Origin of the sequence: Vibrio sp. 10N.247.311.49 (assembly GCF_041467655.1) — a bacterium.
Lineage (GTDB): Bacteria > Pseudomonadota > Gammaproteobacteria > Enterobacterales > Vibrionaceae > Vibrio > Vibrio crassostreae_C.
Window position 1 is genome coordinate 115,343 of record NZ_JBFSVA010000008.1, and the last position, 57,671, is coordinate 173,013.

The window sequence follows — 57,671 nt, forward strand, 5'->3', positions numbered from 1 at the left end:
GGGATGTTTGACCTAAATGAAATTTAAAGCCGTACGAGGGATAGACTATGAATATGCTGACACTAGACAAAACAGAACTTCACAGAAACCATTCAACATTTATTGCTGAAGCTGTCTTTGCCGTCGAAATGGTGAAAGCAGACAAGCAACTCGAAAAACAGAAAATGGCGAAACAGTTGCTTGATACTTTATTTCCTCTTGAGGCGGGTTCACACGAAGACGCGGTGAGCTACGAGATTGATTACCGACATGTTCAGGTTTACTTCAAAAACGGTGAGCACACCGGCCTAAAACGCGCTAAACACTTTGTAGCTTACACAGGTGATAAATCTAAGCCTTCAGCAATCCTATTCCGTGATGAAAGCGGTACGCACGTTGAAGTGACAATCGGCGCTCGTAAAGGCACAGGCCGTCTGGAGTTGGTTGATATTCAAGATATCCAATTAGAGACGTGCACTACGTTTGGTCAAACTGAGGCCAGCCGTTCTTCTGGCATCCGTCACTGGGTGAGCTTAGTAAAAGGCGATGAAAGTGGCCGCCCGAATGCATCAAGTGAAGACAAAGAGTTCACTGCGAAAAATGGTGAAGACTATAACCTAGGTTTTTGCTTCGCAATCTAACGAACTGTCTTTGAAATGTGCAGTGCTGATCTGTGAGATGCAGCACTGACATTTGAGCACTGATTTCTCTTTTACCTTTGGTAACTTTCCCCGCCCCTATAGCGGGGCTTTTTTATTAGAGCTATAAGTAAATTGGGTGATTATTAAAATTATCTGCAAAAAGTTTGGATGTGATTTTACGGTGCGTCATTTTAATTTAAATTGTTGTATTTGAAGGTTTTTATTTTTTTGTTTTATTCTGTTTTTATTGGGTTAACTATCACTATCAACGGTGGTTTGGGTGACTATTGAGCTAAAACTCAGTCAAAATGCTTTGAGCTGTGCTATAATGTGCGCCTTGGGATTGAGCCAGTAAGTCCATTTGTCACTAACTATTGTGATTTTTATTGCCTTTTATTTAGGCGGTTCGGCGAGCCAATCAAGTAGTAATTGGATACGGAGAGCGTCCTTATATTCGTTGATTCGGATATGCGAACATCATAATTTATGAGTTTTAAATCAAAAAAATACAGTATTGATTCTACTGACTATCAAGTTGGTCAAGATAACGTCAGTAAATGGGGCATGGATGTCCATAACACAGTCTTCGTAGCCTCAGTAGGCTTATCTCTTCTCTTCATCATCACTCTTCTTGCTCTTCCTCCTGCAGATGCTAAAGCTGCAATTGATTCTATTAAGGGTGCTGTTCTATCAAAGTTTGACTTCCTGTTTATGTGGGGAGCTAACATCATGCTAGCGTTTGCTGTAGTTCTTGCTTTTTCACCGTTGGGTAAAATCCGTTTAGGTGGTGAAGACGCGACGGCGGACTATTCAATGTCATCTTGGATTGCGATGTTATTCGCAGCAGGTATGGGTATTGGACTTATCTTCTGGGGTGTTGCAGAGCCAACTGCGTTCTTCACTAACTGGTTCGGAACGCCATTAGACGCAGAACCTTTCACAGCCGCTGGTCGTGAACTGGCGCTAGGCGCAACCGTATTCCACTGGGGTTTTCATGCATGGGCTATCTATGGCATGACGGCGCTTTGTCTGGCGTACTTTGTTTATAACAAAGGCTTACCGCTATCAATGCGTTCTGTGTTTTACCCAATTCTGGGTGAGCGTGTGTGGGGCAAAACTGGTGATGTAATCGATGTACTAACCGTACTGGTTACTCTGTTTGGCCTTGCGACTTCATTGGGCTTAGGTGGTACACAAGCAGCAAGTGGTATTAGCCACGTGTTCGGCTTGGAAAACAACATCTTCCTTCAGCAATCTATCATCGTTCTGATCATGGGCTTGGCGATCATCTCTGTACTACGTGGTATGGACGGTGGTGTTAAGTTCCTAAGTAACCTGAACATGGTTATTGCATTCATATTCCTTGGTCTTATCGCTGTATTGAACTTCACAACTGTGCTTGATTCAATGGCAACGGCGGCAACGGGCTATGTGAAAAATATCGTAGCTTTGAGCCAAAGTGCGGGTCGTGAAGACACAACATGGCTGCATGGTTGGACTGTGTTCTACTGGGCATGGTGGGTAGCGTATGCACCTTTCTTCGGTATGTTCGTAGCGCGTATTTCTAAAGGCCGTACGGTTCGTGAATTCCTACTTTGCGTATTGATTATCCCAACATTGGTGACTTCAGCTTGGATGTCTATCTTCGGTGGCGTAGCTATCGAGCAAGTGATTAATCAGGTGGGGCAACTTGGCCTCGACCAAGGCATTACAGATGTATCTCTAAGCTTGTTTTACATGCTAGATGCTTACTCGTTCGGTAGCATTCTGTCTGTTCTCGCAGTCGCGCTGATCATTGTGTTCTTCGTTACAACGTTGGACTCAGGTTCTATCGTTATCGATGGCATGACGGCGGGTGGTAAATTAGAAGTGCCAGTGAAACAGAAAGTCGTTTGGGCGGTTATCTCAGGTGCTATCGCGATGGTGATGCTGTGGATTGGTGGTACTCAATCAATCCAAGCTCTGCAATCTATTACGATTATTGCAGCACTGCCGTTTACGATCATTCTTTTGATTGGTTGTGTGAGCTTGTTGAAAGGCCTACTGACAGAAGTCGGTAAAGGGCAAGAAACGGTTACTCCGGCCACTAAGTAAGTACCTCTAGATAGGAACTTACTCTAATCAGCAGATTCAAAGCTCCCTTGCACCGCGTGCAAGGGAGCTTTTTTATGCCGTAGAAGACATCAGCGAAAGAGAAACAAAAAAGAGCCACAAGTGAGTAGTCATTTGTGGCTCTTTTAGTTCTTGGCTCTTAGTTATTAGTCTAGGTGCCCGGTTCTAGCTATGAGCGGGTTTACGCTTACGCGTTCAATTCGTGCTGAATAACGTAATCCAAAGCACCAACAACAGCAGCAACTTGAGCATCGTTACACTCTTCGTCTGTTACTTTGTCACTGTCTGGGTAAACCTCTGTGGTTGTACCGTACTTACAGTCAGTCACGCCGCCACATAAGCCAAGCTTCTTCATTGGGTAGTTGATCACGCCGTGTTGAGTGACGTCTGAACCAATGATCTTGCCTTCGTCATCCGCAGGCGCAATGTGGGTTACTTTTTCAACTGAAGCGATGACAGCAGCTTGGAATTCAGGTTGTGGGTTTTCAGTATCGCCAACAGTGTAGAAACCGTCTGGGATCATACCTTCGATGTACTCAATGCCATCACGAGCTGCGAGTGCAGGTCGGAATTCAGTTTCATCAGAGTCAGTCGTCTCATGCAGGTCAACGTGAACCAATACTTCTGGCAGAGACGCTACTAGAGCTCGTAGGTTTGCTGATTCTTCTGCTGGCGTACCGTCGTAGAAAGAGCGGTTTGGATCAACAGCATTTGGATTCCAGCGGTTGATCACTTCGTAGCCCCAAGGGCTCACACAAGGTGCGACAACAATGTTGAAGTGCGTCGTGTATTTTTCTGCTTGAGTCGCAGCGAATTTGATCGCGCCATGCACGCCACTGGTTTCGTAACCGTGAACACCACCTGTCACCAGAATCGTCGGCTTTGACTCGTCCCAGTTTTTGCTCTTGATAGCGAAGAGTGGGAAGCGAGCTTCGTCGTAGCTCAGTGCGCCGTATTGTTCGATGTCAAAGCGGTCTGCAAGTGCTTTAATCTTTGGTACAACTTCTTGCTGGTATTCGCGCTTAACCGTTCGTTGAGCTAACCATGCTTCACGTTCTGCTTGTTGCCATTTTTGCCCTGGCTTACCAATCGGGTAGGTAGATTCACTTTTCATCAATACTTTTTCTTTTATGTTCGTGAAAGATTAAGACAGATTATTCCCGTCTAACAGAGACAGCAATAGAAAACACAACTTGTGACTTTATTTTTTACAGACTCATAACTTTGATGAGTGAATTGATGGTGTTACATTTTATTGATGGTTCAATTCTTTATAAAGAGACAACAAAATGGCTGGAGCAAGTTTACTAACACTGTTAGATGACATTGCAACCGTGTTGGATGATGTCGCATTGATGTCTAAGGTAGCCGCTAAAAAAACCGCAGGCGTATTAGGTGACGATTTAGCCCTTAACGCCCAGCAGGTATCCGGTGTTTCTGCTGAAAGAGAAATCCCAGTGGTATGGGCGGTCGCAAAAGGCTCATTTAAAAACAAGCTGATTTTGGTTCCGGCAGCACTATTGATCAGTGCATTCATTCCTTGGTTGATCATGCCACTACTGGTGATTGGTGGTCTGTTTCTTTGTTTTGAAGGGGCAGAGAAAATCTTAGAAAAGCTTTTTCCTCATGCTCATCAACACGAAGAGAAAGATGAGGAAAGCAGCTCGGGTGAATCTGTTGAAGAGTATGAGAAGCGAAAGGTCTCAGGCGCAATTCGTACCGACTTCATCTTATCTGCGGAAATCATTGTGATAGCTCTGGGTACCGTAACGGGTACAAGTATCGTGACTCAGATTCTTGTCGTAAGTTTGATAGCCGTTGTGATGACGATTGGTGTTTATGGCTTAGTGGCTGGGATCGTTAAGCTGGATGATTTAGGTTTTTATCTCCAGCGCACATCGAATGGGAGTACCATTAAAACCAGATTGGGTAATGGGTTAGTCGCCTTTGCACCAAAGCTGATGAAGATGCTTGCGGTTGTCGGCACGGCTGCGATGTTCTTGGTTGGTGGCGGTATTGTGGTGCACAACGTTCCTGCGATTCATCATTTAATTGAACCGATTATTATGGATTTTAGTGGACATACGATTGCGACTGCGGTGGTACCAACGCTATTAAATGGTGTGATTGGGGTTTTATCTGGATTGATTGTCGTTGCTATTTGGACTGCTATCGGAAAAATTCGCGGTAAGTAATCGTTAAATTACTGCTGGGAATAAGACAGTCTTTCATCGAAACAAAAAAGGGTCACCATAATTACTATGGTGACCCTTTTCGCTAAATGGAGGGTGTTTATTTAACAGCCCAAGTGCTTATTTTACAGACCAAGCAATCGCCTCGCCGCCACGGATTGGCACAACGATGTCTGAACCGAAAGGCATCGTTTCAGCAACATTCCACTCTTCTTTAACGAGCGTAATTGTATCTGAGTTACGTGGCATGCCGTAGAAGTCTGGGCCATTGTGGCTCGCGAATGCTTCTAGGTTCTCAATCTTGCCTTCTAAATCGAATACTTCAGCGTACAGTTCAACCGCAGCGTGCGCTGTGTAAGAACCTGCACAACCACACGCTGACTCTTTTGCACCTTTAGCGTGTGGTGCAGAGTCTGTACCCAAGAAGAACTTCTTGCTACCGCTTGTTGCTGCTTCAATAAGTGCTAACTGGTGTGTGTTGCGCTTAAGGATAGGTAGGCAGTAGAAATGTGGCTTAATGCCGCCAACCAACATGTGGTTGCGGTTATAAAGCAAGTGGTGAGCAGTAATGGTTGCCGCTACGTTCTCGTTAGCGTTCTTAACGAAAGTCGCAGCATTTGCCGTCGTGATGTGCTCTAGAACGATCTTCAGGTTAGGGAAGTCGTTAACAATCGGTGCTAGAACTGTGTCTAGGAACTCTTTTTCACGGTCAAAGATATCAACATCGTGAGCCGTTACTTCACCGTGTACCAGCAGCAACATACCCACTTCTTGCATTGCTTCGAGTACGTGGTAAATCTTTTGAGCTGAAGTTACACCTGAATCAGAGTTAGTCGTCGCGCCAGCAGGGTATAGCTTCGCTGCTACAACAGCGCCAGATTCTTTCGCTTTACGAATTTCATCAGGTGTTGTGTTGTCTGTCAGGTAAAGTGCCATTAGAGGCTGGAATTGTTCACTTGGCTGCTCTGCCATGATGCGTTCACGGTAAGCAAGAGCCATTTCGGTATCGGTTACCGGTGGGATGGTATTTGGCATGATTAACGCTCGACCATTGTAACGGCTGATATCGCGAACTGTATCTTTTAATACTTCGCCATCGCGTAGATGAACGTGCCAGTCGTCAGGACGAGTAATCGTAAGTTGTGTCATTGAAGGCTCCCACCATTTGAAGTGTTATGTAGTTGGAGCCTAAACTCAGCGAAATCTGTGAAAGCAATCGCTTACGTTTAGGCGACAGGATGATAGTGGAAAAGTACTTTCATTTCATCCTATTTTTAACTCTTCATGGCTAGGAGCTTGTTTTTATGGATATTTTATTCGGTATCTATTTGTTAATAAGGGTTAGCGGGTGGCTACCCACAGACCATGGATCATTCCTGGAACCCAGAAGAAGAAAGTAAGAATGATATTAATCACCAAATCTTTCCCGGCGCCGCGAGCGAAGAACACGCCAACAGGCGGAAGCAGTACACATAAGATGATAATGACGAGTTTGTTCATGATAAATCCTTTTTATTCAATGAAAGTTCAATGCGGTAAACGTGTTCATATTATAGAACGTCTCGAGAGTGTTACTGCATTGCTGCCTTAATGTATCAAGATAGAAAGCTAAACATCTCAAGATACTAGCCTAGTATCAAGTGTTTAATGCCTACCAGTTTATCTATTTATAACCAAATGCTTATAATCAGTATTCCCATCAAGATATACATTTAATCATTTGAAGTTTGGCCGTGATTTTATGACTAGGCATTTCCAAGAGTCAATTTTGCATATTTGCTAAACATATCCAGTTGCAAAAAGATAACATCGCAATCGAATGTAGAATTCGTATGCTACAAGGTTAAATTTTAAAAAGGTCAAACGATATGTTAGATGTGTTGTCAAAGAAGGCTAATTTGTTACAGGTAGCTTTAATCTTGGCTGTTTCAGGTTGTAATGGTGATTCAGGAGTTGGTTCTACTTCGAGCCCAGATAGCCCAGCTCAATCGAACGTACTTTACTCCGTTCAAGATACCATGCAGCACACTAAACCTCGTGAAACTTTTTATGTTGATCTCTCCAACAATATGGAAAGTTCTGATGGGACACCTGTTGCTCTGCTGAATGTTGAATCCCTTAATTCTGACTATCATTGCGATGTGGTTTCTAACGACCAAAATGGTTTTTATATTAAAGCAACGCAAGTAAACCTATGTGACTACCGATTTCGTGTTGGATCCTCTGTGTCAAGAATGTCAACAGCGATATCTTATGATGGCTATAGTGAGGCTACAGCTCGAATCGCTATAGCTGAAAACAGTGAACAATTAATACCCATATCATCTGCAACTTCAACTGGAACACCCATTTCGGTGAACGTGAAGGACGAGTTAGCAAATTTGGGGTACGAGGTCGACACGAGTCGCTATACACTTAGTATGACGCTAACTTTGCCTAATAGCGATTCAACGCTTTCATCAGCAGTATCTGATCCCGCGAATAACGTTATAGAGTATACTCCAGGTGCTGGACTTGAATCTGGAGTTGAGAGGGTTTTATATAGCTATAGTGATGGAGTAAATGTTCTTAGTGGTAGCCTGGATATTGCAGTTTCAACAACAGTAAATGGTGCTCCAATAGCTAACTCTACATATATACAGACATTTACCGATCCTGATACCTTAAAAATAGTGTCAGAAGTTCCATACGGGAAAACGGTCACAATTGACGTTTTGAGTCTCATTTCTGATCCTAATGGTGATTCATTACAATTAATTGATGTCTATGCTTACGATGCTGATGTTGCCATTATAGAAGATGCTAACTTAGATGGTAATCTGTTCAATGACACTATTTTCACGTTTACTACTTCTAATTCTGGCTATCACAATATCACTTACGTTGTCTCTGATAACAAAGGAGGCTTTGCCACCGGGATAATAAAGTTAAAATCCGAAGACTTATACCCGATAATTGTTTTTAATGAAGGCAATGTATATCAATCTGTTACTCCACCTTTAACTATGGAGCAGGCAGAAACTGCGAGTATTGAATTCGAAATAATAGGAACAGGAGATGGCACCAATGCCGTCGATAATGTAACAACCGTAGCGCATTCGAAAGGTGTTGCTGAAGCAATTTGTACTGCAAGAGGTGCTTTTTTACCGAATCAAGTAGATTTGCAAGAACTTTATGCTTGGAAGCCTGATGGTCAAATATTTACAGACTATAGATATCCAAATGACAAACCGTATTGGACTAGTGACCAGGTTGATGAAACTACCACAACACTAGTCAATCTATTTGATGGTTCAGTCACTGCTAGTAATAATGAAGAGGTAAATTATGTTCTTTGTACTAATACTGAGTATATCCCAGAAATCACCCCAGTATCTATCAGTTTAAATGGTGTGACTTCGATTCAACGTGACTTAGAGCTAGATAAACATGAATTATATCAGGCGACTATAACTAACTCAATTGGCCAAATGGAACAAGTTCCAGCCGAATATGTCAATTGGACAGTAACTGAGTTGAACATTAGTACCTTTGATGAACATACAGGTATCTTGACAGCGTATTCTACCGCAAATACTGAACCTCAATTTAATGTTAATATTGAAGCTTGCTATGACTCATTTTGTGATAACTTGAACGTTACTTTACTCGCACCTTTGGGTATAACTTCATATGAAGGAAGTGAATTTCTTCCGTTGTTAACGAGAGAACAAGTACTCCGCTATAGTGATAATAATACTTCGATTTTTGCTCCGAATGATACTGCCGATTATACGTATTCGTTACTCAACAGTTATGGGTATAACGCAGATGACGCGAACTTTATAGAGTCTGGATATGATAGCAGCCAGACTCAATATTACTGCTCATCAATAAACTTCGATGGTGGTGGGTGGAAAGAATTTGACTCGTCAACTATTGCACTTCGGTTTGCTAGCGCTTGGAATGCAGACCCTGCATATAAAGCCATACCTTCAGGTCGTATATATTCACATTTCGGTTACCTAGATGAGTTTTGGTTCCGAGGAAATGGTTTGCTCTATAAGTTTTACATTAATAATTACGCGGAACCAACCAGTGAAAACGGTGGTATCACGTATTATAGAGGTCCTGAAGATACTCCTGAGGCCGACTTTAATTACTTTGGTAGCCAAGTACACGTTTTTTTATCATGCTATAGATGATAGTTATGAGTCTGTCTCCCTTTAAAGTAGGTTGAAAATCTTTAGTAAGCCAGTAGCGATGTTACTGGCATTTTTAATGCGAATTATTTACGTGTTATTGTCATGTTGATATTTATTAATTAATAACCGCAAGGTAAATTCTCCGTCTCACTCTATTTCCCCAACTAAAGACATCACTTGTAAATTAAACGCTAGATTATAATAACTTAGGTTACGATTTAGGTAGTTTAACTTGTGATGGTCATAATTAATATTATATAAAGCAATATAATAAAATAGTTATGATGCTCATTTTTATAACTCAGATAGTCACCAGCGTTACCCCTTCTCATATCCAATTGAAACACCTTTCTCAAAGTTTGATAATGGTTATTATGATATCCAATTTAGTGTAACTGAAAGTATTTATTGTACAGATCTTATTCCCTAGATAAATGAACTAGTCGGCGATATATCGACTAGGCATATTTAATTATAAATAATTCCAACGTGCTAACCTAAAACGTAGTTATTTTAATATTATATACCCGTTGTTTAGCAAGAGGCTAACGCAATGCTTATATTATATTAAAGGAAATAAAATGAAAAAATTAACACTCATTACATTATTGTCTGCAATTGCTGTTGTTCCGGCTTTTGCTGCACCTGGCGATACCTCTGTTGGTTCTGCAGTATTCAGCGGCTTTGTTCCTGGTTTTGTATCCAACGGTGACATCATTGTTACTGGTGCGGGCGGTAGTGAAGACTCTGCTTCTTTTGTTGGTACGTTACAGGTGAACGCTGACGGTACGTTCACAACGACTAAACCAGTTGTTTTGGAAGCGCATGACTACACGGGGGCTGTGCTTGGGGCTTTAACTCCAGCTAACTGGACGGTATCACAAGTAAATGTGCTTCCAGCTTCAATGGGTGAAGTACAGCCTAACATTGTCGTTGGCGATAACCTTTCAGCGACGGAACTTACTGCAGCTGACTACTTAGCTTCAACTCAACTTTCAGCAGGCGATACGATTCAACTGTATGTTGCTAACGATACAGCACACTCAACTCCAGATGATATTGCTGGTTCAGAAGTTATCGTTAACGTTGATATGATTGCAACTTTGCCATAAGAAAAAATCTCATTATTTGATAGGCACTTAATTAATTAAGTGCCTTGTTTTTCGAGGCTGATGAAAATGAATATCTATATAAATTATTTCTTTCTATTATTGCTTGTTATTTTTAGTTTCAATAGCTTTGGCTATGAAAGCTATTCATTTCCAGTAAATACACAAATAAATAGAGCGAATTTGTATGACTATTCTATAAGTGTAGATTTATCTGATGAGTTTATTGCACTGAAGTATGATAGTGAGAACGAAACCTTTCTAAATGGGCGTTTTTATTCTTATATTAGAACTAATATACCAACAAGCACTGGGGATTCGTTTGAATACAGTTATAACATATCAGAGTTCACTTCTAAATGTGTTCTCAACGATAGCGGTGAGACTATGTATGATGATTTTGTCGATCTCTATATCGATAGAAAACATTACTCTGATATTTTAGATATACCAAACTTTGAATTTAATAATATTAAAAATACTGAATATGAAAACTCTACCAATGAATTTGAATTAGTGACAAATAAAAATATACCGAGTGATGAGCCATTAGATTGCAATGGTCGTATTACGTTCAATGTGGAGCTTCAACTATAATGTTTATTAGACTTTGGTTTGGTTTAAACTTAATTATCATATTTTTCTTGGCCATAATATATAGTTCAAAATCCGTCGCAAATATTCCAGATGGATTTGAAGATATGTTTGAAGAGAAGTTGATAAGAATGCCACTAATTCTCTCGGCTGATAACAACAAATTATTCTATTCGGAAGCTTTCATCTCGGGTGATGAAGTAAGAATTCCCACTTCACAAAAACAACTTGTAGCACAAGCATTGGCGAATGAACTTGGTATTGAGAAAGATGTTAGCGATGCGATGGCAACAACACTGGTAAATGGGGTTGAATCGAGCCTAGATTGTAAAGGTTATCGAAGTGAATGTGGTCTACTACCTGATTTATATGATTTTGTTTATGTGCCAGATAGCCAATCATTGATTATTCATGTTAACTCACAATTCTTAACTGAGATAATAGAAGAGTCAGAAATAAAATTTGTAAAAGAAGAGATCGATCAAAACGCGATCATTATGTCACATGGTTTGAATCTATCTGGTTCTTATAGCGACAACACTGATTATACATCGTCTTATTCTTATCAACATGAAAATTATGCAGGTTTTGGCAAGTATGGCTATTTGCATAATGATCTAAACTTTAGTGAGGTCAATGGTTTCAGTTCGGATGACTCATCGTATAACTATGTTGGTGGTAATACTCGTTTCTCTGTCGGGTATAAATACCAAGAACGCTCTTGGAATAGTACTCAGTTTTTAGAAAATGGCAGCAAAACTTCTGGTTACATGTTGTCGATTGGATCGACGAGAGAGCTAGTAAAAAAATCATCTCCTAATTCTAGACGAGTATATTTGAACATTTCAAGAGCTGGTCGACTAGAAATTAATGATGATAGAGGCCGTGTTCTATTAAGTCGTAATGTGGATGCAGGGCAAGAATACTTTGACTATAACGAGCTACCATCTGGTACTTATACTGCGACAATTCGAATATTTGATGGCAGTGAAGAGTTTTACACAGAAGATAGGTTGATAGTCAATACAAGCTCTTCGTCGATTAAAACCGGCGAACTAGATTATCATATTACAGCCGGTTATTTATCAAGAGACCTGACGAATACGGGACTAGAGGACGATTTTGACCAGAAATCCATCAACTTTGCTTATGATAATTATGAAAGTCCAATGTTCACCAATGGGAAATTGAGCTATCAAGTTACGGATTTTTTTGCACTGGGTGCAGGTTCGTTTATTACAGGGGAAGATAATTATAATTATGTTGGTGGTCACTTATCTTTAGGGGAAGTGTCCAGAATATCGGCAGTAACAGGATTATTTGACGATGGATCTAGTTTTTATAATTTTGATGTGGGGATTTATAACTTAAGTGTATCTTACACAAAATTTGATAGTGAAAATGATAATAGTATTGGAGATATTAGTTTGTCTCAACTTTTATTCAGTAACTCGAACTATACATCATTATCAGTAAATTACAACAAGTACTTAACGAGAAATATATCATCATATATATCGGGTATATTAACAAAAAACCAATATAAAGATTTTAGTAATGGTTATAATAATGAATCAGAAAGTTGGTCTGCAAGAAGTGGCGTGCAGATATCATCATTACCACTTGACTCAAAGGTGAACTTAGAGTTATCAGCAAGTGAATCGAGCGATATAAATTATGGTGTTATGGCCTCAATAATTATTCCAATAGGCCAGGAAAACACATACACACATAGTACACAAGCACAAATAGATGATAGTGGTGATGTTGCGCTATCGCATAGAGATACAGTCTCAAGCAGTCTAATTAACAGAAACAATCTAAATGTATCAAGCTCTGCGGGACTTTATTATCAAGATTCTACTGAAGACCAAAGCAGTGCCGATTTATCATTGTCTGCAAATTATAAGAATAAACATATTGACTCAAACTCTTATGCCTATATCAATTCAAGTAGTAATACAAGTGTTTCTGCATATATTGGTACAAGTAATATCATAACTTCTCAAGGAATAGAGTTTACGAGTGAAAAGTCATCTTCTTATTTTATTTCGAATAATGATACAGGGGAACTGTCTTCGGATGGAAAATTCTTGGCGGTAGTTAACTCCGAGCAGAATGGAAAACAAAGCAATGCTTATGTTAGTGGAGATGCTTTGACGGTATATCCATTAAAAGAGTTCTATGAATATGAATTCAAGCTTGATACGGAAGCCTCTGATTTTTACAACAATGGTGAGTCTTATACGTCGGCTACTAGTTATCCAGGAACTGTTATCCGTTTGGATACGTCGTTGTCTGAGTTGAAATCATTTATATCGACGTTTAGTGATATAAATGGAAATCCAATTGACGGAGTTGAATGTATCGGTGGAGGTTGTGTTTCTACTGACAAGCTTGTTGAAGGTGTGTATCAATTTAAGGTGAAAGATAAACAACCTTACAAAATTATATCTAAGGAAAACCAATGTGTAATACCGGAGTTATCATCGGTTAATAATTTGAATTTAGGTAATAACTTCTGTATGCCATCATTCGAAGAAAATAGTGAAGGTTATCAGATAGCCCTAGTTGATGGTGTTTATTATTACTACTTAGGGCAATACAAGGATAGTAATATTGTATTGAACTATCAGAACAAACTGAACAACTCAGGTGTTGAAATTATAAACAAAAAGCTTGGCGGTTATTTGTATATATTTGCTAAGTCTCCTGAGCAACTAACTACGGCAAACAAACTGTATGTTGATGAACTCATTAATTATGCAGTTCATATGGAGATGACGCCATATGCTTATAACTAACATAGAGAAAATTATGCAACGTGTAATATTTACTTCGATACTATTAATGACGACCTCTTTTAGCCATGCATTTAGCATAGATAAAATGCTTCTTATAGCTGGAGAAGATGGTAATGGAGTTTTTACTCTGACTAGTTCGAAAACTGAACCTGAATATATAAAAGGTAACGTTAGCCAAGTAAAGGTTGAAAACGGAGAGTTAGAAAAGGTAGAGCTAACAAAAGATAATTTACCTTTATGGGATCTTGCGCTATTACCCAATAAACTGATATTAAATCCGGGGGAAAGACGTCGTGTATCAGTAAAGAATTTATGTCAGGTTAATTGTGATGATTTAGAGAAGGACAAAGTTTATCAAGTGACTTTCATGCCTAGCGTTATCGATGGAGATAAAAAAGAAAGTATAATTGGTATTAATTATGGTTATGCTCCTTATTATATTGTACCTGCAAAAAATACTAATGTTGACTACAAAGTTAAATATAACGGTTCAGAAGTTTATGTGGAAAATAATGGTAACACATTTTTCTACATACAGTTTGATAACTGTAAACCGAATTCTGTTAGTAACAAATGTAAACAAACTAATACAATACTATCTGGTCGAAAGAAAACCATAAAATTAGCAGAAGGCCTGCAAAATGTCGATTCGTTATCCGTTAAGGTAGCCAACCATGATTACAGTTATAACAAAAATATCACTATTAAAAAGAAATAGCCTAATTAGTATAGCGCTATTATTCACGGCTTTAGATAGTAGCCATGCTGCAGATGTATACGGAACGATTACAGCAAACAACTCTGTGGTTTGGAACAATGCGGCGCCAAATAGTTATTTCGGTAGTGAAGCTATATCTCCATCTGCATGGACGATAGCGCAAGAGCAACCAACGGCAGAGTGGTATCCCGCAACGATGGATAACCAACCCGTTAATAACGTTAGCTTTGTTAATCATTCTACAGGCGAAAGTTTTAACACCAGCCTGGAGTTGTTAGGCGTTGAGTACAATTTGGGTAGCTCGGCTAGTTATTTCACATCAAAAGACTACGGGTCAAATGTGGGAATGGGAGTTGCCAATGAGTGTGCAGCTACAAATATAAGTGGTTCGAGTGCGAAAGTGGGCCAAGAGTCGACTTTGTGTGTGTCGCGAATGGGTTACACAGCAACAAGCCGAATAGAGCCTTTTAAGTTTTATCGACCTGCTTTCGCTTTGCCTAATATCAGTAATGATGTGTTCGCAGCCCCTGTTGGATCTGGAACTTTTACGGCATCAATTAACCTTTCACCCACTTACTTTTTTACAAGTCAAACCGGTACGATGACTTATACCAGAGTGCCGGAGACGTTAATTATCACGATTGATTATCAAGCTGCGATCCTTGAATCATTAACGGTACTTGGAGACGGGAATATTGAACCCCAGTATGATACTGCAACAAAAAGGATCTCTGGTACAACGAGGTATGATGTTAGCTTGTTAGGGACTTTACCTACAGGCGTTATTATGACATTTAGCCCTACGTCAGGTGACTATGAGCTTACAAATATTGATAACTCGCTAGAAAAGATACCCTACACAATCACGTGTGCCATTGGCTGCGAAAGCCCTGACAAGGTGATTGTCCAAGACGGAGTACTTAATACCGCATCTTTTCCTGATTCAGAAGTGATTACAGTGAATGGAGAAGGTAGTAACAAAGTTGATGTAGCATACGATGTTAGTTTTGATGTCGATGGAAATGCACTCAGTTCAGGTAATTACCAAGGGTCGTTTAATGTTGTTTATGAGGTGAACCTGTGAACCGACTAATTAATAATATTTTTTTTATGTTTCTAGTACTAACCAGCGGTGCAGCGGTTGCTGAGAAGCCAACTGCTCATATTTTGGGGGTAGGGGCAAACTATGGCTATAATTTTGATGGAGATATGTTTGAGAATTCTCAATCTATTTATTTTCTCTACCAATATAACCGACTTCAATTGAATCTAGGTATCAAACATTATAAATTATTAGATGATTCTGAGTACATACCTGATTTAGGTTTGCTTTATAGTATACATGATGGAGAAGAAATTGATTTAAAGGTTGGAGTCGGATTTGAAGATAAATATCCAACAATAGAGTACCTTGCTGAGTATGCTTTGAATGAATATTTCGGTGCGAGTATCGCACTTAATCAAACGTTGAATGATGATTTTGGGCAAAATCAACGAGAAGCCGTGGTTGGATTATCTTATTATTTCAATGACAGCAAGCGTAAGATTGAGTCTGACCAAGTTGAACCTCGCCCTTCGTCACTTGAAATTACGAAAGCTCCGGATTGCACATCTGACCCAACTGATACGGACTGTGACTTCGATACTATGTCTAACAGTATATCCGAAGTTGCTGTTAAGCCGACATTACCTTATGTCGTACAAGAAGGTGATTGGTTATATGAACTACGTAGAAAGTTCGGCTTCGATTTAGAAGAGATCATTGAGAGTAATGATATTGAAAATCCTGATTTGATCATTCCTGGCCAAGTATTAGAATAAGCTCTTACCGGTAACCTGATCAATATTAAAGTATTACTAGACCTATTTCTTATAAGGTATGGTGATGCTTTTTTTTTGCACTCGATTAAATCTGTCTAACTATTCATCTATGATCTTACATAGCTTACGTTGATGTGAATAATCAAGTGTTGCCAAGAATCATGGTTTACATACCAGATCTTAGGTTCAGGTATTAAATATTACGAAGTTAGATAAAATTTAATTCTCTTAATGTAAAACCATTAAACTACTATGAAGACTTGCAAGATATGTATTAGCGTTTTACTCTTCGGTCTCTCCCTAAGGTTTAACTGCCATCAAATAGCTAACCAGCGCATAATATGTATAAGTCTGGTGAATTGATGTGGTTGTATCCATGCTATATCATGATTATTATGAATGGACTTTTCTGAACAAATTAATGTTTACAAATCTAATATCACGGATGCAAGAGTGGCTGGTAGGCATTAGACTTCTTTTTTCCTGCGAATAAGCTAAACTCTCATATGTAACCAATTACATTTGAGGTGTTTATGAAGTCGTTTGTCAATATTAAGGTCGTTTTATGTTCGTTTTTATTTTTTGCAACCTCAGCGATTGCTTCTATTAGTGCTGATGATGTCACGTTTTTAGGCCGAGTCGGTGGAGATATACGAGCAATTTATTCTGACAAAAGTCTAACGAATGTGGATGGCATGCAAAACACGAAAGCTGTAAGAGGCATGACTCAGAGCAGTTATGTAACATTACTAAACAATGAAGTAGATGATGTAATTGTTCGTGAGGTTGACATGTAGTCAAGCGAACATAGCATATTAGATTCTAACTTTTTACCATATGCTTTAATACTCAATCGCTTAATTACATAGTATATAGATTGTACTGATAATTTAAGTGGGAAAATAATGAGGTATATTGGTTCAATAATATCGAATACGAATGTCAAAACTGTAGAGCTGTGTTTTGAAAGATTGAAGCAAGCAGGAGTTCATCCATCAGAACTATCTTTCGATGGATTGGTACTCCTGTTAATGTGCGCGGAAAGAGACCGCTTAGCAACACTGAGAGCTAATTGAGCATGGGTTTGAACAGGTTTGACAGCCTGTAAGCAAGTTCAAGAACTCGGGTTGAGTAAATAGCTGGCTTGTTTTTATGTGCATTAAAGCTTTAGAATAATAGTGTTTACCAATTTTGATTGCACCGTTGGTTGATTTTTTCTCGTACGAAACAACAGAAAATCCCATTTTTTCGAGTACTTCTGCTGAGCTCTTTATAGCAACTGTTGTGTAGTAGTCGGTAATGTTAGCGTGTTTTGCTAGAAACCTGAATTCTCTATTTAATTGTAGACGAAAAGGTCGCTCGTACAGCGAATGCTGGCTCACCGCAAAATAAGCTAATTTTCGGCTTTTATTATAAGGAACGGTTTTTCTTAAATCTATTTCATTAATCGACTTTTGAGAAAGTGTTTCAATTTCGGAGATCATACCTTCTGTCGTGAATATAGTGCCTATGTTATGTCCTAATAGCTCCCCTGTGACGCTGTCGACATATTTATAGGCAATGAAACGTTTTTCATTGCAATAGTTTAAAAAATCGATTTTATAGAGTCCATGCTTAATATTCTCATCAGAGGTTTTCTCATGAAAAACAAGTACAGAATTTACAATCTCACTATCATTAGAATTTCCAATCGGACATTCACAAACAGGATTGTGTTCGATCATCGATGTTGACTGATAATTTGCTCTGGCGATCAAGTTATTTAAACTACGGTATTTCTCTTCCATCAGAGTATTGAATTGATCAACTCTATTTTTAGAACTAGGGTCTTGATGTTGTAAATGACTAACTTTAGATAGATAAGGCTCAAGATCGTTGGTAAATTCTCGCAAAACACGAATACTACGGCTAAGAGTTGGTTTAGTTGTTCCTCTTTCCCATCGACTAAGTGTAACGGTATCAATGTTCGATAGATCTCCTCCGAGTAAGTTGAGCTTTGTAGCTGCTTGACTTTGTGTTAGTTTATTCGCGATTCGATATTTTTTTAAGTATTCGCCAAACACAGTAATTTTCTCCAATCTTTTGCATAAGGCGAAGTATTATTATGTGTAGAAACTTAAGATGGTAGGCATCTTAATTTAAAGTCTGTTTGGCTATGCCTAATGATTTTTGATTGAGTATTGGTTATCCCACTGGGTTGTTTTTATGAGGGTTATTATTTCGGGTTGAGAAAGAAGTGTCGCTGTATCAATTTCGTATAAGCAATGTTCGAATGAGCGGTTGCCTAATTTAAAACCTCCTTTTTCTGACTCAATATCAAATGCTATTTTCTTAAATCCAAGTTGCTCTAAAATTTGTCCGATTTCAGGCCATGCACTAAAGAAATAATAACGTTGAACATTTGAATAGTGAATTAGGTTTATAAATTGAGAAACTAACATACATCGAAATATCTGGAAATTAGAAGAGTAACGATTATAATTACAAACCGATAACTTAGTCGAATTTTTATAACTGACAGATTTTGTCAGGTCGATATCAATGATTTTTGAATGAGTAACTTTGTCAAAATAGTCACTTTCGAATATAAAACTAATTGAGTGACCTACCAACTGCCCGCTTTCTGTTATAAATCTTTTTAAAATAGCTCGTTTGTTTTGTTGGTAGTCATATAGATTAATGTCGAAAAAACCCTTCGGTGTATGGATGGCTGTTTCGTAAAAGATTTTAAGGCTAGATAGTATCTTGTCATCATCTTTCAAAAGAAGTGGCATCTCAGTAATTAAAGTTGATTGTGGCTCTTGTGGCTCTTCATAACTTAATGATGAAAGCTTCGTTACCCTGTTATTAAAACGAAGTTGTTCAATCTCGTCTAGTAGCTTTGTTTCGTTTGGATTAGGTATTAATTCATAAAAGTCACTCAGGTCAACCTGTAAACAACGCAAGATTCTTAGGCATTTTGCAAGTGTTGGTTTGGTTTTTCCTCGTTCCCAACGACTGAGAGTTACCACGTCTACAGAGCGAAACTCTTCATTTGCAAGGTTTAACTTAACAGCAAGCTCACTCTGAGTAAGACCTAGTGAGACTCTCAATTCCTTTAAATAGTCACCAAACATACATTATCCCTAAGCGTAATTTGATCTAATTGAAGTATAGTCATCTATGATAGTTTATGGCGTTTTTAATAACCTATCTAGAAGTAACAGACTCGAGATTACCGTTTTGAAACGGCATTGTGTATTTGTACAGGAGTTCGTTTAACTACTTATGCAGTTTGTCTTCACGGTTAAGAAGTAGGCATGTAAAGCTACATATGATTTGTTCATGCTAATCCTTGCTAGTTATTGATCTGTAGTATGGATTAATCACAAAAAGAGGTTTGTTTATGAATACGAATATGTTGTCTGAAAATTTACAAGCCGAAGCACTTATTGACGATGTTAATCAGGGATTGTTTTATCCTGTTTTTCAACCGATAACTAATGGCAATGGAACTGTCGGTGCTGAGGTTTTGTTACGTTGGGAAAAAGGGCACGATGTTGAATCGTCAATTCGCTGTCTGTTAGACGCTAAGAAGATTGCATGGTTTACTCAAATATTCTTGTTAAGAGTGTCCGAGGAATTATTGTCTCAGAAGAAAATGATTGATTTTCTGACTATTAATATCTCCCCTGATCACGTTTTAAGTTTCACTTTTCTACGTGATATTTCCCCAATTTGGCAAGCATGCAACAAGTTAGGTATAACCTTATGGATTGAGCTTACTGAGAATGAACAATACCCGGTTGGCATTGACGAGAAAAGGATGATGTCCCAGTTTGGAGTATGTCGTGGTCTTGGAATTAAAATCGCGATAGACGACTATGGCAGTGGTTATAACACTGGTGAAGCACTGATTAGGGTTGTTAAACCGAACATAGTGAAAATAGATCGGTCGTTAATGAGAAACCGGAGTGATAATTCGACCTTTTGGGAGCGTCTTAGATTTTTAGCTCGGAAGTATCAGATTGAATTGTTATCTGAAGGTATAGAAAACCATGAAGATTTACGTTTTGCACAATCGCAGGGCATAGATTATTTTCAGGGCTATCACTTAGGCAAACCTGGCTCATTGAGTCAATTGTCGAAACAAGGTGCAGCATATTGCTGATCTACTTAAAAATAGCGTGAATAAATTCGGGTTACTTTTAGTGTGTAAAGCATCATCGTTAGTTTCAAGAGTTTTAGGTTTGCCGGAACATAATGCCATTCTATTAGTTTAATCATGCCTACTTAGTATCAAGTGTTTAATGCCTGCCAGTTTATCTATTTATAACCATTTGTTAGCATTGGGACAAACAACAAAACATTGGAATCGTTATGTCGCAGTCACCTTTGGATCAAAAGGCTTTGGAGCAAGAGCTTTCAGGTCAACAGCCCTCCTTATCTCAAATTAATGTGTTTCCGGTTAAATCAGTAGGTGGGATTGCACTCTCTTCTGCTTGGGTCGAAAAACAGGGCCTTACCTTCGACAGACGTTTTATGTTGGCCTTGGCTGACGGCTCAATGGTGACGGCGCGTAAGTACCCTAAAATGGTCAAGGTGTCTTCTAGCTTGCAGCCAGACGGTTTGATTTTTACTTACGAAGGCAAAGAACCGCTGCGCCTAAAATATGCAAACTTCAAGATGCAAGAAGCGCCTGCAACAGTGTGGAAAGATAGCTTCACTGCGTATACCACCAACGACGAGGCGGATGATTGGTTTAGCGATGTGCTTGGTGTTCGCGTAGAACTTCTGTTCTGTGGTGAGCAATCTAATCGTGTTCGAGAAAAGCTTGGTCAGAATGTCAGTTTCGCCGATGGTTACCCGATGTTAATCATCAGCCAAGCTTCGCTTGATGAGTTGAATCGCCGTAGTCCTGAAACGCATTCCATGGATCAGTTCCGCACCAATTTTGTCGTCTCAAACACTGAAGCGTTTGCTGAAGATGGTTGGAAGCGCATTCGAATTGGTGAGGTTGAATTCGAAGCGGTGAAGCCTTGTGAGCGCTGTATCCTAACGACAGTCGATGTTGAGAGCGGCGAATTCAGAGCAACAAAAGAGCCACTCAATACCTTTTCTACGTTCAGAGCCAATGAACGTGGTGGCGTTTTCTTTGGTCAGAACCTTGTGGCGAAAAATGAAGGTCTGGTGAAAGCGGGTGATGTGGTTGAGGTACTTGAAACCAAAGAGAAAGAACACTACGAAGACTCTTGGGTCGAGTCACTGCACTTAACTTGCGTCGAGCGTGAAGAGATCGCTCGCGACTTCACAACCTTTTGGCTAGAGCCAGCGAAAGAGAACAATTTATTACCAAGCTATCAGCCGGGGCAACATCTACCGATTGAAATGGTAATTAATGGCGAGAAAGTGTCTCGTCGTTACACGTTATCTTCTAGCCCTTCACGCGCAGGTCGTTTGGCGATTTCCGTGAAGCGAGTGGACGATGGTCAAATCTCAAACTGGCTCAATGATCACTTCCAAGTCGGTGACACGCTAGTTGCTCAGAATCCAGATGGCGCATTCTACTTAGAAGATAACCCAACACATCCATTACTGCTGTTATCAGCGGGAAGCGGCATCACCCCTATGTTGTCGATGCTTCGTTACTTAGCCGACCATGGTCAGATTGATGATGTGGTGTTCTATCACCAATGCAGCAGCGAAGAAGATATCCCTTATCAAGCTGAGATTGATAAGATCGCCAGTGAGCACGCGGGTCTTCGTGTGATCTATTCATTAAGCCAACCAACCAAAGAGTGGGATGGTTTGTCTGGGCGTCTAAGCGTGTCGCATGTCGCTAAAATTGAAGAGCTACACAAGCGTCAAGCGTTCGTGTGTGGCCCTGACGGCTTTATGGACAATGCCAAGAAACTACTGATTCAAATGGGGCTTAACCCTCAACATTATCATCAAGAAGCGTTTGGTGTTGCTCAGTCTACCGAAGAGGCGGTGAAGCAGCTGCAGTTAAGTGTGAACGGCTACCTGTTTGAAGGTAATAACCAATCAACCCTGCTAGAGCAAGCTGAGTCGGCGGGTGTGTCTATCGCTTCAAGTTGCCGTGCTGGTTTCTGTGGCGCTTGTAAAGTGACCCTTGAGTCAGGGCAAGTTCACCAACCGGATGTGCCTGCATTGCAAGAACATGAACGTAATATGGGTCAGATACTGGCGTGTTGTAGTGTGCCTCAAACTGATATCGAAGTTGTAGACTAACTCGGTAGGTCGGAAGGCCAGAAAGAAAAGCACATTGAATAGAAAAGGCCGGAAGTTCACTGAAATGAACTTCCGGCCTTTTTGATTCTAAGATTAATTCAAACAATTAATCGTAGATCGTTGGGATCGGTTGACGCTTGTGCTGTGTTGCTTTGTAGATGCCTACTAAGCGGTCTGACACGTCTTGAGGGACTTCTTTACCTTCAAGGAAATCATCGATTTGGTCGTAAGAAAGGTTCAATGCTGCTTCGTCGGCTTTCTGTGGATCAAGCTCTTCTAGGTCGGCAGTAGGCACTTTCTTAACCAATAGCTTTGGCGCACCTAGCGTTGCTGCAAGTTCACGAACTTGACGCTTGTTCAGGCCAAACAAAGGCGCTAAATCACATGCACCGTCACCGTGTTTGGTGTAGAAGCCAGTGATGTTTTCTGCTGAGTGGTCAGTACCAATCACAAGACCACCAACGTAACCCGCAATTTCGTATTGCGCGATCATGCGAGCGCGAGCTTTCACATTACCTTTAACAAAGTCGATTTTTGCTGAGTCTGTTGGTAGTAAACCTGTACCTTCAAGTGCAACGTGAGATGCTGCGTGAAGCCCATCAACACCCGCTTTGATGTTTACAGAAACAGATTGAGAAGGCTGGATGAAAGAGAGAGCAAGTTGTGCTTCATCTTCATCTTTTTGTTCGCCGTAAGGTAGGCGAACCGCAATGAATTGGTAGTCGTTGCTGCCAGAGTTTTCATTCAGGCTATCCACGGCCATTTGTGCCAAGCGGCCACAGGTCGTTGAGTCTACACCGCCACTGATACCAAGGATCAGAGACTTGCAGCCTGACTGCTGAAGTTTCGTTTTAATAAAGTCCACACGACGAGTCACTTCGAAGTGAGGGTCAATTGAAGGTAGTACGCGCATTTCGTCACGAATTAACTGTTCCATTCGTATTCCTTTCCTGCAAGCAAATTAAAAATCTAGTGTTATCATACCTAAATCATCCGATTTAAAAACCTCTTTGCACAAGCTTAGAAAGAGAAGGCAGTAATAAACAATGGAAAAAATAGCCATTTTCGGTAGTGCGTTTAATCCACCGAGCCTAGGGCATAAAAGTGTGATTGATTCGTTGGCTCACTTTGACAAAATTCTACTCGTTCCAAGTATTGCCCATGCTTGGGGAAAAGAGATGCTAGACTTTGATACGAGATGTCAGTTAGTTAATGCATTTATCAGTGATCTTTCACTGGATCAAGTTGAGCTTTCGTTGATCGAAAAGAGCTTATTTACACCCGGCGAAAGCGTGACGACTTTTGCTGTACTCAGTGAACTGCAAAAGTTACATCGTGACGCTGAACTGACGTTTGTTATTGGCCCAGATAACTTCTTTAAGTTCTCATCTTTCTATAAATCAGATGAGATTACCGAGCAGTGGTCTGTAATGGCTTGCCCTGAAAAAGTGAAAATTCGCAGCACAGACATACGTAATGCACTGATAAGTGGAAGCGATGTTGCAAAACTGAGTACAAAGTCAGTTACAAAGATGTTGCAAGATAGTGGACTGTATCAGATAATGTGAGTTCACTAATCAAGAGGTCAGAGGACTATGCTAAAGAGCGCGATACCAGCGACGTTGATCATGGCAGCATGTAGTATGCCTGCGTATGCTGAGTGTGATTTTTTTAGCTTAGATTCAATCATGCTGACTTCTGATGAAGATGACAATTGTCTAGATTTCTCGACCAGCATTGAGTCTTTTGGCCAACGTATGATGGAAATCAGTGGGCTGAGCGATGATGAACCGGAAAGCACACCGGACTATTGGTCTGACTGGGTTCTTCAAACCAAAGACTCGCCATTGCTGACACAAAGCATTGAGTCAAACTATGTTGGCTTGGGTATGTGGTTTCCAGAAGACCTTGAAGATGAGCAGTATGATATGTCGACTGAAGAGTGGTTGATGAATCATGGTCTTCAACTCAGCATCGGTTTTGGCGAGAAAGTCGAAGGGCAGCCGCGTATGCGCTTTGATTATCGTTGGCACGACTCACGTGACGCCGACCTAATGATGCAGGTTGAGTTGCCATTTTAGACAGGCAGATACACAGATAGATTGCTATCTACGTCTAAATAGTAAGAATTAAAAAAGCCGCAAAAACTCAGTTTTTGCGGCTTTTTAGTATCTGGCTTGCGAGTTTTAATACCAGCACTCACTTTCCGCCAAGCTATAAATCTTCACCAAAAACAAGCATACACAGTTGCTCGAACTCTTCTTCTTTACCTGAGAACAGATCATCAATCACAAGTGAACGTTTTTGACCTGACTGCATGCGTTTCTTCGCTTCTCGCATCACCATCACCAGAGTGTGCTCTTGTGGCAGGTTTGAATCATCAATGTTCCATTGATTGAATCGCTGAGAAAGAGCACTTTCACAAAGCAGTGGTTTAAACGACAACACTTCTTGCTTTAATACAGAAAGCATATCTTTAAACGCTTGTTCCGTATTATTGGCATTGGAAGCGCGAGCTTTGGTTTGCTCTAGTTTTTCTAGTAGTGCCGAAGAGAGGTTGGTTTGCGTAATGTAACCCGCTTGTCTTGGGAATGAATCCGTCAAACGAACAGAAAAATCGACACGGTTAACCTGAGTGTTTGGAAAGTAGGTCAGTGACGTTAGGCAGTCGTGTGGAATCCAGACGCTTTGTCCTGGTTCAACGGCATACTCTTGTTTGCCTAACTTAATCAAAACCAAGCCACTTTGAACCGATACAAGGCTATGTTTAAGTACTTTCTTGCGTGGTGTGATCACCAAGTGTGAAAAGTAAGCCGATGTATATTCAATAGCGAAGTTCATAGATAGTACCTTAATTTTGGGGCGTCAAGATTACCGTTAATCTTAAAGAATGCCAACAATAACAGGGGATTTTCAATGTTTCTGGTCTGACCTTGTCAAAAGTATGGGCTCTGTAGCTGCGAGAAGTCAAAACAACGCGTAGAATGAGCCAGCTTTTTATTATATGAATTAAAAAATGACCTCTCCAACCGATCCATATGTTGATATTCGTCCTTACGGCGATGATGAAATTCCAGCGGCACTAAACCGTCTTATTAATGATGAAGAATTTATCAGTGCAATCTTGCACTACCGTTTTTCAAACCATGCGTCTTGGTTCAAAGCATTAATGAGCCCGATTTTGCGTGTGTACTTAAAAATGAAATGGAGCAAGCTGACTAGCGTTGAATCCATTCAGATTGAAGTGAAAAAGTACTTACGCGACACGTTAGCGAAAACCACTAACGGTGTGACGTACACGGGTATCGAGTCACTGGATGCGAACCAAGCTTATCTGTTTGTATCAAACCATCGTGACATTGCTATGGATCCTGCGTTGGTAAATTACGCTCTGCATCAAAATAATCATCAGACTTGTCGTATCGCTATCGGAGACAACCTGTTGAAAAAGCCATGTGCGACTGAATTGATGCGTTTAAACAAGAGCTTCATCGTAAAGCGTTCTTTGAAAGGACCGCGTGAGATGATGAAAGCGCTAGGGCAGTTGTCTTCTTACATTAAGCACTCTCTAGAAACGGGCAACTCAATCTGGATCGCTCAAAAGGAAGGTCGTGCGAAAGACGGTAACGATTTTACTGAGCCAGCAATTTTGAAAATGTTCCACGTTGAAGGACGTAAGCAAAAAATTGCTTTCCCTGAATACGTGAAGTCATTGAAGATTGTTCCTGTGGCTATTTCTTACGAGAACGACCCATGTGACACGGCTAAAGCGATAGAGCTTTTCGAAAAAGACGTAAACGGCAGTTACGAAAAGGGTGAGTTTGAAGATATCGAAAGTATCATTCAAGGCATCATCGGTGATAAAGGACGCGTTCACGTTGGTTTCGGTCAGGTTATCGACCAAGATTTTGATACGCCTGAAGCGCTTGCTGAAGAGATCGATCGTCAGATCCACGATAACTACAAACTGTTCCCAGTAAACTTGCTGGCAGCAGAAAAAGAAGATGAGTCGATTACAGCGGCCGTTAAACAAGAGTTTGAAGCTAAACTGTCGAGCCTGCCACAAGGTGCGCGTCAGTATTTGATCGATAGCTACGCCAACCCAGTGAAGAACATTGGTTAACGAGCGTTAGTTAGCTTGCTAGTTGATTAGCAACTTGATTGAATTGAAAAAGGAGCCTTGGGCTCCTTTTTTGTTTCTGAATCACCATTTGTTGCTGCGATCGAGCATTAACGTATTAGAGCATTAGAGCATTAGAGCATTAGAGCATTAGCCTGAATTAGCCTGAATTAGCGAGCGACTGCACCACCGAGATCTAGATTGGTTGGCCATTTGGTTACGGTGTTGCCGCCCAGATAGATGTTGCCTTTGACTGTCATGGTCTCGGGGAATGTTGTAATCCCAGAACCGCCTATATAAAGGTCGCCGTCAATCACGATCCCGTTGGGTAACTCGGTTAAAGGAGTGCGGATCACGCTCAGATCGCCTTTTACTCTAAAGCCATTCGGTAGCCTTTCCAGTGGAGTGTCGGTGAGGTTGATAAAGCCGCCCACTCTTACACCTCTTGGCCAGCTGGTGATTTGGCTGCCAATCAAGTTGACGTAACCTTTTATCTTAACCCCGCTCGGGACTCGAGCGAGTTGGCTGTTAGAGCCTTTAAGGCTGCCGTTCACTTCTAACCCTTTGGGTAGGCGTGTGATCGCAGTATTCTCTATATTGAGATTACCATCTACCACCAAGCCAGTTGGAAGTGATCTATAAGGCTTATTTCGTAGATATAAGTTTCCGTAATTATCGAGATGGTTCAATATTTGATAGTGATCGAGTGGTTCAGCACTGACATTTGTTATGGTTAAGGAACCAATAATAAGTGCAATTATTCTGAGCATAACAGGCTTCTTATTACGATAGACGCTTACACTATAATGGAAAAATTAATCTCGCATAGTGTTTTACCCATTTGGCGGTAGATTAACGAGGAATGGAGCAAAGATGATAGGTAAATCAATGATTAGAGTAAATATACGAATTATTAAGGTCTTTCTGATAGCCGCTTCATTGTTTGGCTCAATGTCTGCGAGTGCCAATAAAGTAATTTCAACGCCCGGTAAAGCTGCGGTAGTGGTGACACAAGGCAGTCAACAGCAACGAGTTTGTTATTATGATGACAAGGCTTATAGTATTGGGGCAGTGTTAGAGGTAGGGGGCGTAGTGATTCAGTGCGCTGCAGAAAATGATTTTGAGCAAAATGGGTCACTGGCTTGGGTTCAATTAAAAAAAGACGAGTAATTCACTCGTCTTTTAATAAGCATATAAATGCTTATATTAACGCGCTAGAGAGCGAGTCTTAAGTTCAAAAATAATCTTCTCAGCGCTAACTTCAAATTTAAAGCGAGCGTGCAACTCTGTGCTTTCTTCAGTCATCTCTGATGCTTCGAACTCAACGTTGCTAGACACTTGTTTAGCAAGTTCAACATACTTAGCAAACTCAGCTTCAATCAGTGCTTTTGAGTTTCCGTAAACCGTTACTTCAGCAACATCGTCGCCTTCTTTAATGATGAACCCGATTTCGCCTGCACAGCCGCAAGCCTCACATACATCGTTGTTACCAATATCTTGGCTCATAAATAATCCTCTTACAAAGTCTGAGGTTATTCTAACGAGCAATTTGAACTGTATCTACAAAAATTAAAACCTTTGAACTAATTTATACTGGTATGCTATGTTGTTTGTTAAGGTGTTTGATGAATATCTATATTTGCGCCGCCAAATATGTATGTGATTTACCTCACGTTTTGTTGAAAAGGAATGTTATTAATATGTCAGAATATCATTCACTTAGTTGCGCCAGAAATGATTTTATAAGACTATCTATCGCTTGATAGGTATTTATACAATGAATTTTTCGTTGGGTATTTCATATTCTAAGTAGTTATTTAAACTTATCGACTTAGGATTGTAAGGTGATTTTCGAAGAATAATTAGACAAAGTGTCCAAAGAGGCATCACTGTAAAATTGTTCGTACATAGTATTTGTGTGAATTTAGTTATAAATACTTGCGAAAAAATACCTTGCTCACATAATGCTGATAACGATTTTCATTCTGACTTCATTTGATTGAGTTAGATGGATTTACAAAGAGAAGAGCCTGAATATGCCAAAGCGTAGTAAAGAAGATACAGAAATCACGATCCAGAAAATCATGGATGCCGTTGTAGACCAGCTACTAAGATTGGGTTACGACAAGATGTCATACACGACGTTGAGTCAACAAACGGGTGTTTCTCGTACAGGTATAAGTCATCACTTTCCAAAGAAAACGGATTTTACTGCTGCTCTAGACGGTCGTATTTTCAAGATGTTCATGGAACACATTGACTTCGAAAATGGCCTTGACGCATTTTCAGCTAGCTGGGTTGCAGCACTTGAAGACGCTGAGTTCCTAGCAATCTTACGTTTACTTTTCCATCATATCGTTACTGCTGAGAGCGCACATGAGTTCGCTGCAAACGGTATTGATCGTCTATACAAGCTGACTGAAACTCAGTTTGGCGATACTAGCGGTAAAGAACTAGAGTGGTTGATTGGTAAATCATTGATTCGTATGAGCCAATAATCAGCACTCAATAAAAGAAGCTCCTGCGGGGGCTTTTTTTGTGCCTGCAATTTCTCTTTCTCTTTCTCTTTCTCTTTCTCTTTCTCTTTTTCTCTCGAACTCATATCGCTTCTGCTATCTTGCTTTGTGCCAAATGAAGTTATTTCTTTTCTTTTTATATGCTTACGCTCGAGTCTTACATTCAACCTCAATTGCGAAAAGCTTAGCAACACTAACTGATTATGTTTATTTCTAGAGCCTCAAACGCTCTGGGTGAGCCGTTTTATAGCTTATTGCTATGGTTACTAACAAAATTGAGTTTAAGGCGAGAGAGAGGCTGTGAGCCAATAAAAAAGCCTCGACTAAATCGAGGCTTTGAATGGTGTCGGCGTTAGAAGGAACGAATACTCTAAATGCGCCAGTTTTTGATTGTGGTTATTGTGCGGGATGAACCTGAGGGAAGCTCATGGTTGGGTGTTTTTCTACGATACTTTTGTAACCATACACATCTTCTATCATCGAAGGTTTCAGTGCATCCCAAGGCTTGCCATCACACACCAAATTGCCATCTTTCAATACCACCAATCGATCGGAATACTGCGCGGCTAAGTTGAGATCATGCAAAACCACGATAACCGCGGCATTGTGGTTATCGGCTAATTCTCTCGCAATCTTTAAGGTGTTGTGCTGGTGGGCAAGATCCAGTGCAGAGGTTGGTTCATCAAGCATCAAAATACATTGGTCACCAGAGTGGTGAAGCTGAGTTAACACTCGAGCCAAGTGCACTCGCTGCTTTTCACCGCCTGATAGCGAAGGATAAAGTCTTTCACTCAGGTGAGTCACATCAGCAACATCCATTTTTTGGCTAGCAATGCTGGTCAGCTTCTTGTTGGATTCTTGCAGAGGAATCCCACCAAGCTCGACAACTTCATGTGCCAAGAATGGGAAGGTCAATGTGCTGTGTTGAGGAAGCATAGCAAGGTGCTTCGCTAACTTTTGAGAAGGCCACTTGTCTTTACTGTGTCCAAAATACTGGATATCGCCGTTGCTTGATATCTCTTGGCACAAAGCTTTAAGCAGCGTGCTTTTACCTGCGCCATTTGGCCCAAGCAGTGTGGTTACCTTTCCCGCTTCAATCTCAATAGAAACGCCATCTAATATCACTTTACTGCCGAACTTCACTTCGATATCGGTCGCTTTTAAAGCTGAAGGAAACATTAAAGGATTCTCCCTTTCTGTTGAAATAGTAGATATAAGAAGAATGGGGCGCCGATAATCGCAGTGACAATACCAACAGGAAGTTCAGCCGGAGCAAGTACCACACGTGAGAACATGTCTGCGGCGGTTAGCAGCAGTGCGCCTAGTACCGCTGATAGTGGCAACAGAACTCGGTGGTCAGGGCCTGCCAACATGCGACCTAAATGTGGGATAACCAATCCAATAAAACCAATCATGCCAGACAGGCTAACTGTGATACCAACGCCCGCAGCCGTCAGTAGAATCAGCTTTCGTTTCAGCTTTTGAACTGGGATACCAAGGTGTTGCGCTTCTGACTCGCCCAGTAATAGAGCATTTAGAGACATCGCTTGGCGGTAGAAAACAACAAACAAGCCAACGAGCGTGACAGCTGCCAGCAAAATTCCTGACCACTTAGCGCCCGCCAATGAACCCATCGACCACAATGAAAGATCGCGCAGCATTTGGTCATCAGCAATGAAATTCAAGAAGCCAATACCTGCGCCAGAGAGCGCACTGATCGCCACACCCGCCAACAACATGATGGTGACAGAGGTGCCGAATTTACCTGTACCCAGCTTATACACCAGCAGCGTGGTTAAAGCGCCGCCAAGAAAAGCGAACACAGGAACCGCAGCAAAGTTCATGAAAGCAGGGTATTGAAGCGATAGCTCAGAGAACAAAACGATAGCCAGTGCAGCACCTAATGCTGCGCCCGCAGACACACCTATGATGCCAGGTTCTGCAAGTGGGTTTCGAAACAAACCCTGCATCACTGCACCACACAAGGCGAGGATCGCACCAATCAGCATGCACAAGATGGTTCTAGGTAAGCGGATCTCTTGAATCACTAAGTTGATGTGAGGTGCTAAGTCATTGTTTGGTTTAATTAAGCTTGTGGCGCTGTCCGCTAAGCTAATGTTCATTGGCCCAACAGTGATCGAGTACAGCGCGACAAAGGCTAGGGTTGCACCTAGAGCTAACATCGACGTTTTCAGTGGGACGGAGCGTAACAACATAAAGGGCCTCAATATCTATCGCTAACTTCGACCTCCTTCAACAACAGCGTGAGTCAGTTGGTGAGGGAAGCGAATTAGCGATAGCAGAAATAGGGTGGTTGAGTTATAGCGGGTAGATAAGTGCGTTTAGACGCTTTGCTTCAGAGAGGCTTTCTAGGCCAAGCCCGCCAACCAAAGCACTGCCATTTACGGTAATGATTTGCTTGTTCATACCTGCAGGCGTTGCCGCTAGCATAGGCAGTGATTTCAGGATGGCATCTGCGCCGCCCATTTTTTGATAACTACGGCCGCTTACTAAAATGACATCAGGTTGCATCTCAACGAGTGATTCCATTGAAAGTGGCTTGTAAGACGTTAAGCTCTGAGCGGCAGGGTTGATACCGCCAGCTAACTCGATGATTGCGTTTGGTGATGTTTCACCGCCAGCAACGTTGGCAGGGCGACCTTCATGCAGCAACAGGAATAGAACTTTCTTCGCTTCGTTGCTTGGTACTTGGTTCGCTTTCAGTGCTGCGATCTTTTGATTCACATCGGTTTTCACTTGCTGCGAGTGGTCTTCGGTATGGGTGATCTTTGCGATTTGGTCGATACGCTTTAATAGCCCTTCCACGTTTGCTTCAGTGTTAACAATCTCTACATCGACGCCTGCCGATTTTAATTGAGAGATAGCGTTGTCTGGTCCCATTTCATCCGAGCCAATCAATGTGGTTGGTTCTAGGGCAAGTAAGCCTTCCGCAGACAGGTTTCGGTGATAACCAATCTTTGGCAGGTTTTCTCCTTGAGGGAAGTGGCTGGTCACATCAATCGCGACTAACTGCTCTTCGGCACCTAATGCCAAAACCAATTCAGTAACGGCACTGCCAGCACTGATGATTCGAGGTTGTTCAGCGTCGTTGGCCATTGCGGGTGCGCTAAGTGCCAGGCTGATTGCAGCTAATGAAAGAAGAGGTGTCTTGGTCTTTAATTTATTGAGCACGTTTAAGTTGTTCATAATAAGTTCTTTATATTTTCTTTTTGTATCGCGAAGATACTCAGTGAGCAGTCCGTTCGCATTGTGAGTTCGAATCGATAGAGAGGCTTAGTCTGCTTGTTTAGTTTTATCAACCAGAAGCCAAACCTCGTGAAAATTGAGTGTCGCTCTAGCCATCGTCCGTGAGCAATTGAGTCGCTGGTATTCCGTTTTCTTGAAGGAATGAAAGCAACTTCACTAGGTTCTCCACGTTAGCGGCTTTATCTGCGCCAATGATGATCGGTTTTTTATCCGTTGAACCAGTCTCTTCTAACAGGGCAATCTTGAAATTTTCCCAGTCGATGTATTCTTGGCCGTTAATTGCCCAGTAGGGTTCGCGGTCTAAAATATTGACGCTAATCGAATCCTTGTGGACTTCAGAAACGTTTTTGACATCCGAGCTTGGCAGCTCAACTTCCAGTGACTCCAGCTTTACTGATGCCGTAAGCAATAGAAAAACCATCACGATAAAAATGATGTCGAGCAGCGGTGTTAAGTCTGGCGCTAGGCTCTGTGTGTGAGATGAGTGGGGCGTTTTAATCATGCTTGACTCACATCACCGATAGAGGTTTTGTTGATAGGCTTACCTTGAGTATCATCAGACTGATTGGTTTGAATCGACATACCTTCTAGCCACACATTCACATAGTTCAATGTATGCTCCAATTGAGCCAGCACTCGATCGGCCCATAGCCCTAGTAGCTGAGCACCAGAAATAGCAGGAAGCGCAATCATCAAACCTGCTGCTGTGGTTCGCATTGCTAATCCAAGACCATCTGCCAAATCATTAGGCGTGATGCTGCCTGTTGTCGCGGCAACGCCTTTAAACATCTCAATAAGACCAAGTACCGTACCAAGCAAGCCGATGAGTGGGCTGATCACGCCGATCAAACCAAGCAGTCTTAAACCTGCATGAAGCTGGTGGCGTTTTTCTTGTAGCCAGATCCCAGCGGCATCTTCACGTAACCCTTTTGAGAAAGAGTGGTGAGCAAGCAACATTGACACGCCCTTGTACAAGAGCGGGCGTTTACCTGAAATCGACTGAGCAAGCGCTTCAATCTCTTTGCTGTTGGTTGGTGAAATTTGGTTAAGCTCACGACGAATAGCACGTTTGCCCACACCAATGCTGAGCATGACTTGGAAGACACGTTCAGCGATGATCATTGCTGTTAATGCTGAGCAGATAAGAAGAGGCCAAGTCATTAAGCCAAGTTGATCTTGTAAGTAACTGATTTGTTGCATGATTAATCCAACCTAAAACGAACAGGTATTTGTACTCGGTGAGCAATCGCTCGACCATTGACAGTGTGAGGTGAGAATTTCCATTGTTTAATGGCATCTAATGCGGCGTTATCGAGCATTAGCGCGCCTGATGAATTTACTAATGCTTGTTTAATTTGTTTGCCTTCAGCGTCTAGCCAGATCTCATACGTTGCGACACCCTCAACGCCACGGCGTCTTGCTTGGCGAGGGTAATTCGGTGGGGTAGGACGCGCAGAGAACGAAGGTTTAGTGACCAAAACCGGCTCTTGGTTTGATACGCCTTGATTTACTTCCTGAGGCTGGTTGGTAGACTCGTCCATATTCTTATCGACTTTCTTGTCGGCCAGTTTCTCTGGTTGAGTGGCTGGTTTTGGGCGTTCTTTCTTAACTACCTTTTTCTCAGTTACTGGTTTCTTTTGAACCGGCTTCTTCTCGACAGCCTTTTGCTCAATCACTTTTTTCTCAACTTTCTTTGGTTGAGGTTTATTGGTGATCGCTTTTTTCTTTGGGGTTGGCTTAGCTTGCTTTGGCTCAACCGTTTTTGGTTCGGCTTGTGAGACGGTTTCTTTTATTGGCTCAGGTTTAACTGGCTCTGTGATTGTTTTTTGCTGAGCTTGTGAAGGAACGCTCTTAGGAGTGAAGTTGATCGATACCGTGTTCGATTGGCTACCTGCAGGCATCGCAAATACTTTGGATTCTTGAGCGACAAACAACAACGCGGCATGAATCACTAACGATGCACCGCCTGCAATAACATATCTAGGAACGTTCACAATCAATCCTTTACCAAATCAAAATTCTGTATCGGATTATTGCTTAGAATCTAAATAAGATCAATTATCAATTGCATTATCATTTACGTGTATTTATGATTCTCTCAGTTTTTAGCGAATAGTCTTCCAGACTTTGCTATGTAAGTGTTTAGAGAGATTATATGAGTCTTAATATTTATAAATTTGACGAATCAATCTTGGGCATTTCTAGCCCTGATCCGCTTCGTTTTGCGTTTGCGAAAAAGCATTCTGCACACGCCGGAGGAAGTTCAATTCCGGTCGACCCCAGTAAGAAGTTAGAACTCTTTGACGAACTGATGCTGAGTGAAGGGAAAAAACAGGATAAGCGTTGCTTGTATATCCACATTCCTTTCTGTCGTGTGCGTTGTACGTTTTGCAATTTCTTCCAAAATGCCGCAAGCCGTAAATTGGTGGATGAGTATTTCGATGCACTGATGGTCGAGCTAAAGCAGAAAGCCAAAACACCTTGGGCTCAGTCTGGACTATTTCACGCCGTCTATATTGGTGGCGGAACTCCCACCGATTTGTCGTCTCAACAAGTTGAGCAGCTGGGTAAAGCGATTCGTCAATATTTCCCACTAGCAAACGATGTTGAGATGACATTGGAAGGGCGCATCAATCGATTTGGTGACGAGATGTTTGATCGTGCGCTTGAAGGTGGCTTCAATCGTTTCTCGTTCGGTATTCAAAGTTTCAATACTCAGGTTCGACGTAGTGCTAAGCGCCTAGATGACCGAGAGGTTGTGCTAGAACGTATCAGTTCACTAAGCCGCACCGAGCAAGCGCCAATCGTTCTTGATCTGTTATACGGATTACCACACCAATCTATGGAAGTGTTCCAACAAGATTTAGAAGACTACATGTCTACTGGCGCACACGGCATTGACCTCTACCAACTGATTGTTGCGGGCAATGCACCTATGCTTAATCTTGTTGAGAAAGGAAAAATCCCACCGCCTGCGAATACGCCAGATAAGGCGAGCATGTATTTGGCGGGTGTGGAGTTCATGGCAAAAAATAAGGTCAAGCAACTGAGCGTAAACCACTGGACTCGTGATAACCGCGAACGCAGCATTTACAACAGCTTAGCGAAAACTTATGCCGAAGTTCTACCCATTGGTTGTGGCGCTGGTGGCAACATCGGCGGTCATGGTGTGATGCAGCATCGAACTTTAGACAGCTACATGGAGTCTATAAAGCAAGGTCAATTACCTATTGCCATGATGACTAAGCAAAGCTCATTAGAGCCTATCTTCTCAACATTAAAGGCAGGTTTCGATTCTGGTGTTGTTAGAAGAAGTACGCTACCGAGCTTTATGGGACAAGACACGTTCGACTACCTCAAGCCTTTGTTCGCGCATTGGGAAAAGAACGGTTTAGTTGAGCTTTCGGAAGATTATCTGAGCCTGACTATTGCTGGCAGCTTTTGGGCGGTAAGCCTAGCGCAGAGTGTGATTCAAGTGCTTAACGCTGAATACCAAGCTATGCACCCAGCGCCTAAAGCGTCAGGTTCGGGCGTACACCCGCATGCAAGTTTGAAGCACGCTTAATATCGAATTTTTAGTTTATAACTTACTCGTTTATACGGAACATATTCAATGACAGATACAACATTAGAAATGACAGAAACTCTAGAACAACGCGTAGCTCTAATTTTAGAAGAAGAGCCAAAACTACTGCCAACAGCAATTGCTGAGAAGCTAGGTGTTTCAGAGGTTGAAGTGGTTGCTGCTTTTCCAAACGACATGGCGGTAATGCTAGATGGCAGCCGTGCTCAAGAGATTCTAGAAGGTTTAGTGGGTTGGGGCCCTGTGACCACTATCGTGCATTCATTTGGTTCTATCTTTGAAGTTAAAGCGCCATTCCCGAAAGGTAAGGTAGCGCGTGGTTACTACAACCTAATGGGCAAAGAGGGCGAGCTTCATGGTCACCTTAAACTTGATAACGTTAAACATATCGGTTTGGTGAGCAAGGCGTTCATGGGTCGTGAAAGTCATTACTTCGGCTTCTTCAGTGAAACCGGTGAGAACATTTTTAAGATTTACCTAGGCCGTAACGAAAAGCGTGAGCTTATTGCCGACCAAGTAGAACGCTTCAAAGCGCTAAAAGAACAAGCTTAAGTTCAATTTACAGTAAATAATCAGCAGCAATCTTACATAGGGTTGCCAACTGGCTTAAACAAGACATCAATGCTCGAGGATCGTTTAGTTCGCTAATGATCGCTCAACCTTGGGCAAAAATAATAAATCAGAGAAAGTGAAGAAAGGAATTATCCATGGAACAGCAAGTAAAACAAGAACGTCTACAAGGTCGCCTAGGTCCAGAAATTAAAGAGTTTCGCCAAGAGCGCCGTACCCTTCAACTTGCAACGGTTGATGAAGAAGGTCGCCCGAACGTAAGTTACGCACCTTTCGTTCAGAACCAAGAAGGTTACTTTGTTCTAATTTCTGATATTGCTCGTCATGCTCGCAACTTGAAAGCGAACCCTCAGGTCTCTTTGATGATGATTGAAGACGAAGAGAGCTCGAAGCAACTTTACGCACGTAAACGTTTAACGTTTGATGCTCAAGCAAGTGTTGTGGAGCGTGAAACGGAACTTTGGACTCAAGTGATTGGCCAGATGCAAGAGCGTTTTGGTGAAATCATTGATGGTTTGAGCCAACTTCAAGACTTCTCTCTGTTTAACCTTAAAGCTGAGAACGGCCTGTTCGTTAAAGGCTTTGGTCAGGCATACCAAGTGTCAGGCGACGATCTGGTGGATTTCGTTCACCTACAAGAAGGTCACAAAAAAGTATCTAACGAGTAATCTCGTTTAATCGATTTCTTTAGGAGCCCTCCAATGTGAGGGCTTTTTTATGTCTAAATCAAAGAGTTTGGTATATTGGCGTTTGATGACTATTTATATGTAAGGATCGGTACGTGAAACCAGTAAGTCGAGATTGGGACGAGTTCTGTTACCCGTTTATTTATGAAGACAGTCCTATCTGTGATTTTGAGATTTTGTCGGATGAACTTTGTTGCCGAGTTGGATTGGTGTTGTCTTTAGAGCTAGAGCCTCAGGTTCGTGAGATCCTGCAACGCTTGCAGCCAAACATCTACCATTTGAATGGCTCTGTGCGCGGTAAGCTTGCCATCACCGAGTCTGAATTGGTCGAGCTCAAGCAAGATTATCATCGTATCCGTGAGCAGTTAGAAGGGGGGTTTAAAGGCTTTGTCTTACCCGGTGGACACCGAGTGTCTAGTGAACTTCACTTGTGTCGTTGTCAGGCTAAGAAAGTTGTGCGAGCTTTGGTGAGTATTGAACATCATGAAAGCAAAAAGTCGCCAGACCCGATTCTTTTTAAATACGCCAACCTAGTCGCGAACACTCTCTATGCATTGGCCTCTTTTACCAATCATGTGAATGAAGTCGAGGAAGTGGAATTTGTGAGTAAGAGCTACTCTATGCCGAAAAAGTCTATGCCAGAAAACAAAGACTAACGGTTAGCTCTATTCTTATTAAGATTTGAAGAAAGAAGAGACTAAGAAGCTAAACCATTGAGCACTATGCCAGGTTTAGCTTCTATAACAGAGCCTAAGCAGCCGTAGAGGCGCCGTTTAAGACTTTTGCGCCGCGTAGCATAGCTTCGATTAATTCACCCGCGTTGAACTTCTCAAGCGCTTCATGCGCCCCCACCTGATTAGCACGGTCGACACAGATCTCACTGGACAGTGAGGTATGCAAAATACAGTAAGCGTGACTTAAAGCGCTGTCGTTTTGCACTTCAAATGCAAGCTCATAACCATCTAATCCCGGCATCTCGATATCACTCACCAGAAGATCAATGGCATTGCCAGCGCTGGCTTGGCGTCGCATTAGGTCGATGGCATCTAAGCCGTTGTTACATATGCTGTAAGGGATGTTGATGCTGTCTAAGGCATCAGATAACTGTTTACGTGCAATCAAAGAGTCATCCACTAATAAGATGTTCAATGCTTTGAGGCGTTCCCTTTCTACATCGGTCAGCATCGGGATATGAGCATTCTCATAAGCTGGGTAGATCTTAGAAAGCAGCAGTTCCACATCGAGCATTTGCACAATACGGTCTTCAAAACGTGTAATACCCGTTACAAACACATTGCGACCCACACTGGTGGGTGGAGATTCAATGCTCTTCCAGTCGCATTCAATGATTTTATCAATTGAACGAACCAAGAACGCCACAACTGTTCTCAAACAGTCAGTAACGATGAGTACACAATCTTGGTATTCAGCGGGTGTTATCGGACGGAAGCCAATCGCAGCGGACATATCAATCACAGGAACTGTAAGGTCGCGGATAGTCACTGTACCAATCACGTGATGATGGGAGTAGGGGATCTGAGTCATCGGCTGAAAAGGGACGATTTCTCTGACCTTAAGCGTGCCAATCGCAAAACTTTGAGTGAGGGACAACTTGAACATCAACATTCCCTGTGACTGACTCGCTTTACTGATCGGTTTGGCCATAAGTGGCTCCTACTTAATACGCGCTTAATTTATAAGGATTAATTTAAAGGGAAATGGAAGCCGCAGCAAGTCGCGATGCGGTTTTTAATGGCCTTTAAGGCAGTTGTTTTCGGTTATAGAGTGAAGAATAGCGGTTCTTGGGTTAAAATCACGCTAAACGCTGGCTGTCGATGAATTTATGTCGATAAGCCGTTAGCGGCAAACAGATTTACAACAGTCAGTTCATTCGCGATGTTCTAAGTAATCGTCGTAAGTAAACTGGCAGCAACAAACTGAGAATTATCATGGCAAGAACAGCAGCAGCGCTTCATATTTTGGTGAAGCATAAAGAACTAGCAGAAGACATCATGACGCAGCTTAAAAAGGGCGCTAAATTTCAAACGCTAGCGAAGAAACATTCAACCTGTCCATCTGGTAAAAAGGGCGGCGACCTAGGTGAGTTCAAAAAAGGTCAAATGGTGCCTCAGTTTGATAAGGTTTGTTTCTCTGGCGAGACGCTTGTACCACACCTTGTGAAAACAAAATTTGGCTGGCACATCGTGAAGGTTCTTTACAGAACTTAGTTATAAATATGTGTTAGATTGAATAAAAGGAGCGTATATACGCTCCTTTTTTGTGACTTTTGTGCGCGTTTTAAAGCACTACGGTTGAGTGTTCATCCCAGACGTTATGCGATAATTGGTGCTACGCCCTCAACCATCCACCGTGAGTAATTGGTAGGAGGAGGAGGGTTTTTAATGAGTAACTCATATAATAAATGCCATTCTTGAGGAAATTTATTGCAGCTTTGCCTTTTAGCCTTTGCCTTTTCTAAAAAGCTGTAAACGAGTTTGGTAGGAGAACAACATGGAGAGTTCAGCTATGTTAAGCAAACCAGCGACAGATGTCATATTGCATGCCTTTGACTGGTGCTACGCTGACGTAATGAAGAACGCCCCACTGATCCAAGAGTTGGGTTATAAATCTGTTTTAGTATCACCGGCGATGAAATCGCTGCGCGGCCCTAAAGGTTGCGATCGAAATTCTGGTACTCAATGGTGGCAACGCTATCAGCCCCAAGACTATCGTGTGATCGATAATCAGTTGGGTGACACACAAGATTTTAAAGCGATGGTCGACACGTTAAAGCGACATGGGCTTCGTACTTATGTGGATGTGGTGTTTAACCACATGGCCAACGAATCGGGTATCCGCGGTGATCTAACGTATCCCAATCAGCAAGACATGGCGTCTTATCAAAAAGATGCTGACTATTATGAATCCATACGTTTGTTTGGTGACCTTTCTGAGCCTCTTTTTGATGAGAACGACTTCGTGGAAGCGTTTGGTATCAAGAACTGGAAAGACACGTGGGAAGTGCAAAACGGGCGTATTACCGGTGGCGCCAGCGATCCTGGCCTGCCAACGCTACTCGATAACGATAATGTGGTGGCACAACAAAGAGCCTACCTAAAAGCACTGAAAGAGATTGGTGTGAAAGGATTTCGCATTGATGCGGCAAAGCATATGACACTGGCACACCTACGCAAGGTGTGGACGGATGACATCTGCGAAGAAATGCACATCTTCGGTGAGATCATTACCGATGGCGGCGCGACAGAAGAAGAGTATGAGCTGTTCCTTGAGCCTTATCTTAAACACACTCGCTTAGGCGCTTACGATTTCCCGTTGTTCAACACCATCTTCAAAGCATTTGAAGAGCAGGGCAGCTTTAAGTCTTTGATTAACCCATACTGTTTTGGTCAGGCTCTGTCGAATATGCGAGCGATCACGTTTGCGGTCACTCATGATATTCCCAATAACGAGGTGTTTTTGGAGCATGTGATGGATGAAGTGGATGAGCGATTGGCTCATGCTTTCATTCTTGGTCGAGACGGCGGTGTGCCGCTTGTTTACAGTGAACTGAGCACCAGCGGTATTCTGGACAAGAGCGGTCAGCCTCGTTGGCTTAACGACTGGCAAGCGCCTTACATGAAAAGCATGATTCAATTCCATAACCATGTTCATGGCGAAGCGATGCGTGTGGTTGAAGCGAATGATGATTTGTTGGTGTTTGTCCGTGGCGATAAAGGCATTGTGGTGATCAACAAGTCGAAGCGAAGCAAAACAGCCTCATTAAATTGGACTGGTGCGGTAACCGATTTACTGTCGGATGATGTGTTTGAATGTGTTGGTAAGGATTTAACCATCAAGGTGGAATCGAACCAATGCATGATGTTAACGACGAATGAATTGAAGCCTGTCACGAGTTAACTTGGATAGACTAGAAAGAGAAGCCCCGCTTACTGGCAATCAGTAATCGGGGCTTTTTATTTTAAGCTATTGCTCGGTAACTAAACCAAATGGCGACTCAGCCAAACGGCAACTGAGCCAAACCTTGGTTAAACCGTAAACTTATTCAATAGCTCGTCTTGTTGGCGAACATTGTCAGTTTGCTGCTGCATTGCGGTATTCGCTTCTTGGGCCGCTGTTGATACTTGTGTTGAAAGGTCTTTGATCTTAACAGTGTTGTTATTGATCTCTTCCGCTACTAAGCTCTGCTCTTCTGCCGCTGAAGCAATCTGGATGTTCATATCTGAGATGCGTTGAATCGCGTCACGGATACGGTCAAGTGAAGAGTTCGCTTGCTGAGCGCGTTCAACGGCGTCAGTGGCTGTGTCTTTACTTTGGTTCATCGCGTTCGATACTGAGCTTGCACCCGCTTGGAGCTGCTCGATCATGTTGCGGATTTCCGTAGTTGATTCTTGAGTACGTTGTGCCAGAGTACGAACTTCATCGGCAACGACTGCGAAACCACGGCCTGATTCACCAGCACGCGCCGCTTCAATAGCCGCATTCAATGCCAGTAGGTTGGTTTGGTCTGCAATATCGTTGATTACTTTTAGAATTGTTTCGATGTTGGCTGTTGCTGATTCAAGTACTTGTACTTCGGCAACCGCTTGGTCGATACGTGCTGAAAGGTTATCAATCGCTTGAGTGGTGTCACTTACGACAGATGTGCCGTCTAGCGTTGCTTCGTCTGCTTCACGGGCTGCCGCTGCTGCGCCTTGAGCATTGTTTGCAACTTCAGTTGCAGTCACCGCCATCTCGTTCATTGCAGTCGCTAACTGTTCAAGCTCTTCCAGTTGGGTATTCATCGCTTTCGCTGATTCGCCTGCACCTTTAACCGTGATTTCAGTACCACGCTTAATTTCAACACCAATCGCTTTCGATTGAATGATCTGATTTTGCAGGTTTTCAGTAAAGGTGTTGAAACCTTTCGCTAGGTCAGAGAACTCTTGGTCTGTGTTGGTATCTAGGCGCTTAGTTAAATCACCTTGACCGCTCGCCACATCTTGAATGGCTTGGTTAAGCGCATCCAGTGGACGCATTAACACACGAATCAGAACAGTCAGTGCAATGATGCTGAGAATAACTGCAATCAACGAGTAGATCATTGAGCTGTTCTTCAATTCTTCAACGGTTTGGAACGCGATCTCTTCATCCAGGATGGCACCTATATACCAATCTTCACTAGGGATGTGGGTGAAATTAACTAGGAACATTTTGCCGTCGACTTCAATTTCTTGAGAGCCTTCACGAATAGTCGCTTGTGGCATGTAGCTTGATAGCGTTTCACCGTTGTTTTTCGCATTTGGGTGAGCAATCGTGGTGCCGTCGGCTGTTACTAGGAACAGGTAACCCGCATCAAACAAGTTCACTTGGTTGACCAAGGTAGCAAGGTTCGTCAATTCTAGGTCGTAGAACATACCCGCAGTAAAGCGGCCGTTGTCTTTAACTGGAGTACCTACTGATATGATGACTTTCTTACTTGATGCATCCACATAAGGAGCGGTAACAACTAAACTGTTTTTGGATTTAGCATCAATGTACCAAGGACGAATTCGTGGGTCGTAGTCTGGACCGGCATCCCAACCATCATCATTTTCAATAACGAAACCGTTTGCTTCATAACCAAAACCAACCGCTAGGAAGCTGTTTTTAAGCTTTGGCTTTTCTAAGATTTCTTTAACGTAAGCGCGATCTTCAGGGTTGATCTCGATGACTTCAGTCGTCGATTGAGCCAACGCTTTCTTGGCGTTCATCTCCGATACGACGGTATTTTTCACGCCCGAGACCATCTCTTTCAGGCTCGCATTGACGTGGTTTTCTACTGCACTTCTTACAGTGTAAAGTTGTTGTATTGAAAGCAATGATACTGTCACTAGCAGCAAGGCTGATGATGCAGCAACCACCTTATGGCTAAATTTCATTGAGTTTTCCCCTTCTCACAGGCTTTGCGAAGACTAAAGTTAATCGTGTTTTTGTAATTATATATATCGACTAGATTGGGTTTTACTTGAATGTAATTTCACAAAATAGACTGCAAAAATACAACAACCTAAACAATACAAAATTCACTAAATCACATATTTGTTACTTTTAGTATTTGGTTCAATGAGTTGGGGAATGGGGCTAGACAGAGTTTAAGGAGGGATTAAGAATGTATTAATTTGACGATTATGCGTTCAGTTTTCTATTAACAAGAGGTGGGTTGAATAAATGATATGAAATCAAGTGATATACAGAACTTATAAATTGATTGAACTCTAAATAATGCTGTGTATATATTTGTGCTAATAAAAAGCCCCACAAAAGTGAGGCTTTATAAACTGAATCTTTATTGAGTTACATAAGTAGTATCTAATTTAGAATATTAGATGCGCTACACCAGCGATAACTGGAAGCGTAATTAACGTACGTAGAATAAAGATAATAAACAGTTCTAAGATGTTCACTGGAATCTTACTGCCTAGAAGCAGAGCGCCCACTTCAGACATGTAGATCAGCTGAGTTACCGACATTGCTGCAATAACAAAGCGAGTCATCTCGTTGTCGATAGAAGCCGCAAGGATTGCTGGGATGAACATGTCTGCAAAACCAACCACGATGGTTTCAGATGCCGCAACCGCTTCAGGAACACCAAGTAGCTCTAGGAACGGAATAAAAGGTTGACCTAGGAATGAGAATACCGATGTGTATTCCGCAATAACCAGTGCCATCGTACCAAGGCCCATCACCACAGGCAGTACGCCAAATACCATATCTACGGCGTTACGAACGCCTTCGCCAAATACAGATTTAGCCGACTTTACTTGAGATGCTTTATTTACCGCTAGCTCAAGACCCCAAGAGAACGTTGAGTGACCTGCTGGGATCGCGTCAGCGTCTTTGTGCGGCTTGCTGCCATCAATGAAAGTATCTTTCTTCATGCTTAGTGGTGGAAGGCGAGGGATGATCACCGCTGCCACAATACCCGCTAAACAGATTGCTGCGTAGAAAGGTAGGAACAGGTGCTCTAGTTCTACCTGAGCAATAACCACAAGACTGAATGTGATAGATACTGCTGAGAAAGTCGTACCAACAACCGCAGCTTCACGCTGAGTGTAGAATTTCTTCTCGTACTGTTTGCTTGTAAGCAGGATACCAACACTGCCGTCACCCAACCAAGAAGCCATACAGTCAATAGCACTGCGGCCTGGTAGGTTGAAGATTGGACGCATGATTTTACTTAGTAGCGTGCCAAACAGCTCTAGTAGACCAAAGTTAAGTAGAAGCGGAAGTAGCAAACCAGCAAAGATGAATACTGAGAACAGTGTCGGAAGCAGGCCTTCTAGAACCAGACCACCAGTATTTTCTTCCCAAATAACCTCAGGGCCAACTTGGAAGAAAGCCATAACGGCTGCAGCACCACCAATTAAACGAACCAGCAACCACAGTGGAGATGGGTTGAAAAGGCCGTTTAAAAATGAATTTGATGTAATGAATGTAGGCTTAAAAATGGTGCTTAAAACTGAAGCTACAGACATGAAAGCAACGATTGCAGTGATAATAGCAACTAGAGACTCACCGAAAACCGCTTGAATTGATTTGGCTAAGATAGCTACAGGGATGGTTAGATCACCTTGATAGCTGATTGGCGCCATGAAAAGGAATAAACCAATCAATGATGGGATTAAGAAAACCCAGAAACTGCCTTTAGATTTCTCTGTTTGAGCAGTATTCTTGTTGTTAGACATGTTATTGTTCTCGAATTTCTACACGTAAAAAAGCCACATCCTTGGCATTTTTATTCACTAAACGTCCGTATTTTCTCATTGGGTGCAAGATTACCCAGTATTAATATCGCTTGCAATACTATTCATCAAATATCGCTAAATATTCATACTGGTTATTCTGCAACGTATTAAGAGTTTAGAATAAAGTGTTGCGGATGTTACGTAGTTTGAGGTTATATTGCCAGATATTTATAAATTGACTGGGGTTTCAGTTCGATAGGTCAAGTATAACCAGTAGCTAAACGCAATAATGAAAGCAAAAGAGGCAGGGAAAGCCAATGCCAAGATTTCGAAGCGTTGGAACAGACAAGCGCCAATTAAGCCGCCAAACAGGAAGCCAACCACAATGAAAATTAGCAGTTTGGCTTTACGGCGGTCAAAAGGCATCCCCTTTAAGCGAGCGCCAATCATGATCCCAAGATCGGTAATGATCCCGCTCATGTGTGTTGTTCGAATGATTGCCCCGCTGTAAGTGGTGATCATCGCGTTCTGCAAACCACACGCGGCTGAAGCGAAATACTGACCTGAAGTATAGCCTTGCAACAGTGTCCACAGCGCCAAAAACAGCAATCCACCCTCAATACATAGTGCAACACCGTAACGGCGTCCTAACTTCAATGCTTGGTTTTCAATAAAGAACCCGCTGAACGCCGCACCTAACATGAAGCTCATGATCACCAATAGGAGGTGAACAGAAGCCGAGGTCGGTGTAAGCAGGCTACTGCCTAGCAAAGACATGGTGCCGGAGATATGGGAGATAGCTTGATGTTGGAAGCCAAGTAAGCCGATAGCATTAACACTGCCAGCAAGACCAGCTAACAAAAGGGCGCCGTATTCAACCCAGCGAGGTAACTTAGAAATCATGTGGTTCACCCTGGGTTAAATAGAGGAGCAAGATTATAACGCTAGACAAAAGATACGCTAGCGCTGTGAAGCGTTGATATTTGATCTTAGGCAACAGTATTGCAGTTTGTTATAATACTGTTGCTATATAAAGATAACGGTCAATAACGAGATAAAGATAACGCTCAATGACGAACTAGTTGTAATGGCTCATTTGGTGGTCGAACTTAACCCAACCGTGTTTGCGTTCTTCATAAACCGAAAAGCTCGGCAGTGGGAAGTCTTGCTCTTTAAATAACCCGAGCGGGACGATATAAAAATCAGCGGCGGCAACCGACTGCAAAAGCATGGTGGTGCCACACTTGGGACAAAACTGATAGGTGACTTCATTACCCGTATCGCTGATGCGTGAAAAAGAGGTCACTTCACCGCTGAGTGTAACTTGTTCTATTGGGAACCGAGCCTGAACGCCGAACACACTTCCGGTGCGTTTCTGACACTCATAGCAATGGCAGACAGATGTACGTTGAGGTTCACCTCGGCATACTAGGTTGACTGCTCCACAGCGGCATTCGCAACTTCTGATATTTCTATCTTTAATATGATTGATATCCATCCATGCTCCACTTCTGGTTAACCCTGTATTGATAATTATACTAAAGCCCTTTATGGTCTGCACAACTGGATGAAAACAAAAGAATATAATTGCCCATGAAAAAGAAAATCTTACCTATCCCTCTGATTCTACTGATTCCAATTGTCATGCTGGTTGTGGTGATAGTAGCGGGTATTTATCGCTTTAGCTTAAGTGATGAAGAGATCTTGGCGAAGTTTCCTTCTTCTCAAGTCAGTTATGACCCAGTCGTAGAAACCGTTTTTGATTTGAAGACGACCAATCCATGGACAATTAAAGTTCCTGAGACTAACGCCTACGCTTTTATCAATGAAGTTGATGAGCCTAGAGCCATCGCGTTTGGACGCTATGACTCAGGTGTTGAGCGCGGTGTGGTAACGGTAGACACCAATAATCTTTCAGCCGCCACGTTGGGCAAGGCGAGTTTCTTTGTCGCGCCGATGTGGATATCTAACCAAGGCAGCGGTGTTTTCTATTATCTAGGCCTGTTTAAGCATGACCAGCAACGAAGCCGTGTGGTGTTAGTCGACCAACTTTTACTGGGTGATCGTATACAAATTCAGACATTGGAGGTAGCTCAGCAGCCAGGTTCGCAATCACAGAATAAACTTACTGGGGAAGGTTTTATCGGCTTTACTCAGCATTCTGCGGAACAATCATTTGCAGAACCCCCTTCTGAAAAGGTGTTAATGAGTTTTTCTTTTGATACGCAATCAATTGGTAAGCAATAACGTTTTCGTGAATGTAAGGATCTGTTGTTTATGTGAGCCAAATTACATATTATCTTAGTTAGATGAATGAAATTTAGACACAGTTAGCTTTGTGTCCGCTTATTATTACAAATGGAGCTTGCGAATGATTAATAAACGTTTTTTTAAGACGAAAGATGAAGTTGAAGTGACCTTCGAGCTAGAAGCTCAGGAAGCGAACTCTGTATCTATCGTTGCTGACTTTCTTGATTGGAAAGCCACCCCAATGAAAAAACTGGCCAAAGGGAAGGTTTACAAGTTTAAAACTCGTCTACCTAAAGATGGCGAGTTTCAATTCCGCTACCTAGTTGATGACCAACAATGGGTGAACGATGCGAATGCTGACCGTTACATCCCAAATGAGTTTGGTGAAGACAACTGCTTAGTGTCGACGGTAAACGCATAATCTTTTCTTAAAACCAGCGACTAATTCGCTTCGTTTATTAATTATTCGAAACGGAATAACGTAAACCAATAGAAAGCAGAAACTAGCCGTTTCTGCTTTTTTATTTTTAAATTTAGCGGTTAATTTTATTTCTTATCTAGTGGCTCTTCATCTACGGCAACTCAATGACTTAGGCTAAGTTGGGAAGATTCACATCATATTATGACAATGCATTGATGATTTATGCGTTTGAAAAGCATATCCTATGCCTTTATATCGTAGAAAGACCTGTTTACCGTGTATTCAAAAATATTTCCCTCTCCGTTTGCTGAGCTTTCACCTGTAAAAAAAGTAGCTATTTTGGGACTGCCACTTATTGCTGCGATTGGTGTTGCTTTGCAATCGTCACAATCGGATCTGACGAAAACGATCGATCTTGATTTGCCCGACTCAACCGTTATTGAGTCAATTCTGTCACCATCTTCTGTTACCGTTATTGAGCCGCCGACATTTGAGTATCAAATTCAATCTGGCGATAACTTGAGTAGCATCTTCACTCAGCTTGGATTTTCTTACAAATCGATGATGAGCGTGATGGAAACCGATTTAAACTTCCTTGCGTTAGACACGCTTCGCCCAGGTAACACATTGCGTTTTTGGCGTGATGAAGCGACGGGCGACCTTTCCAAAATGGAACTTCAATTTAGTGTTGCAGATAAAGTGGTTTACCGACTGCTTGAAGATGGTACATACGAGTTTGAAGATATCTCTATTCCGGGCGAGTGGAAGCAAAAACCTTTAGTGGGTGATATTCAAGGCAGCTTCTCTATGTCGGCGAACAAGGTTGGCCTGAGCAGTCTTGAGATTGACCATATTGTGACTCTTCTTAAAGATAAGCTGAACTTTAGCCGAGACCTACGTGCTGGCGATCAGTTTGAAGTGCTTCAAAAAGCGCAATATGTTGATGGTGTTGCAACCGGAAAACGTGAAATTGAAGCAATTAAGATCATGAATCGTAACCGCGTTGTGTCAGCATACTTACACACTGACGGACAATATTACGATGCTAATGGCGATAGCTTACAACGTGCTTTCCAACGTTACCCAGTGAGCAGTAGCTGGCGCCAAAGTTCTCAGTTTAACCCTAAGCGCTTACACCCTGTGACTGGCCGAATCTCACCGCACAACGGTACAGATTTCGCGACGCCAATTGGCACACCTGTTCAAGCAACGGGTGATGGCAAAGTGATCATGACGCGTAAACACCCTTATGCGGGTAACTATGTGGTGATTCAACACGGTAGCACTTATAAAACGCGCTACTTGCACTTAAGCAAGATCCTTGTTCGTAAAGGACAAACGGTATCTCGTGGTCAACGTATTGGCCTATCGGGTAAAACGGGTCGAGTGACAGGTGCTCACTTGCACTATGAACTGATCGAACGTGGTCGCCCTGTTGATGCGATGAAAGCGAATATCCCAATGGCCGATTCTGTGCCTAAAAAGGAAAAAGCGACATTCACAGCCGCGAGAGATGAAGCCGACAAGCTATTGAAGGCAGCGTTAGAAACGCGCAATCTAGCAATGGTTAATAATGCTAGTAAGTAGCTAGCCATTAAACTGTTTTAAAGCCGCAAGAGCATCACAAAGCACAGTCAGTGTTAAGTGATGCTCTTGCGGCTTTTTAGTTCTCAATAGAAGGTTCGGTAAGGGTTTAAACTAAAGGCTCTGAGTGCGCGACATAGCTAACGATAGCTTCAGGTCGCATTGGAGGTGAGTAGAGGTAACCTTGGATCTTGTCACATCCCATCGCGTGCAGCTTTTCTAATTGCTCATGCTTCTCAACACCTTCCGCAACCAAAGATACATCGAGTCTATGGGCCAGTTGAACAATCAGCCATACTACGCTCTCTGAGGTCGAACTAGTTAACAAGTCTCGAATAAAGGTCGCATCAATTTTAATGCAATCGATAGGGTAGCTGTGGATGTAGTTCAAACTGGAGTAGCCTGTACCAAAGTCGTCGAGTGCAATCGTGAAGCCTTGTCCTCTCAGAAAGTTAAGCGCGGATTTTGTCTCTTGTGTTGGCGATAACAGAACGGTTTCGGTTAACTCGATAACAAACTCATTCGCCTTAAAATGGTGCTGTTCAATGGTTCGAGTCAGGTAGGATATATAACGTTTCGAATCAGTAAGCTCGTGCGCAGAGCAGTTGATTCCAAGTTTAACCTTGTAGCCCAAGCCTTGCTCTAGTGTGGTTTTAGCGCGGCACACCAATTCAATAATGCGTTCACCTAATTCGACAATCAGCCCTGACTCTTCTGCCACTTGAATAAACTCTACGGGTGAGATGTCTCCATGTCTGGCGGTTCTCCAGCGAGTCAGTACCTCGAAATATTCCCATTGCGTTTCACCTTGACCCACAATCGGCTGTACCACTACGTACATTCCATTGCTGTCGGGGATATAGCTTTGTGAAATTGGGTTTTCCAGCTCACTTCGTAGCGCTGCGACTAGCTCGGTTTTTCTTTGGTAACGAACTCTTAAGTGAGTGTCATAACATTGAATATGAGTATCTTGGCTGTGTTTACACTCTTTAAGCGCCAAGCTGGTATTGAAGATGATTTGCTCAACGTCTTTGTTGTCTCCATCCGAACTGGCAATACCGATGCTGACGTCGAAATCTATCTTGATATCAACGCTACTGTAGCCCTGCTTAATTTTGGCCAGTATTTGTTCGCACACGGCTATCGGATCAGAATGGTAGGTGATGAAGGCGAACTCGTTGCCAGCCGTCCGGAACGTCAGGTTGTTGTCGGGCAAGGTTCGGCGCAAGGTCTCTGCAACGAACTGAAGTACCTTATCGCCAATATAATTACCGTGCATATCATTGATGGCTTTGAAGCTATTGATGTCGAGCAGAGCGAGCGTGAAGGGAGTGACACTCTGCTGAGTGATCGATTCCAAGGTGTCTGATAAGCAGCTACGGTTTAATAGCCCAGTTAGACTATCGTGTGATACTTCGTAGCTGAGTTGATTAACCAGTTGCTCAGAACGGTCGTTGAACCACATTTCACGCAAGGTGTGAATGACGATATCTGCGAACAACTGGTGGTGTTTTATCACGTCTTGTTGTTGATCTGTACTCATAGGCGAACTAAAGGTTGAGAAAAGCACACCCATGACTTCGCCACTTTGACTGCGTGCTGGGATAGCGATTGAGTTCTGTGAGGTGATTTCCTGTCTAAATGCTGATGTTGGGAGTGACTGAACGATATACTGAGCAAATGAGCAATCTGGGTGTTTTTGATTAACGGCTTGTTGGTATATGTGACCATGGCGTGCGTTTATTTTGTCATGCAGTACATGGTCAGAATGGGCAATTACCAAAGGAACCATTTGATCGGGGAAGTGCTTTTTCTCAATGATACTGGTGTATTGAGTACCGAAGGTTTGATGCAAAGTAAGCACGGCAGATTCTAAAAGGTCGATACCTTCCAATTTGAGTAAGCGGCCAATGCGCTCTGTGTCTATCATGCTATTGCGTGTATGTTGAGTCATAGTCACCATCCGTAGCCAACCAGAATCGTGTGTAAGCTGTATGTGTATGATCTTGTGTATACGATCTTGTAGCAGCGCTGTCTTAAGTATTAACAATGCAACTTGCATTAATAATCTTGATATGCGTCTAGTTTATTATTGGTCGTGTTGTGTGATTTTTCAAATTTAGTGCAATATATTTCACAAAATTTGACTATTTCTTTCTTTGTCTAGCCTATCTTTTAGGTGGTCTAAAAATAGCTTGGTTCGTGTATGTGAGTAGTCAAGCTTAGGGTAGTACGCGTAAACCATCACTTCGTCGGCTGTTATATTTGGTAATACTGGAACCAGTGTCCCTTGTTTAAGATCCTCTTTGATCATTGCTTTGATGGTTAACAGTACGCCCATTCCTCGCTTGGCGGCATGAAACAAAGCCTCAGGGTTGGTGGTCGCAAAGTTACCGTTCAAAGTGATGCGCTGTCCTTTAGTTAGCGTGACTTCACGAATAGGACGCTCTCCCCATATTAAGGAGTTGTGCTGCTCTAAGTCTTGCTCGTTGATGGGATAACCATGTTTAGCCAAGTAACTTGGTGCGGCATAAAAGCTAGCTTTGTGTTCGAACAGTGGTGTTTTCTTGAAGCTTAACGAGTTGAGTTGTTCCAGTTCACGACTGATCACCAGGTCCAAGCCAAGCTCAGGTAATTGACCTGGCGTGGTGGTGATAAGCTGTACTTTAATGTCTGGATACTTTTCTAAGAAGTCGTCCATGTATTGCACGAGAAACTTAGAACCAACAGCAATGGTTGCGCCTATCTTTAGTAGGCCCGCAGGCGTTTGGTTAACCGATCGGGTTTCATCAATAATCGATTGCCAATTATCGAGCTGATCCTTGGCTCGCAGATAAAAGAGAGCCCCCGCTTCGGTTTGGCTGATTGAGCGCGTGGTGCGCTTTAATAGTTGAGTGCCGATACGTTCTTCTAACCAGTTCACTCTTTTGCTGATCGCTGAGCTGGTGGTATTGAGTTTACGCGCTGCGCCATTGAAGCTGCCTTCTTCCACCACTTTTACATAACTTTTTACGTTAAGAATCCAATCCATATTATTTCCTGTTGGGACTTAATTAAATTCCAATTTAGCTAATTATCAATTATTGGTTTTGAATGTAAACTCATCTGATGAACAAATAACAAACGAATAGGGAATTTTTTGAGCCAATCGACCTTTAAAAAAACACCGCTACTCTTAGCCATGATGATCATAGCTACAGGGCAGGTAGGGGTGAGTATCTATTTACCATCATTGCCGCTAATTGCTTCAGACTTAAGTGTGACTCAGGTAGATGTACAGCTGCTCGTTACGCTGTTTCTTGTGGGTTTTGGCTTGTCTCAGCTATTTTATGGGCCGATGTCCGATGCCGTGGGGAGAAGACCTATCTTCTTGTTAGGTCAGGGTGTTTATTTGATTGGTACTGTTGTTTGTGTTGTGTTTTCTGACAATATGACGGCGCTAGAAGTTGGTCGCTTGCTGCAAGGTTTAGGGGCGGGTAGTGCCTCGGTTCTTGGGCGAAGTGTGCTGCGCGACAGCTATGATGGCCTTCAACTGACCAAAGCACTGTCTTATATTTCGGTCACCGCTTCGATCATGCCGATTATTGCGCCCGTGTTTGGTGGTTGGATCTCATTCCACCTCGGTTGGCAGGCGGTGTTCCTGTTTGTTCTTGTGTATTTACTGGCGATATTCACTCTCGGCTATTTTGTTCTTCATGAAACTTTGCCATACGGGAAGAGCCGCTTTGAAGTCAGTCAAGTGGTCAAGAACTATGGCCGTTTGTTGACGAATCGCCAAGTGTTGACCAGTGCCAGTTATAATTGGATGAGTTACATGGCGAGTTTGGTGTCGCTATCACTGTTTCCATTCTTAATGCAAGAGCAATTGGGGCTGACAGCCGCTGAATACGGATCGTTGATGATAGTCCCTTCGGCTGGCTTACTGATTGGTAGCGTGGCTTTGAACTTGCTCAATCGTAGGTTTAGTACACCACAATTGATGAGTCTTGCGATTTTGATCATTTTAGCTTCAGGGACTTGGTTACTTACTCATGAGTTATCCATCTTTAACTTAGTGTGGGCATTTACGTGGTTAGCTATCGCTCAAGGTATCTCCTTCCCTCTATCGATCAGTATGCTATTAGAACCTCATAAGAAGAAAGCGGGCGCGGTGTCGGCATTGTCTGGTTCAATTCAGATGTGTTTAGCGGGTTTATTGGGTGGGTATCTTGTAGAGAGTTGGGTCACGACTCATCTTCAATTAGGCGTGTTCTACCTCATTATTGGTGCAGCCATGGGCGGAGTGCTTTGGTCTTCAACCAAAATGAACAAGAAAGGCGATACTGTTGAAGTGGAATATAGTTAAATGCCAAATTCACTATCGTTTAACGCACCATCGTTAATACGTTGTATTTGTGCTGATGGTTTTCTACAATGCTTCGGTCCATTGAATAGGTAAAAACAAAATGCAGCAAAATGAATTTGAAGTACTGGTAAAAGCTATCTGCGCACTAGATGGCCTGCCTAAAGCGCTTGAGCTATTGAAATCCAATGAGGATACAGAAGTCGCTGAGGCTGCTGCATCACTGACTGGTCAATTTGCACTTGCTGAAGTGGAAGGCGAAAAGCGTATTTACCACGTGACGCTTCAAGAAAATGAACAAGGCGAAGAGCAAGAGTACATCGAACATGTTATGAATGAAGGCGATGACTTAATCAAATTTGCAGCTTGGTTCTTTGAAACGATGTTTGAATTGAAGCAAAAAGACACATACCAAATTGCCGGTAAAACTTACAGACAGCCAAAGCGCAGCTAGGTTTCTCAGTAAAGCATTTTAGAAAGCAGCTCTATTGAGCTGCTTTTTTTATCAGTGTCTAAATCAATGTCTTGGGTTGTTATTAGGAATGGAGCATTAAGCTCAAACCAGAATTTAGGTTAACTCATTGATATACAAAAACAATGCTGATTAGCACAGAGACAAAATTAGGCTAATTGCAAATGAATGCTTAATATTGCATTAAAGTGTGATTTAGATCTTGTTTTTGGGCGTTTTAAGTGTAGAATCCGCGCTAAAGAAAGTTGACTATGTGCGGAGATAAGCATGAATTACGAACTAGGCCACGCATACCTTGGTCAAATGGCAGCAAAAAACATGATGCACGAAGCATTGTACGGCACTTCAAAGCCAAAGAAACCATCGTTCTTTAAGCGAATGATGAAGAAAATGGCTAAATAAGCATTTTCAAAAACGGAATTTTAAAAGGCCTTAAACTCGATGAAGTTTAAGGCCTTTTTCGTTTTAGCGATTGGTGAAAGTTATCGCTTTGTTTTGTTGTGGATGGACACAAAAAACACTAATTAAGCTTCTGACTAATGGCTTTTAATGAACTCAGCCAGCAGATTGATTGGATAAGTCGACCACATTATTAGGGATGCTATCTAAGCCATTCTCTTTCATCCACGCTTCTAAGTTATCGGCACCACCGATGTACTTACCATCAAGCCAGATCTGCGGGACGGTGACCGGTGTTTTCTCACCAATGTGTGCTTTTACCTCTGGAATCATACGGTACAAAGCGGCGCTATCTTTTACGACATCGTGGTATTGGTATTCAACACCCGCTTCATCCAACATTTTCTTTGCTTTAACACAGAATGGGCAGGTCGCCTTACCATAAACGATGTTGCCTTTTAAGCTGTCTCGTTTGGTCCACTCTTTGATCACGGATTGGATTAACACACCGCGATTAAGCGCTTCACCTTGGCTGACAACCTTGCCTTCAACAACAAGGATTGGAGCATGCCAAGAGCCTAGTTTTAGCGGCTCCCACCAGTGAGACAACCAATCTTTCACTTCCAGTTCGACATCGACATCGGCCAACTCATTCTCAAAAGTATCCTTCAGAATGTCTTTGGTAAGGGTACATTCTCCACATGGGATGTTAACTTTAAATGGACCCCAACTGCCTGCCCAACGGTATAGTGTAATCTTGACTGGTTTCTTCATGGTTACGGCCTCGTTTGAATTCTCTTATCCATATAGAACGGACTGTCGAACTATTTATTTCACCAACCTTAAACTTTCTTCACTTTTGAAGGTTTTTTAGTTTCCCAGTGCGTTATAAATGCAACTGACGCAATAATAATAGCAGCCCCTAGCCATAAACGACCCGGTGGAACCCAACTAAATACAATCCAACCTGCTAAAACATTTAGCGGTAATTTGGCGTGGTCAAAAGGTTGCACAAACGAAGCATCAGCGACCGAGTAGGCTTTTACTATCGCCCATTGAGCGAGTGCCGTCATAACACCGATAACAATCAATATAGCCCAGATTGTACCGCCGCTTGGCGTTTGCCAATCTGGCCCAGCAAGCAGGATGTTAAATGGTGTGATTAATAGTAGAAGATAGACCACCATGGTTGAAGGACTGTCTTGCGAAGAGAGTTTTTTCACCATCAGTGAGTAGCATGCCCAGAAGAAAGCGGCACCGACTGGTAATAACGTTGCCCAGTTAAAATCTTCAGCCCACGGCTCTAGAATCACCATCGCACCCACGAAGCCTGCTAAGGTCGCGCCCCAGCGAGCAGCCCCAACTTTCTCTTTTAAGAAAAGCCCTGAACCAATGGTTGCAAACAATGGCGATGTCATGAGAAGGGCAATGCCTTGCCAAATTGGTACTGGGTAAGCCAGTGCCCATATCCAAAGTTGAATACCAATAACAGACAAGAAGACACGGAATACGTGCAATTTGAGGTTGTCGGTTTTTAGTGCGCGACGAATGCCCAGCGTTTTCAGATAAGGAAGAATAGCGAACAACGCGATGGCGTATTGAATGACGGCAACGGTGGTAGAAGTAAGTCCGAAATGAATGCTAGCAATTTGAGTTAGGCTGTTAATAACGGCAAAGGCTAGGCCTGCGGTTAGCATCCAGCTAGCGCCTTGGATCGGATGGTGTTGTGACATGATGCTTCTAATTATTTGATGTGGTACACCTATGATACGGATTTAGCACCACTTAACCAGAAAAAGCATTGATGAAGTCAGTCAGAATATTTGAATATGAAAAAAGGTTGAGCTATTGCCCAACCTTTTAGTCTGTATCTAAAGTCGATTTAGATTAGAAGTCGTAACGGATGCCCGCTTGTAGTTGGTCATCTTTATTGTCTCGCTGTTCAAACTTGTAACCAGCATATGTGCGAATGTGGCCGTTAAACTTGTACACCGCTTCAATAGCAAAGTTATTTGCTTCTTCGTCAGCCGCTTTATCGAACTCGCCGTAGTTGTATACGCCAATTAGTGATAGCTGTTTAGTTGCTTTGAAGATAGCTGAAAGCTCGTAGCCTGTGTAATCTTTATCTGCAACTGAAGCCATTGTGTATAGACCACCAACCGTAAACGCATCCATAGAAAATTGAGCTACAAGGTTGATTTGATCGTCATCGAAGTTACCATTCTTTTGAGAAACATAACCCGCACCAAGGTCAAAAGCGCCTAGGTTATACATAGCAGCAAGGCCAAAACTATCTGCATCTTTTTCATTTGCAGCGATGTAGTTAGCTTGTACCGTCAACGCGTCAAACTCGCCAGAGTAAAGGAAGTTATTCTCACGCTTATCTTTGTTGCCATCAACGGCATCAGCAGCATCTGCACCAAATGTTGCCATTGTATCTGTAATGTCAGTCAGCATTACCTGTGAAGAATCTTGCTTACCGTATGAGAACTCACCGAATTTGGTTCCTAAACCTGCGTAGTAGTAGCGATTGGTAAGAGATTCATTTTCAATTTTTACAGTATTGCCACTTCCGTCTTCGAACTCTGTTGTTGATGCGCTAGTGAACTCTGCTTCATACTTACCGAATCCATATAAACCGTCAGAAAGTTCAGATTTACCTGAAATATTCACACGAGCTCGTGACTTGTCTTTGAAAGAACTGTCAGATGCGCTTTCGTTGTTGTCAGATACGTTGAAACGAGCCTCCGCACGACCGCCAATTTTAAGTTCTGTACCATCAGAGCTGTAAACTGTTGCTGCTAGAGAAGAACCTGAAACTAGTGCTGCTACCACTGCAGAAGCTAGAACTGCCTTTTTCATAATCACTTACCTTGTATTTTAAAATCCGTGAGCAATGTGCTCTCCGTTTCGATATGAAGCTAATTTAGAGCAGCTAAATTAAGCTTTCATTTCTATAAAATTACATTTTCGTGAATAGGGAACTTTTTAAGTGTTGATTTTATTGCACTTTCATTTCAATAGACTGAGTGGTTTGTGAATGGTTATATAACTTATCGGTTCTTAAGTGCAGACTTTCACAAGCTTTTATTTAGGGGAAGTGATGATATGCGTGAGTATTATGGGAAAGTCAGAGATTGTTCATCTTATTAACTGTTTGTACTGATTAAGATATCCTCTATGATGCAAAAACTTAGAAGAGAATAGATTTTGCTCAACAAGATGGAGACGTTGGATGAAAACAGAGTACTTAGGCGATGTTTTACAAGGTAGGCAGGTTATTGGCTCCTTGAATGTTGAAGACCTACCCGTTGGAGAGCACCAGTTTTGGTTTCAAGTAACCAGTGATGGG

At 42.2% G+C, this 57,671-nt stretch carries 56 protein-coding genes (1 of these 56 cut by a window edge); 31 read left to right on the forward strand and 25 right to left on the reverse strand.

The genetic code is table 11. The features are described 5' to 3' along the window. The first annotated feature begins 47 nt into the window (after positions 1-47). Both AB6E54_RS10415 and AB6E54_RS10420 read left to right on the forward strand, forming a co-directional pair. Complete coding sequence (locus tag AB6E54_RS10415) at positions 48-620, forward strand: malate synthase (protein WP_017070684.1); 573 nt, start codon at positions 48-50, stop codon at positions 618-620. Positions 621-1,106: 486 nt separating this feature from the next. After that, positions 1,107-2,714, forward strand: coding sequence for a BCCT family transporter (locus tag AB6E54_RS10420; protein ID WP_171732749.1), 1,608 nt, complete (start codon positions 1,107-1,109; stop codon positions 2,712-2,714). A 205-nt stretch (positions 2,715-2,919) separates the two neighbouring features. Here AB6E54_RS10420 and AB6E54_RS10425 read toward each other — a convergent pair whose 3' ends face one another. Then, positions 2,920-3,846 (reverse strand): M14 family metallocarboxypeptidase, encoded by a 927-nt coding sequence (locus AB6E54_RS10425; protein ID WP_102332693.1) that lies wholly within the window; start codon positions 3,844-3,846, stop codon positions 2,920-2,922. Positions 3,847-4,021: 175 nt separating this feature from the next. Between AB6E54_RS10425 and AB6E54_RS10430 the strand changes: the two genes are divergently transcribed. Beyond that, on the forward strand, positions 4,022-4,927 hold the full coding sequence (locus AB6E54_RS10430) for a DUF808 domain-containing protein (RefSeq protein ID WP_102427973.1): 906 nt from the start codon (positions 4,022-4,024) through the stop codon (positions 4,925-4,927). Between the two features lie 117 nt (positions 4,928-5,044). On the opposite strand, the gene pyrC is transcribed toward AB6E54_RS10430, so the two are convergent. Further along, positions 5,045-6,073, reverse strand: coding sequence for a dihydroorotase (gene pyrC, locus AB6E54_RS10435; RefSeq protein WP_102332692.1), 1,029 nt, complete (start codon positions 6,071-6,073; stop codon positions 5,045-5,047). A gap of 192 nt (positions 6,074-6,265) precedes the next feature. Then, positions 6,266-6,424 carry a YqaE/Pmp3 family membrane protein gene (locus AB6E54_RS10440; protein WP_017059962.1) on the reverse strand — a complete coding sequence of 53 codons (159 nt, stop codon included), beginning with the start codon at positions 6,422-6,424 and terminating at the stop codon, positions 6,266-6,268. Positions 6,425-6,792: 368 nt separating this feature from the next. Here AB6E54_RS10440 and AB6E54_RS10445 point away from each other — a divergent pair, with 368 nt between their 5' ends. The 8 genes from AB6E54_RS10445 to AB6E54_RS10480 all read left to right on the forward strand — a co-directional run bounded on the left by AB6E54_RS10445 (position 6,793) and on the right by AB6E54_RS10480 (position 16,951). Next, positions 6,793-9,108, forward strand: coding sequence for an adhesion domain-containing protein (locus AB6E54_RS10445; protein WP_372106916.1), 2,316 nt, complete (start codon positions 6,793-6,795; stop codon positions 9,106-9,108). Between the two features lie 581 nt (positions 9,109-9,689). Further along, positions 9,690-10,220: a hypothetical protein gene (locus AB6E54_RS10450; RefSeq protein WP_102332690.1), complete on the forward strand. Its 531-nt coding sequence runs from the start codon at positions 9,690-9,692 to the stop codon at positions 10,218-10,220. Between the two features lie 66 nt (positions 10,221-10,286). Continuing rightward, entirely contained in the window at positions 10,287-10,814 is a 528-nt protein-coding gene (locus AB6E54_RS10455) for a hypothetical protein (protein ID WP_240492705.1), read from the forward strand. Next, positions 10,814-13,615, forward strand: a complete 2,802-nt coding sequence (locus tag AB6E54_RS10460) for a CS1-pili formation C-terminal domain-containing protein (RefSeq protein ID WP_102332689.1) — start codon at positions 10,814-10,816, stop codon at positions 13,613-13,615. Before AB6E54_RS10455 ends, AB6E54_RS10460 begins: the two co-directional genes overlap by 1 nt. Before the next feature lie 13 nt (positions 13,616-13,628). Continuing rightward, positions 13,629-14,333 (forward strand): hypothetical protein, encoded by a 705-nt coding sequence (locus AB6E54_RS10465; RefSeq protein ID WP_229648578.1) that lies wholly within the window; start codon positions 13,629-13,631, stop codon positions 14,331-14,333. Then, positions 14,290-15,417, forward strand: coding sequence for a hypothetical protein (locus AB6E54_RS10470; protein ID WP_017059956.1), 1,128 nt, complete (start codon positions 14,290-14,292; stop codon positions 15,415-15,417). Before AB6E54_RS10465 ends, AB6E54_RS10470 begins: the two co-directional genes overlap by 44 nt. Further along, entirely contained in the window at positions 15,414-16,154 is a 741-nt protein-coding gene (locus AB6E54_RS10475; RefSeq protein WP_065584792.1) for a LysM peptidoglycan-binding domain-containing protein, read from the forward strand. Before AB6E54_RS10470 ends, AB6E54_RS10475 begins: the two co-directional genes overlap by 4 nt. Positions 16,155-16,687: 533 nt before the next feature. Then, a complete protein-coding gene (locus tag AB6E54_RS10480; RefSeq protein WP_102332688.1) occupies positions 16,688-16,951 on the forward strand; it encodes a hypothetical protein in 264 nt (87 codons plus the stop codon). A gap of 255 nt (positions 16,952-17,206) precedes the next feature. Here the strand turns inward: AB6E54_RS10480 and AB6E54_RS10485 are convergent, their stop codons facing one another. Both AB6E54_RS10485 and AB6E54_RS10490 read right to left on the reverse strand, forming a co-directional pair. Continuing rightward, positions 17,207-18,217 carry a helix-turn-helix domain-containing protein gene (locus tag AB6E54_RS10485; protein WP_102332687.1) on the reverse strand — a complete coding sequence of 337 codons (1,011 nt, stop codon included), beginning with the start codon at positions 18,215-18,217 and terminating at the stop codon, positions 17,207-17,209. 96 nt (positions 18,218-18,313) lie between these two features. Then, positions 18,314-19,270 (reverse strand): helix-turn-helix domain-containing protein, encoded by a 957-nt coding sequence (locus AB6E54_RS10490; RefSeq protein ID WP_102332686.1) that lies wholly within the window; start codon positions 19,268-19,270, stop codon positions 18,314-18,316. Between the two features lie 269 nt (positions 19,271-19,539). On the opposite strand from AB6E54_RS10490, the gene AB6E54_RS10495 reads away from it, so the two are divergent. Both AB6E54_RS10495 and AB6E54_RS10500 read left to right on the forward strand, forming a co-directional pair. Beyond that, entirely contained in the window at positions 19,540-20,304 is a 765-nt protein-coding gene (locus AB6E54_RS10495) for an EAL domain-containing protein (protein WP_372099856.1), read from the forward strand. A gap of 209 nt (positions 20,305-20,513) precedes the next feature. Further along, complete coding sequence (locus AB6E54_RS10500; protein WP_372106918.1) at positions 20,514-22,385, forward strand: MOSC N-terminal beta barrel domain-containing protein; 1,872 nt, start codon at positions 20,514-20,516, stop codon at positions 22,383-22,385. A gap of 106 nt (positions 22,386-22,491) precedes the next feature. Here the strand turns inward: AB6E54_RS10500 and nadE are convergent, their stop codons facing one another. Next, positions 22,492-23,322: an ammonia-dependent NAD(+) synthetase gene (gene nadE / locus AB6E54_RS10505; RefSeq protein WP_102332683.1), complete on the reverse strand. Its 831-nt coding sequence runs from the start codon at positions 23,320-23,322 to the stop codon at positions 22,492-22,494. Positions 23,323-23,431: 109 nt separating this feature from the next. On the opposite strand from nadE, the gene AB6E54_RS10510 reads away from it, so the two are divergent. Further along, positions 23,432-23,953 (forward strand): nicotinate-nicotinamide nucleotide adenylyltransferase, encoded by a 522-nt coding sequence (locus AB6E54_RS10510; protein WP_017064305.1) that lies wholly within the window; start codon positions 23,432-23,434, stop codon positions 23,951-23,953. A gap of 27 nt (positions 23,954-23,980) precedes the next feature. Further along, the gene (locus AB6E54_RS10515) at positions 23,981-24,466 is read left to right on the forward strand and encodes a hypothetical protein (protein WP_017064306.1); all 486 of its coding nucleotides are present in this window, start codon (positions 23,981-23,983) and stop codon (positions 24,464-24,466) included. Positions 24,467-24,599: 133 nt separating this feature from the next. Here the strand turns inward: AB6E54_RS10515 and AB6E54_RS10520 are convergent, their stop codons facing one another. Next, positions 24,600-25,226: a hypothetical protein gene (locus AB6E54_RS10520; RefSeq protein ID WP_017067957.1), complete on the reverse strand. Its 627-nt coding sequence runs from the start codon at positions 25,224-25,226 to the stop codon at positions 24,600-24,602. Positions 25,227-25,401: 175 nt separating this feature from the next. On the opposite strand from AB6E54_RS10520, the gene AB6E54_RS10525 reads away from it, so the two are divergent. After that, positions 25,402-26,508: a 1-acyl-sn-glycerol-3-phosphate acyltransferase gene (locus AB6E54_RS10525; RefSeq protein ID WP_017062764.1), complete on the forward strand. Its 1,107-nt coding sequence runs from the start codon at positions 25,402-25,404 to the stop codon at positions 26,506-26,508. Between the two features lie 167 nt (positions 26,509-26,675). On the opposite strand, the gene AB6E54_RS10530 is transcribed toward AB6E54_RS10525, so the two are convergent. Next, positions 26,676-27,275, reverse strand: coding sequence for a hypothetical protein (locus tag AB6E54_RS10530; protein WP_372106920.1), 600 nt, complete (start codon positions 27,273-27,275; stop codon positions 26,676-26,678). Positions 27,276-27,378: 103 nt separating this feature from the next. On the opposite strand from AB6E54_RS10530, the gene AB6E54_RS10535 reads away from it, so the two are divergent. Continuing rightward, positions 27,379-27,675: a YnjH family protein gene (locus AB6E54_RS10535; protein WP_102332681.1), complete on the forward strand. Its 297-nt coding sequence runs from the start codon at positions 27,379-27,381 to the stop codon at positions 27,673-27,675. A 36-nt stretch (positions 27,676-27,711) separates the two neighbouring features. Here the strand turns inward: AB6E54_RS10535 and AB6E54_RS10540 are convergent, their stop codons facing one another. Continuing rightward, positions 27,712-28,011: a YfcZ/YiiS family protein gene (locus tag AB6E54_RS10540; protein WP_017062761.1), complete on the reverse strand. Its 300-nt coding sequence runs from the start codon at positions 28,009-28,011 to the stop codon at positions 27,712-27,714. A gap of 530 nt (positions 28,012-28,541) precedes the next feature. Between AB6E54_RS10540 and AB6E54_RS10545 the strand changes: the two genes are divergently transcribed. Then, a complete protein-coding gene (locus tag AB6E54_RS10545; protein WP_004731875.1) occupies positions 28,542-29,003 on the forward strand; it encodes a TetR/AcrR family transcriptional regulator in 462 nt (153 codons plus the stop codon). A 414-nt stretch (positions 29,004-29,417) separates the two neighbouring features. On the opposite strand, the gene AB6E54_RS10550 is transcribed toward AB6E54_RS10545, so the two are convergent. The 6 genes from AB6E54_RS10550 to AB6E54_RS10575 all read right to left on the reverse strand — a co-directional run bounded on the left by AB6E54_RS10550 (position 29,418) and on the right by AB6E54_RS10575 (position 34,282). Next, positions 29,418-30,200: a heme ABC transporter ATP-binding protein gene (locus AB6E54_RS10550; protein ID WP_017062759.1), complete on the reverse strand. Its 783-nt coding sequence runs from the start codon at positions 30,198-30,200 to the stop codon at positions 29,418-29,420. Beyond that, positions 30,200-31,237: an iron ABC transporter permease gene (locus AB6E54_RS10555; protein ID WP_017064312.1), complete on the reverse strand. Its 1,038-nt coding sequence runs from the start codon at positions 31,235-31,237 to the stop codon at positions 30,200-30,202. The genes AB6E54_RS10550 and AB6E54_RS10555 overlap by 1 nt, the downstream gene beginning before the upstream one ends. A 103-nt stretch (positions 31,238-31,340) precedes the next feature. After that, a complete protein-coding gene (locus AB6E54_RS10560) occupies positions 31,341-32,228 on the reverse strand; it encodes a hemin ABC transporter substrate-binding protein (RefSeq protein WP_017062757.1) in 888 nt (295 codons plus the stop codon). Positions 32,229-32,376: 148 nt separating this feature from the next. Beyond that, positions 32,377-32,790 carry a biopolymer transporter ExbD gene (locus AB6E54_RS10565; RefSeq protein WP_017062756.1) on the reverse strand — a complete coding sequence of 138 codons (414 nt, stop codon included), beginning with the start codon at positions 32,788-32,790 and terminating at the stop codon, positions 32,377-32,379. Then, the gene (locus AB6E54_RS10570) at positions 32,787-33,488 is read right to left on the reverse strand and encodes a MotA/TolQ/ExbB proton channel family protein (protein ID WP_017064315.1); all 702 of its coding nucleotides are present in this window, start codon (positions 33,486-33,488) and stop codon (positions 32,787-32,789) included. Before AB6E54_RS10570 ends, AB6E54_RS10565 begins: the two co-directional genes overlap by 4 nt. A 2-nt stretch (positions 33,489-33,490) precedes the next feature. Beyond that, positions 33,491-34,282, reverse strand: a complete 792-nt coding sequence (locus AB6E54_RS10575) for a TonB family protein (protein ID WP_372106922.1) — start codon at positions 34,280-34,282, stop codon at positions 33,491-33,493. Between the two features lie 161 nt (positions 34,283-34,443). Between AB6E54_RS10575 and hutW the strand changes: the two genes are divergently transcribed. The 4 genes from hutW to AB6E54_RS10595 all read left to right on the forward strand — a co-directional run bounded on the left by hutW (position 34,444) and on the right by AB6E54_RS10595 (position 37,783). After that, entirely contained in the window at positions 34,444-35,853 is a 1,410-nt protein-coding gene (gene hutW / locus AB6E54_RS10580; protein WP_372106924.1) for a heme anaerobic degradation radical SAM methyltransferase ChuW/HutW, read from the forward strand. Between the two features lie 48 nt (positions 35,854-35,901). Then, on the forward strand, positions 35,902-36,423 hold the full coding sequence (gene hutX / locus AB6E54_RS10585; RefSeq protein ID WP_016784265.1) for a heme utilization cystosolic carrier protein HutX: 522 nt from the start codon (positions 35,902-35,904) through the stop codon (positions 36,421-36,423). 155 nt (positions 36,424-36,578) lie between these two features. Next, on the forward strand, positions 36,579-37,109 hold the full coding sequence (gene hutZ, locus AB6E54_RS10590; protein WP_004731858.1) for a heme utilization protein HutZ: 531 nt from the start codon (positions 36,579-36,581) through the stop codon (positions 37,107-37,109). A gap of 113 nt (positions 37,110-37,222) precedes the next feature. Then, entirely contained in the window at positions 37,223-37,783 is a 561-nt protein-coding gene (locus tag AB6E54_RS10595; RefSeq protein WP_048610703.1) for an ATP--cob(I)alamin adenosyltransferase, read from the forward strand. Positions 37,784-37,877: 94 nt separating this feature from the next. Here the strand turns inward: AB6E54_RS10595 and AB6E54_RS10600 are convergent, their stop codons facing one another. Continuing rightward, positions 37,878-38,792 carry a chemotaxis protein gene (locus AB6E54_RS10600; protein WP_017062751.1) on the reverse strand — a complete coding sequence of 305 codons (915 nt, stop codon included), beginning with the start codon at positions 38,790-38,792 and terminating at the stop codon, positions 37,878-37,880. 281 nt (positions 38,793-39,073) lie between these two features. Between AB6E54_RS10600 and ppiC the strand changes: the two genes are divergently transcribed. Both ppiC and AB6E54_RS10610 read left to right on the forward strand, forming a co-directional pair. Beyond that, entirely contained in the window at positions 39,074-39,355 is a 282-nt protein-coding gene (gene ppiC, locus AB6E54_RS10605) for a peptidylprolyl isomerase PpiC (protein WP_372106936.1), read from the forward strand. Positions 39,356-39,638: 283 nt separating this feature from the next. After that, on the forward strand, positions 39,639-41,045 hold the full coding sequence (locus AB6E54_RS10610; protein ID WP_017062749.1) for an alpha-amylase family glycosyl hydrolase: 1,407 nt from the start codon (positions 39,639-39,641) through the stop codon (positions 41,043-41,045). Positions 41,046-41,173: 128 nt separating this feature from the next. On the opposite strand, the gene AB6E54_RS10615 is transcribed toward AB6E54_RS10610, so the two are convergent. From AB6E54_RS10615 to AB6E54_RS10630, 4 genes are all read right to left on the reverse strand, one after another. Beyond that, positions 41,174-43,045 (reverse strand): methyl-accepting chemotaxis protein, encoded by a 1,872-nt coding sequence (locus AB6E54_RS10615; RefSeq protein WP_017062748.1) that lies wholly within the window; start codon positions 43,043-43,045, stop codon positions 41,174-41,176. Between the two features lie 435 nt (positions 43,046-43,480). Continuing rightward, the gene (locus AB6E54_RS10620; protein ID WP_372103858.1) at positions 43,481-44,851 is read right to left on the reverse strand and encodes a YjiH family protein; all 1,371 of its coding nucleotides are present in this window, start codon (positions 44,849-44,851) and stop codon (positions 43,481-43,483) included. A 228-nt stretch (positions 44,852-45,079) separates the two neighbouring features. Continuing rightward, positions 45,080-45,754: a YoaK family protein gene (locus AB6E54_RS10625; protein ID WP_017062746.1), complete on the reverse strand. Its 675-nt coding sequence runs from the start codon at positions 45,752-45,754 to the stop codon at positions 45,080-45,082. 175 nt (positions 45,755-45,929) lie between these two features. Beyond that, positions 45,930-46,412 carry a GFA family protein gene (locus tag AB6E54_RS10630; protein ID WP_170926836.1) on the reverse strand — a complete coding sequence of 161 codons (483 nt, stop codon included), beginning with the start codon at positions 46,410-46,412 and terminating at the stop codon, positions 45,930-45,932. A 32-nt stretch (positions 46,413-46,444) separates the two neighbouring features. Here AB6E54_RS10630 and AB6E54_RS10635 point away from each other — a divergent pair, with 32 nt between their 5' ends. The 3 genes from AB6E54_RS10635 to AB6E54_RS10645 all read left to right on the forward strand — a co-directional run bounded on the left by AB6E54_RS10635 (position 46,445) and on the right by AB6E54_RS10645 (position 49,109). Next, positions 46,445-47,098: a hypothetical protein gene (locus AB6E54_RS10635; protein ID WP_017064322.1), complete on the forward strand. Its 654-nt coding sequence runs from the start codon at positions 46,445-46,447 to the stop codon at positions 47,096-47,098. Between the two features lie 124 nt (positions 47,099-47,222). After that, on the forward strand, positions 47,223-47,522 hold the full coding sequence (locus tag AB6E54_RS10640; RefSeq protein ID WP_009845720.1) for an isoamylase early set domain-containing protein: 300 nt from the start codon (positions 47,223-47,225) through the stop codon (positions 47,520-47,522). 276 nt (positions 47,523-47,798) lie between these two features. Further along, complete coding sequence (locus AB6E54_RS10645; protein ID WP_136975961.1) at positions 47,799-49,109, forward strand: peptidoglycan DD-metalloendopeptidase family protein; 1,311 nt, start codon at positions 47,799-47,801, stop codon at positions 49,107-49,109. A gap of 106 nt (positions 49,110-49,215) precedes the next feature. On the opposite strand, the gene AB6E54_RS10650 is transcribed toward AB6E54_RS10645, so the two are convergent. Together AB6E54_RS10650 and AB6E54_RS10655 are read right to left on the reverse strand one after the other, a co-directional pair. Continuing rightward, a complete protein-coding gene (locus AB6E54_RS10650) occupies positions 49,216-51,060 on the reverse strand; it encodes a putative bifunctional diguanylate cyclase/phosphodiesterase (RefSeq protein ID WP_372103855.1) in 1,845 nt (614 codons plus the stop codon). Between the two features lie 180 nt (positions 51,061-51,240). Next, positions 51,241-52,137, reverse strand: a complete 897-nt coding sequence (locus AB6E54_RS10655; protein ID WP_009845717.1) for a LysR family transcriptional regulator — start codon at positions 52,135-52,137, stop codon at positions 51,241-51,243. 108 nt (positions 52,138-52,245) lie between these two features. On the opposite strand from AB6E54_RS10655, the gene AB6E54_RS10660 reads away from it, so the two are divergent. The 3 genes from AB6E54_RS10660 (at position 52,246) to AB6E54_RS10670 (ending at position 54,322) form a co-directional block, all read left to right on the forward strand. Beyond that, positions 52,246-53,451, forward strand: coding sequence for a multidrug effflux MFS transporter (locus AB6E54_RS10660; RefSeq protein WP_372103852.1), 1,206 nt, complete (start codon positions 52,246-52,248; stop codon positions 53,449-53,451). A gap of 100 nt (positions 53,452-53,551) precedes the next feature. Next, the gene (locus AB6E54_RS10665; protein WP_372103849.1) at positions 53,552-53,902 is read left to right on the forward strand and encodes a hypothetical protein; all 351 of its coding nucleotides are present in this window, start codon (positions 53,552-53,554) and stop codon (positions 53,900-53,902) included. Positions 53,903-54,187: 285 nt separating this feature from the next. Then, positions 54,188-54,322 carry a hypothetical protein gene (locus AB6E54_RS10670; RefSeq protein ID WP_010431176.1) on the forward strand — a complete coding sequence of 45 codons (135 nt, stop codon included), beginning with the start codon at positions 54,188-54,190 and terminating at the stop codon, positions 54,320-54,322. 153 nt (positions 54,323-54,475) lie between these two features. On the opposite strand, the gene AB6E54_RS10675 is transcribed toward AB6E54_RS10670, so the two are convergent. From AB6E54_RS10675 to AB6E54_RS10685, 3 genes are all read right to left on the reverse strand, one after another. After that, positions 54,476-55,093: a glutaredoxin domain-containing protein gene (locus AB6E54_RS10675; protein ID WP_017062739.1), complete on the reverse strand. Its 618-nt coding sequence runs from the start codon at positions 55,091-55,093 to the stop codon at positions 54,476-54,478. A 68-nt stretch (positions 55,094-55,161) separates the two neighbouring features. After that, positions 55,162-56,052 carry a DMT family transporter gene (locus AB6E54_RS10680; RefSeq protein WP_372106926.1) on the reverse strand — a complete coding sequence of 297 codons (891 nt, stop codon included), beginning with the start codon at positions 56,050-56,052 and terminating at the stop codon, positions 55,162-55,164. A gap of 154 nt (positions 56,053-56,206) precedes the next feature. Further along, positions 56,207-57,181 carry a porin gene (locus AB6E54_RS10685; RefSeq protein ID WP_017064330.1) on the reverse strand — a complete coding sequence of 325 codons (975 nt, stop codon included), beginning with the start codon at positions 57,179-57,181 and terminating at the stop codon, positions 56,207-56,209. A 373-nt stretch (positions 57,182-57,554) separates the two neighbouring features. On the opposite strand from AB6E54_RS10685, the gene AB6E54_RS10690 reads away from it, so the two are divergent. Continuing rightward, positions 57,555-57,671, forward strand: the start of a protein-coding gene (locus tag AB6E54_RS10690; protein WP_017067413.1) for a succinylglutamate desuccinylase/aspartoacylase family protein. It continues 900 nt past the right edge of the window; only the first 117 of its 1,017 coding nucleotides appear in the window; its start codon is at positions 57,555-57,557; its stop codon lies off the right edge, out of view.

Bases quoted from the DNA above. Each gene is read 5' to 3' on its own strand.
- AB6E54_RS10415 (WP_017070684.1), top strand. From the start codon at position 48: ATGAATATGCTGACACTAGACAAAACAGAACTTCACAGAAACCATTCA.
- AB6E54_RS10420 (WP_171732749.1), top strand. From the start codon at position 1,107: ATGAGTTTTAAATCAAAAAAATACAGTATTGATTCTACTGACTATCAA.
- AB6E54_RS10425 (WP_102332693.1), bottom strand. From the start codon at position 3,846: ATGAAAAGTGAATCTACCTACCCGATTGGTAAGCCAGGGCAAAAATGG.
- AB6E54_RS10430 (WP_102427973.1), top strand. From the start codon at position 4,022: ATGGCTGGAGCAAGTTTACTAACACTGTTAGATGACATTGCAACCGTG.
- pyrC (WP_102332692.1), bottom strand. From the start codon at position 6,073: ATGACACAACTTACGATTACTCGTCCTGACGACTGGCACGTTCATCTA.
- AB6E54_RS10440 (WP_017059962.1), bottom strand. From the start codon at position 6,424: ATGAACAAACTCGTCATTATCATCTTATGTGTACTGCTTCCGCCTGTT.
- AB6E54_RS10445 (WP_372106916.1), top strand. From the start codon at position 6,793: ATGTTAGATGTGTTGTCAAAGAAGGCTAATTTGTTACAGGTAGCTTTA.
- AB6E54_RS10450 (WP_102332690.1), top strand. From the start codon at position 9,690: ATGAAAAAATTAACACTCATTACATTATTGTCTGCAATTGCTGTTGTT.
- AB6E54_RS10455 (WP_240492705.1), top strand. From the start codon at position 10,287: ATGAATATCTATATAAATTATTTCTTTCTATTATTGCTTGTTATTTTT.
- AB6E54_RS10460 (WP_102332689.1), top strand. From the start codon at position 10,814: ATGTTTATTAGACTTTGGTTTGGTTTAAACTTAATTATCATATTTTTC.
- AB6E54_RS10465 (WP_229648578.1), top strand. From the start codon at position 13,629: ATGCAACGTGTAATATTTACTTCGATACTATTAATGACGACCTCTTTT.
- AB6E54_RS10470 (WP_017059956.1), top strand. From the start codon at position 14,290: ATGATTACAGTTATAACAAAAATATCACTATTAAAAAGAAATAGCCTA.
- AB6E54_RS10480 (WP_102332688.1), top strand. From the start codon at position 16,688: ATGAAGTCGTTTGTCAATATTAAGGTCGTTTTATGTTCGTTTTTATTT.
- AB6E54_RS10490 (WP_102332686.1), bottom strand. From the start codon at position 19,270: ATGTTTGGTGACTATTTAAAGGAATTGAGAGTCTCACTAGGTCTTACT.
- AB6E54_RS10495 (WP_372099856.1), top strand. From the start codon at position 19,540: ATGAATACGAATATGTTGTCTGAAAATTTACAAGCCGAAGCACTTATT.
- AB6E54_RS10500 (WP_372106918.1), top strand. From the start codon at position 20,514: ATGTCGCAGTCACCTTTGGATCAAAAGGCTTTGGAGCAAGAGCTTTCA.
- nadE (WP_102332683.1), bottom strand. From the start codon at position 23,322: ATGGAACAGTTAATTCGTGACGAAATGCGCGTACTACCTTCAATTGAC.
- AB6E54_RS10510 (WP_017064305.1), top strand. From the start codon at position 23,432: ATGGAAAAAATAGCCATTTTCGGTAGTGCGTTTAATCCACCGAGCCTA.
- AB6E54_RS10515 (WP_017064306.1), top strand. From the start codon at position 23,981: ATGCTAAAGAGCGCGATACCAGCGACGTTGATCATGGCAGCATGTAGT.
- AB6E54_RS10520 (WP_017067957.1), bottom strand. From the start codon at position 25,226: ATGAACTTCGCTATTGAATATACATCGGCTTACTTTTCACACTTGGTG.
- AB6E54_RS10525 (WP_017062764.1), top strand. From the start codon at position 25,402: ATGACCTCTCCAACCGATCCATATGTTGATATTCGTCCTTACGGCGAT.
- AB6E54_RS10530 (WP_372106920.1), bottom strand. From the start codon at position 27,275: ATGCTCAGAATAATTGCACTTATTATTGGTTCCTTAACCATAACAAAT.
- AB6E54_RS10535 (WP_102332681.1), top strand. From the start codon at position 27,379: ATGATAGGTAAATCAATGATTAGAGTAAATATACGAATTATTAAGGTC.
- AB6E54_RS10540 (WP_017062761.1), bottom strand. From the start codon at position 28,011: ATGAGCCAAGATATTGGTAACAACGATGTATGTGAGGCTTGCGGCTGT.
- AB6E54_RS10545 (WP_004731875.1), top strand. From the start codon at position 28,542: ATGCCAAAGCGTAGTAAAGAAGATACAGAAATCACGATCCAGAAAATC.
- AB6E54_RS10550 (WP_017062759.1), bottom strand. From the start codon at position 30,200: ATGTTTCCTTCAGCTTTAAAAGCGACCGATATCGAAGTGAAGTTCGGC.
- AB6E54_RS10555 (WP_017064312.1), bottom strand. From the start codon at position 31,237: ATGTTGTTACGCTCCGTCCCACTGAAAACGTCGATGTTAGCTCTAGGT.
- AB6E54_RS10560 (WP_017062757.1), bottom strand. From the start codon at position 32,228: ATGAACAACTTAAACGTGCTCAATAAATTAAAGACCAAGACACCTCTT.
- AB6E54_RS10565 (WP_017062756.1), bottom strand. From the start codon at position 32,790: ATGATTAAAACGCCCCACTCATCTCACACACAGAGCCTAGCGCCAGAC.
- AB6E54_RS10570 (WP_017064315.1), bottom strand. From the start codon at position 33,488: ATGCAACAAATCAGTTACTTACAAGATCAACTTGGCTTAATGACTTGG.
- hutW (WP_372106924.1), top strand. From the start codon at position 34,444: ATGAGTCTTAATATTTATAAATTTGACGAATCAATCTTGGGCATTTCT.
- hutX (WP_016784265.1), top strand. From the start codon at position 35,902: ATGACAGATACAACATTAGAAATGACAGAAACTCTAGAACAACGCGTA.
- hutZ (WP_004731858.1), top strand. From the start codon at position 36,579: ATGGAACAGCAAGTAAAACAAGAACGTCTACAAGGTCGCCTAGGTCCA.
- AB6E54_RS10600 (WP_017062751.1), bottom strand. From the start codon at position 38,792: ATGGCCAAACCGATCAGTAAAGCGAGTCAGTCACAGGGAATGTTGATG.
- AB6E54_RS10610 (WP_017062749.1), top strand. From the start codon at position 39,639: ATGGAGAGTTCAGCTATGTTAAGCAAACCAGCGACAGATGTCATATTG.
- AB6E54_RS10615 (WP_017062748.1), bottom strand. From the start codon at position 43,045: ATGAAATTTAGCCATAAGGTGGTTGCTGCATCATCAGCCTTGCTGCTA.
- AB6E54_RS10620 (WP_372103858.1), bottom strand. From the start codon at position 44,851: ATGTCTAACAACAAGAATACTGCTCAAACAGAGAAATCTAAAGGCAGT.
- AB6E54_RS10625 (WP_017062746.1), bottom strand. From the start codon at position 45,754: ATGATTTCTAAGTTACCTCGCTGGGTTGAATACGGCGCCCTTTTGTTA.
- AB6E54_RS10635 (WP_017064322.1), top strand. From the start codon at position 46,445: ATGAAAAAGAAAATCTTACCTATCCCTCTGATTCTACTGATTCCAATT.
- AB6E54_RS10640 (WP_009845720.1), top strand. From the start codon at position 47,223: ATGATTAATAAACGTTTTTTTAAGACGAAAGATGAAGTTGAAGTGACC.
- AB6E54_RS10650 (WP_372103855.1), bottom strand. From the start codon at position 51,060: ATGACTCAACATACACGCAATAGCATGATAGACACAGAGCGCATTGGC.
- AB6E54_RS10655 (WP_009845717.1), bottom strand. From the start codon at position 52,137: ATGGATTGGATTCTTAACGTAAAAAGTTATGTAAAAGTGGTGGAAGAA.
- AB6E54_RS10665 (WP_372103849.1), top strand. From the start codon at position 53,552: ATGCAGCAAAATGAATTTGAAGTACTGGTAAAAGCTATCTGCGCACTA.
- AB6E54_RS10670 (WP_010431176.1), top strand. From the start codon at position 54,188: ATGAATTACGAACTAGGCCACGCATACCTTGGTCAAATGGCAGCAAAA.
- AB6E54_RS10675 (WP_017062739.1), bottom strand. From the start codon at position 55,093: ATGAAGAAACCAGTCAAGATTACACTATACCGTTGGGCAGGCAGTTGG.
- AB6E54_RS10680 (WP_372106926.1), bottom strand. From the start codon at position 56,052: ATGTCACAACACCATCCGATCCAAGGCGCTAGCTGGATGCTAACCGCA.
- AB6E54_RS10685 (WP_017064330.1), bottom strand. From the start codon at position 57,181: ATGAAAAAGGCAGTTCTAGCTTCTGCAGTGGTAGCAGCACTAGTTTCA.